The sequence below is a fragment of the Cohnella soli genome, assembly GCF_042655525.1.
Taxonomy (GTDB): Bacteria; Bacillota; Bacilli; order Paenibacillales; family Paenibacillaceae; genus Cohnella; species Cohnella soli.
Genome location: NZ_JBHSMI010000042.1, coordinates 1 through 51,871 on the forward strand (window position 1 = coordinate 1; position 51,871 = coordinate 51,871).

At 48.9% G+C, this 51,871-nt stretch carries 40 protein-coding genes, 1 rRNA gene and 1 pseudogene; 9 read left to right on the forward strand and 33 right to left on the reverse strand.

Going from position 1 to position 51,871, the window contains the following annotated elements:
* The 4 genes from ACFPOF_RS23760 to ACFPOF_RS23775 form a co-directional block, all read right to left on the reverse strand.
* Positions 1-241 (reverse strand): 16S ribosomal RNA (locus ACFPOF_RS23760); the annotation flags it as partial.
* Between the two features lie 310 nt (positions 242-551).
* The gene (locus ACFPOF_RS23765; RefSeq protein ID WP_378137361.1) at positions 552-2,147 is read right to left on the reverse strand and encodes a bifunctional diguanylate cyclase/phosphohydrolase; all 1,596 of its coding nucleotides are present in this window, start codon (positions 2,145-2,147) and stop codon (positions 552-554) included.
* A 613-nt stretch (positions 2,148-2,760) separates the two neighbouring features.
* Positions 2,761-3,360 carry a DUF5317 domain-containing protein gene (locus tag ACFPOF_RS23770; protein WP_378137363.1) on the reverse strand — a complete coding sequence of 200 codons (600 nt, stop codon included), beginning with the start codon at positions 3,358-3,360 and terminating at the stop codon, positions 2,761-2,763.
* Between the two features lie 32 nt (positions 3,361-3,392).
* Complete coding sequence (locus ACFPOF_RS23775) at positions 3,393-3,569, reverse strand: helix-turn-helix domain-containing protein (protein ID WP_378137365.1); 177 nt, start codon at positions 3,567-3,569, stop codon at positions 3,393-3,395.
* A gap of 218 nt (positions 3,570-3,787) precedes the next feature.
* Here ACFPOF_RS23775 and ACFPOF_RS23780 point away from each other — a divergent pair, with 218 nt between their 5' ends.
* Positions 3,788-4,636, forward strand: a complete 849-nt coding sequence (locus ACFPOF_RS23780) for a copper amine oxidase N-terminal domain-containing protein (RefSeq protein WP_378137367.1) — start codon at positions 3,788-3,790, stop codon at positions 4,634-4,636.
* Between the two features lie 119 nt (positions 4,637-4,755).
* On the forward strand, positions 4,756-6,162 hold the full coding sequence (gene uxaC / locus ACFPOF_RS23785; RefSeq protein WP_378137369.1) for a glucuronate isomerase: 1,407 nt from the start codon (positions 4,756-4,758) through the stop codon (positions 6,160-6,162).
* Between the two features lie 85 nt (positions 6,163-6,247).
* Here uxaC and ACFPOF_RS23790 read toward each other — a convergent pair whose 3' ends face one another.
* The 10 genes from ACFPOF_RS23790 to xylA form a co-directional block, all read right to left on the reverse strand.
* Positions 6,248-6,664 carry a hypothetical protein gene (locus ACFPOF_RS23790; RefSeq protein ID WP_378137371.1) on the reverse strand — a complete coding sequence of 139 codons (417 nt, stop codon included), beginning with the start codon at positions 6,662-6,664 and terminating at the stop codon, positions 6,248-6,250.
* Positions 6,665-6,967: 303 nt separating this feature from the next.
* On the reverse strand, positions 6,968-8,014 hold the full coding sequence (gene uxuA / locus ACFPOF_RS23795) for a mannonate dehydratase (protein ID WP_378137373.1): 1,047 nt from the start codon (positions 8,012-8,014) through the stop codon (positions 6,968-6,970).
* A gap of 55 nt (positions 8,015-8,069) precedes the next feature.
* On the reverse strand, positions 8,070-8,837 hold the full coding sequence (locus ACFPOF_RS23800; RefSeq protein ID WP_378137375.1) for an SDR family oxidoreductase: 768 nt from the start codon (positions 8,835-8,837) through the stop codon (positions 8,070-8,072).
* Positions 8,834-9,685, reverse strand: a complete 852-nt coding sequence (locus tag ACFPOF_RS23805; protein ID WP_378137377.1) for an AraC family transcriptional regulator — start codon at positions 9,683-9,685, stop codon at positions 8,834-8,836. The genes ACFPOF_RS23800 and ACFPOF_RS23805 overlap by 4 nt, the downstream gene beginning before the upstream one ends.
* On the reverse strand, positions 9,678-10,559 hold the full coding sequence (locus ACFPOF_RS23810) for a sugar phosphate isomerase/epimerase family protein (RefSeq protein ID WP_378137379.1): 882 nt from the start codon (positions 10,557-10,559) through the stop codon (positions 9,678-9,680). Before ACFPOF_RS23810 ends, ACFPOF_RS23805 begins: the two co-directional genes overlap by 8 nt.
* A gap of 26 nt (positions 10,560-10,585) precedes the next feature.
* A complete protein-coding gene (locus ACFPOF_RS23815; RefSeq protein ID WP_378137381.1) occupies positions 10,586-11,662 on the reverse strand; it encodes a Gfo/Idh/MocA family protein in 1,077 nt (358 codons plus the stop codon).
* 2 nt (positions 11,663-11,664) lie between these two features.
* Positions 11,665-12,789, reverse strand: coding sequence for a Gfo/Idh/MocA family protein (locus ACFPOF_RS23820; RefSeq protein WP_378137383.1), 1,125 nt, complete (start codon positions 12,787-12,789; stop codon positions 11,665-11,667).
* A 235-nt stretch (positions 12,790-13,024) separates the two neighbouring features.
* Entirely contained in the window at positions 13,025-13,702 is a 678-nt protein-coding gene (locus ACFPOF_RS23825) for a ThuA domain-containing protein (RefSeq protein WP_378137385.1), read from the reverse strand.
* Between the two features lie 29 nt (positions 13,703-13,731).
* The gene (gene xylB / locus ACFPOF_RS23830; RefSeq protein ID WP_378137387.1) at positions 13,732-15,225 is read right to left on the reverse strand and encodes a xylulokinase; all 1,494 of its coding nucleotides are present in this window, start codon (positions 15,223-15,225) and stop codon (positions 13,732-13,734) included.
* Positions 15,226-15,261: 36 nt separating this feature from the next.
* A complete protein-coding gene (gene xylA, locus ACFPOF_RS23835) occupies positions 15,262-16,578 on the reverse strand; it encodes a xylose isomerase (protein ID WP_378137389.1) in 1,317 nt (438 codons plus the stop codon).
* A 155-nt stretch (positions 16,579-16,733) separates the two neighbouring features.
* Between xylA and ACFPOF_RS23840 the strand changes: the two genes are divergently transcribed.
* Positions 16,734-17,900 carry an ROK family protein gene (locus tag ACFPOF_RS23840; protein ID WP_378137391.1) on the forward strand — a complete coding sequence of 389 codons (1,167 nt, stop codon included), beginning with the start codon at positions 16,734-16,736 and terminating at the stop codon, positions 17,898-17,900.
* A 36-nt stretch (positions 17,901-17,936) separates the two neighbouring features.
* Here the strand turns inward: ACFPOF_RS23840 and ACFPOF_RS23845 are convergent, their stop codons facing one another.
* From ACFPOF_RS23845 to ACFPOF_RS23860, 4 genes are read right to left on the reverse strand one after another with little or no spacing between them, the layout of a single operon-like run.
* Entirely contained in the window at positions 17,937-18,191 is a 255-nt protein-coding gene (locus tag ACFPOF_RS23845; RefSeq protein WP_378137392.1) for an HPr family phosphocarrier protein, read from the reverse strand.
* 11 nt (positions 18,192-18,202) lie between these two features.
* Complete coding sequence (locus ACFPOF_RS23850) at positions 18,203-19,651, reverse strand: PTS transporter subunit EIIC (RefSeq protein WP_378137394.1); 1,449 nt, start codon at positions 19,649-19,651, stop codon at positions 18,203-18,205.
* A 26-nt stretch (positions 19,652-19,677) separates the two neighbouring features.
* Entirely contained in the window at positions 19,678-20,172 is a 495-nt protein-coding gene (locus tag ACFPOF_RS23855; protein WP_378137396.1) for a PTS sugar transporter subunit IIA, read from the reverse strand.
* A gap of 28 nt (positions 20,173-20,200) precedes the next feature.
* Positions 20,201-21,058, reverse strand: coding sequence for a BglG family transcription antiterminator (locus ACFPOF_RS23860; RefSeq protein ID WP_378137398.1), 858 nt, complete (start codon positions 21,056-21,058; stop codon positions 20,201-20,203).
* A 406-nt stretch (positions 21,059-21,464) separates the two neighbouring features.
* Between ACFPOF_RS23860 and ACFPOF_RS23865 the strand changes: the two genes are divergently transcribed.
* From ACFPOF_RS23865 to ACFPOF_RS23880, 4 genes are all read left to right on the forward strand, one after another.
* Complete coding sequence (locus ACFPOF_RS23865) at positions 21,465-22,793, forward strand: extracellular solute-binding protein (protein WP_378137440.1); 1,329 nt, start codon at positions 21,465-21,467, stop codon at positions 22,791-22,793.
* 109 nt (positions 22,794-22,902) lie between these two features.
* Entirely contained in the window at positions 22,903-23,796 is an 894-nt protein-coding gene (locus ACFPOF_RS23870; RefSeq protein WP_378137399.1) for a carbohydrate ABC transporter permease, read from the forward strand.
* Between the two features lie 16 nt (positions 23,797-23,812).
* Positions 23,813-24,658 carry a carbohydrate ABC transporter permease gene (locus ACFPOF_RS23875; protein ID WP_378137401.1) on the forward strand — a complete coding sequence of 282 codons (846 nt, stop codon included), beginning with the start codon at positions 23,813-23,815 and terminating at the stop codon, positions 24,656-24,658.
* 146 nt (positions 24,659-24,804) lie between these two features.
* Positions 24,805-25,113, forward strand: coding sequence for a DUF4277 domain-containing protein (locus ACFPOF_RS23880; protein ID WP_378137403.1), 309 nt, complete (start codon positions 24,805-24,807; stop codon positions 25,111-25,113).
* Positions 25,114-25,345: 232 nt separating this feature from the next.
* Here ACFPOF_RS23880 and ACFPOF_RS23885 read toward each other — a convergent pair whose 3' ends face one another.
* The 14 genes and pseudogenes from ACFPOF_RS23885 to ACFPOF_RS23950 form a co-directional block, all read right to left on the reverse strand.
* Entirely contained in the window at positions 25,346-27,454 is a 2,109-nt protein-coding gene (locus ACFPOF_RS23885; RefSeq protein WP_378137405.1) for a hypothetical protein, read from the reverse strand.
* 83 nt (positions 27,455-27,537) lie between these two features.
* The gene (locus ACFPOF_RS23890; RefSeq protein ID WP_378137407.1) at positions 27,538-28,518 is read right to left on the reverse strand and encodes a carbohydrate ABC transporter permease; all 981 of its coding nucleotides are present in this window, start codon (positions 28,516-28,518) and stop codon (positions 27,538-27,540) included.
* Between the two features lie 13 nt (positions 28,519-28,531).
* Positions 28,532-29,407, reverse strand: a complete 876-nt coding sequence (locus ACFPOF_RS23895) for a carbohydrate ABC transporter permease (protein WP_378137409.1) — start codon at positions 29,405-29,407, stop codon at positions 28,532-28,534.
* 2 nt (positions 29,408-29,409) lie between these two features.
* Positions 29,410-31,713 carry a DUF5696 domain-containing protein gene (locus tag ACFPOF_RS23900; RefSeq protein WP_378137411.1) on the reverse strand — a complete coding sequence of 768 codons (2,304 nt, stop codon included), beginning with the start codon at positions 31,711-31,713 and terminating at the stop codon, positions 29,410-29,412.
* 56 nt (positions 31,714-31,769) lie between these two features.
* The gene (locus ACFPOF_RS23905; RefSeq protein ID WP_378137413.1) at positions 31,770-33,881 is read right to left on the reverse strand and encodes an SMP-30/gluconolactonase/LRE family protein; all 2,112 of its coding nucleotides are present in this window, start codon (positions 33,879-33,881) and stop codon (positions 31,770-31,772) included.
* A 25-nt stretch (positions 33,882-33,906) separates the two neighbouring features.
* Positions 33,907-34,818, reverse strand: coding sequence for a carbohydrate ABC transporter permease (locus tag ACFPOF_RS23910; protein ID WP_378137415.1), 912 nt, complete (start codon positions 34,816-34,818; stop codon positions 33,907-33,909).
* A 1-nt stretch (position 34,819) separates the two neighbouring features.
* Positions 34,820-35,812: a carbohydrate ABC transporter permease gene (locus ACFPOF_RS23915; RefSeq protein ID WP_378137416.1), complete on the reverse strand. Its 993-nt coding sequence runs from the start codon at positions 35,810-35,812 to the stop codon at positions 34,820-34,822.
* Positions 35,802-38,846, reverse strand: coding sequence for an extracellular solute-binding protein (locus ACFPOF_RS23920; protein WP_378137418.1), 3,045 nt, complete (start codon positions 38,844-38,846; stop codon positions 35,802-35,804). Before ACFPOF_RS23920 ends, ACFPOF_RS23915 begins: the two co-directional genes overlap by 11 nt.
* 109 nt (positions 38,847-38,955) lie before the next feature.
* Positions 38,956-40,074, reverse strand: coding sequence for an ABC transporter ATP-binding protein (locus tag ACFPOF_RS23925; RefSeq protein ID WP_378137420.1), 1,119 nt, complete (start codon positions 40,072-40,074; stop codon positions 38,956-38,958).
* Positions 40,075-40,106: 32 nt separating this feature from the next.
* Positions 40,107-41,447, reverse strand: a complete 1,341-nt coding sequence (locus ACFPOF_RS23930; RefSeq protein ID WP_378137422.1) for an ABC transporter substrate-binding protein — start codon at positions 41,445-41,447, stop codon at positions 40,107-40,109.
* Between the two features lie 194 nt (positions 41,448-41,641).
* A pseudogene (locus ACFPOF_RS33550) lies at positions 41,642-41,773 on the reverse strand (IS3 family transposase); the annotation flags it as partial.
* Between the two features lie 366 nt (positions 41,774-42,139).
* Positions 42,140-43,522: a sensor histidine kinase gene (locus tag ACFPOF_RS23940; protein WP_378137426.1), complete on the reverse strand. Its 1,383-nt coding sequence runs from the start codon at positions 43,520-43,522 to the stop codon at positions 42,140-42,142.
* Positions 43,522-44,214 (reverse strand): response regulator transcription factor, encoded by a 693-nt coding sequence (locus ACFPOF_RS23945; RefSeq protein ID WP_378137442.1) that lies wholly within the window; start codon positions 44,212-44,214, stop codon positions 43,522-43,524. Before ACFPOF_RS23945 ends, ACFPOF_RS23940 begins: the two co-directional genes overlap by 1 nt.
* 149 nt (positions 44,215-44,363) lie before the next feature.
* Positions 44,364-49,010 carry a discoidin domain-containing protein gene (locus tag ACFPOF_RS23950; RefSeq protein WP_378137428.1) on the reverse strand — a complete coding sequence of 1,549 codons (4,647 nt, stop codon included), beginning with the start codon at positions 49,008-49,010 and terminating at the stop codon, positions 44,364-44,366.
* Between the two features lie 324 nt (positions 49,011-49,334).
* Here ACFPOF_RS23950 and ACFPOF_RS23955 point away from each other — a divergent pair, with 324 nt between their 5' ends.
* On the forward strand, positions 49,335-50,177 hold the full coding sequence (locus tag ACFPOF_RS23955) for a hypothetical protein (protein WP_378137430.1): 843 nt from the start codon (positions 49,335-49,337) through the stop codon (positions 50,175-50,177).
* 15 nt (positions 50,178-50,192) lie between these two features.
* A complete protein-coding gene (locus tag ACFPOF_RS23960; RefSeq protein WP_378137432.1) occupies positions 50,193-51,026 on the forward strand; it encodes a hypothetical protein in 834 nt (277 codons plus the stop codon).
* Between the two features lie 90 nt (positions 51,027-51,116).
* On the opposite strand, the gene ACFPOF_RS23965 is transcribed toward ACFPOF_RS23960, so the two are convergent.
* On the reverse strand, positions 51,117-51,871 hold a 755-nt coding region (locus tag ACFPOF_RS23965), incomplete at its 5' end, for a M24 family metallopeptidase (protein ID WP_378137434.1).

Genomic DNA, 51,871 nt, shown 5'->3' on the forward strand with positions numbered 1-51,871 from the left:
ATCCCTCAGCCACAGCTTGCACCGTGTTTCCTCGCTCGGTCATGCAACCAAGCGATGTATCCGGTCTTAGCATTCGTTTCCGAATGTTATCCCGATCTGAAGGGCAGGTTGCCTACGTGTTACTCACCCGTCCGCCGCTAACCAAGTTCGAGAGCAAGCTCTCAAACAAAGTCCGCTCGACTTGCATGTATTAGGCACGCCGCCAGCGTTCGTCCTGAGCCAGGATCAAACTCTCCATAATAGTTGAAGCCGAAGCTTCTTTATTACAGAGCCTTTTGAGGCTCATTCACTGCTGGTCTTACTTTTGTTTCTTACGCTCAATGTTCAGTTTTCAAAGTACAATTTTTTAATCTTTTTTCTTGCTTGTCCACTCCGTTTTCGAAGTGGAATTACATCTTATCGCATTCCCGCCTGGCTTGCAACCCTCAATTTCTTCCAAATCCGACGTTGTTCGACTTATTTCGAAGATTTTCGACATCGCATTCCGCGACAGGAATTACAATTTACCATAGAGTCGGACTTGAATGCAACAGGAAAAATATGACACGCAATCAACCTTTAGAAATGCCCGCAGCAGCTTCACTGTCAGCCAATCTCACCGAATCGAGATGGACGAGTTTGCTTTCGATATAACCGATGAAGTAATCCGTAAGTGTCGGATCGAACTGAGAACCTCTACAAGCGCGCAACTCCTCGATCGCCTCACGATACGATTTTGTTTTTTGATACGGGCGCTCCGTTGTCATCGCGTCGAACGAATCGATCACACACAACAATCTCGCCAGACGAGGAATCGCCGACCCTTTAAGCCCTTGCGGATAGCCCGTGCCATCATAGCGCTCATGGTGAAGTTCAACAAGCGGCCCCAAATCTTTGAACTTCTCGGAGACGAGCATGAACTCTTTGCCCCATAATACGTGTTTTTTTACGATCTCCCATTCTTCCTGCGTCAGTCTTGTTTTTTTGTTTAAAATATCGCGAGGAATTTCCAGCTTGCCAACATCATGGGCGAGCGCCCCCAGCACAAGCAGTCGTCTGTCTTCTTCGTTTAAGCCGAGGATATCGGCCATGTCCACTGCATAGGAGAATACACGCTTCGTGTGTTTGTATGTGTACACGTCTTTCGACAAAAAGATCCGAACATGCTGCTCCAGCTCGTTGATATCCTGTTCAAGACTTCTCGGCAAGTGTTCCTCGTCGCCGAATAATACTACCGTATTTTTCCCTTTCGATTTGGCCATGTAAAGCGCGCGATCCGCCCAGTCGATCCATTGGGATTTATCATAGCTTTCCTGACGAATTTCTATAACGCCCGCAGAGAAGGAAACGCAGCCATGCGGGAAAATATCCACCCCTTCAAACGGAGTGTCGTTCGTCTTTTTCCGGAGAGCATCCATGAACAATTTAGCTTCAGCGCTGGCGACTCCCGGCATAATAATCGCGAATTCCTCGCCGCCATAACGGGCCGCAAACATCCCTTTAGGCTCGCATGCTTCCTTGATCAGGCTTCCGATAAAACCGAGCAGCCGATCTCCTTGCGGATGGCCGAATTCGTCATTGTACTTCTTGAAATCGTCTACGTCCAGCATGACGAGAGACAGGGCAGTTTCCTTCTCTTTGGCGTGTGCCATATATTCGTCAAGCTTCTCTTCGAAGTAGCTATGGCTGAATAATCCCGTCCTTTGGTCCAAATTCGCCTTCTCGCTCATGGCGTTATACATCCGGAACAATTGACGGAAAGCATGCGACAATAACATTCCTATGGCAAGGAACAAGAACAGACCGAACGATTGGCTCCCATTAATCAGAAGAACCAACACGATCGACAGCAACAATGTTCCCATATATGCGAAAATTGTGTCTTGCAAAATATTTTTCACAAAATCGTACAAAGTCCCTTTGTACATCAAATAATAGTAGATGCCGACGAACAATACGTTCAAAGTGAAATAAACGGCAAGAGCCGTGGAATAAGCAAAAAGATTGTGAATATCGAACTCCCCGGTAGCGCCTCCGAATAATTTGAACGCTATACTCGCACCGGCAATCATAAACGTGTAAATCGAGAAATTAAGCGTATGTTTCCACCATGCTATCGTGCGATTATACAAAAGAGAAATCAAACAGCTAACCACTAGGATAAACATTGATAAACCGACCCCAAACACAAAAAGAGCAGCCAAGTAAATGGAAGAATCCATAGACTGACGGTTGCCTTCAGGAGGGAGTTGAAATGTAAAATGTTCTAAAATCAATACCGCTGCGATCATCGAATATATGGTGACCCACTGGGATAAGGAATACGGTTGAAAAATCGAGTTAAAATAGGTCACATACAACAAAGTTCCTAGTAAACTAATAATTAATACATAGGCATTCCGAGGTTGACGAAAAAGCGAGATAAATCTTAGAGTGCCTTTCATGTTCCCTTCCAACCTTTCCGCTGCCCCTTAAAAGTTTTAAGGGAAACAGCTTCACTGTTTCCCTTGGATGTTACGCTTATCCAATTTTATAGCCGGATGTCAGAGCGACGACAACGGAAGCTACGATAGCAACGTTGATAAGAATACGAGAAACTTTGATTCCTTCGAGTTTTTTCATTTATCATTTTCCTCTCTTATGTAAGATAAGTTGATTAACCGATTTTGTATCCGGAAGTAAGAGCTACAACGACGGAAGCTACGATAGCAACGTTGATAAGAATACGGGAAACTTTGATACCTTCGAGTTTTTTCATGCGAGATCAATCTCCTCTTCGTTTTAATTAGATATGTTATTTTGTCGAGACAAAGGAAGCTCTTGTTTGTGTTTGCTTGCCAGCAACGTGTGTTGTAAGTAGATAAAAATACCGAAATTCATGACGACGTCGCCAATGCTAATGACCAAATTTCTCGGGTAAGGCAGCGTCAACGGAATGATATCTCCCAAAAAAGGAAGCAGCGTGTCACTCGTGAGCACTTCATGTTTCGTCGAAATCATCTCATCGCTTAGCGAACCAGCCGCGCTCGGATCAATGACAGCGATTGCATCCAACGATACCGGCATTTTGCCGCCGTTAGTGATCATGACGACGAAATTGAGAGCGACTCCGGCGAAAATCCACCAGAACCCTTTCTCCCTCCGATTAAGCCACAGCATGTACAAGCCTGCGACGTAAACGACCATAAACATGTAGCCGTTGTACTCTTCAACGAACGAAATGCGGTCATGCAAAGAGTAGAGACCGAGTTGGGCGAGAAGCAGCAACGGAAATATCCAGCCGCCTCGAATGCGGACTTGCGAGATCGCGATTAGACCATTGCGCCATCCGGCGCGAATCCAACCGACGATCAATCCGATGATAATGCCATCGTAGACCATCTAAGCGAATCCCTTCTCGTTGTCTTGTAATCTTACATTGCCGCTTGTTTCGGACCCGGTTTCGGTTGGCTCTTCTGAAGGATGTACGTCTTGCCGAACTTCCGGCATTTGACTTTCCCTTCCCGGCACAACCTCTTCACGTGATCCTGATGGACGCCCCACAATCTGGATGCCTCTTCCGTAGACATGATCTCGTTAAGGGGGTTCATTGCTATTCCTTCCTTCTGCCAGACATAAAGGAAATCCGGCCGTTCATCTCGAATGCTTAAAGTTTGTACTTCTTCGATCTGGTTTGATTATAGAATGTCCGACAACGGACGTCAATCTATTTTTCTATATTTTCAGTTAATTTTTTTAGCGAAACAATTCTCATCCCCCAACGTCTAATGATGTACAGAATTTACATTGTTTGGGGAGGATATGCAAAATGAAGAAGTTTCTAGCCTGTGTCGTTCTATCATCCATGCTGGTCGTAGCGGCGTCGCCCACTTACGCAGCAAGCGGTCAAATCAAGATTGACGGAGTCGCCGTCGTGTCCGATGCCAAACCCGAAACTAAAAACAGTCGGATAATGGTTCCCCTGCGTACGATCAGCGAAAATTTGGGCGCCAAGGTCGAGTGGTTCAAATCGGAAGTAACGTTAACCAAAAACGATATAAAAGTTACACTCAAGCCAAACAGCAAATCGGCTGCGAAAAACGGCAAAACAATCCAACTGGATGCAGCGCCTTACATTAAAAATGATCGCATGTTCGTTCCCATTCGTTTTATTTCGGAGACGTTCGGCTGCACGGTCGATTACAGCAAATCTACCGTATCCGTCACTACCTCGCCGCTGGTCATCGACGGCGTAACGATTGGCGCATTGCAGCAAGAGTACCATATGACCATGGGTGGTGTTGTACAACATATCAATGGGAACGCCTATAAAGAAGCGATCTATCGATTGTTTACAGAAAACAGAGGAGAAAAAACCGAAGCCCCCGCTGACTACTCTTGGCGCGCGAACTACGGCACTCCAGGTTCGTACTACAAGGGTTCACAGTTCGATTTTCTGGACAAAAAGGGGAAGAGCATAAAACGTTTTGATCTCTATTCTTTAACTGGCCCGTCTGATGTAGATACTCTGCCGGATTATCCGGACGTGTTGATTCATGACGTGTCCGAAAATCAATGGTATGTCTCCAGCCTGGACGCGAAAGCTGAAATTATGAAAGCGGTGGATACTGCCTTTATTAATGGATTTGTGAAAATCATTAGCAATACGGTGGCCTAGGCTAAAGGGCATAGAATCTGGTAGACCTGTGATTAAAAATAACAGTAAATGCGTATCCCGACAGTCAAGCGATAGGGCTCCGACGATGATATAGTCAGAGTGGGAAGGAGCCACGCCGAATGAAATCGTTCATGGACGACAACTTTATGCTGAACAGCCGCGTAGCGGAACGGCTTTATCACGACTACGCGGCGAAACAGCCGATTATCGACTACCACTGCCATTTGAATCCGCAAGAGATTTTCGAGGACAAACGGTTCGCGAATTTGACGGAAATTTGGCTTTACGGCGACCATTACAAGTGGCGGGCGATGCGGGCGAACGGTATCGCGGAATCGCTTGTGACGGGCGAGCCGGGCGTCGGCGATGAAGAGCGGTTCGCGGCATGGGTCAAGACGGTGCCGCATACGCTAGGCAATCCGCTGTATCATTGGTCTCATTTGGAGCTTCGTCGTCATTTCGGCATCGAGGAACTGATTAATGAGAAAAATGGGCCGATCATCTGGGAGAAAGCAAACGCGATGCTCGCTTCCGATCGTTTCTCCGTCAGGCAATTGATTCGCGAGCAGGGGGTCGAGGCGATCTGCACGACGGATGATCCGACCGATTCACTGGAGTACCACGTGGGCATTCGCAAGCTCGACGACTTCGAATGTGTCGTATTGCCATCATTCCGTCCAGACAAAGGTTTGGAAATCAGACGTCCGACTTTCCTGCCGTGGGTTCGGAAGCTTGAAGAGGTATCCGGTCGGAAAATCGGGCAGTACGCGGATTTCCTTGAGGCATTGGACGATCGAATCGAATTCTTCGAGCAAGCTGGCTGCATCGTGTCCGATCATGCGCTTGACCGCGTTTCCTATGCAGAGACGAGCTTAGAAGAGGTATCGGCGATCTTCACCCGGGCAATCGAAGGATTGACGCTGACAGAGGAAGAAGAAAGCAAATATAAAACACTGACGCTTGTGCATCTCGGCCGGAAGTACGCCGAACTCGGATGGACAATGCAGCTACACATCCACGCTTCCCGCAACAACAACAGTCGGAAATTTTCCGCCCTTGGCCCGGATACGGGCTTCGATTCGGTGTACGATGGACTGCTCGCCTACCCGCTCATGAAGCTACTCGATGCCATCGACTCTGGCGGCTCGCTGCCGCAGACGATTCTGTACTCGCTGAATCCGAATGATTATATCGTGCTCGGCTCGCTAATGGGAAGCTTCCAGGATGGCAACACGCCAGGGAAAATCCAACTCGGCTCGGCCTGGTGGTTTAACGATACGAAAAACGGGATGCTCGAACAGCTCGATACGCTCGCGAACCTCGGCCTGCTTTCCCGCTTCGTCGGCATGCTGACGGATTCCCGCAGCTTCCTTTCGTACCCGCGCCATGAATATTTCCGCCGAATTCTGTGCGATATGATCGGCGGATGGGTCGTCAAGGGCGAAGCACCTGAAGATTTGGAGCTACTCGGGGGCATGGTGGAAAACATCTGCTACCATAACGCGAAAAACTACTTCCGACTTTAGCCAATAACGAATTTTAGCCATGGAGAAGAAGCCGCCTGCTTCCCGAATGGGAGTGCAGACGGCTTTTTACTTTCCCGCAATGATCTTATACCGTCGAAACGCGAAGTGACTCAAATGGAATCGCGTGACCGGAAAGATGTTTGACTTTAATCCTTATTGTCGTGTTGGGCATCATATCGAAGAAGTTATCGCTGCATTGGATTTCGGACGTTGTCCTTATCGACCTCGACTTGCAGGTTGGCGCGCGGGAATAGGCCGACTCAGAATGAACATGCAGAACCACCTCATTGGCAGGACGTCCATTCAACGCTTCTTCAGAAATTTCCGTTATTTGCATGACGCTGTTGGCTTCCACCCGAACTGGACATTTTGCTTCATATAAAACATTTCCCGAGAAGTCGCATATCTCAATGCTCACTATGTCATCCAGTGCGCTTAGCGTGTCATTCACCATATACACCGTCATTTGATGTCCGACTTCATGATCCACCGTGAGGAGCATCGGATGGAAAAACTTTGCCGCATGGCCAAAAAAGCTGTAGGATCGGATCTAGTCCGGCTATGGAATCACATATATGCCCTACATCCCCTTTTGCCAAAATCCCTTTCACTCAGGAAGGCAGCCCCGTCCTTTTTATCCCGGACAGCCTCTTCCGCTAACTGCTGCCTATCCAACAACGATGAACAACCTGAGCGAGCGGGATTTCGGGCAAAGGAGATCCCCCTCCCCTTACTGCGGTAAGGTTTCCTGAGCGAACGGGATATCGACTATATGGATAGCTTAACATCGAAAAATTGATTTCCTTCACTTCATCATTTTCGTGTAAGCTTCCCACAATCCGTTCAAATACACCGCCCCAAGCGCCCTGTCGTACAGGCCGTAGCCGGGTTTGCCCGTCTCCCCCCATATCATGCGGCCGTGATCCGGCCGACACGGGCCGTCGAAGTTGACGTCGCGAAGCGCGCGGATGAACTCGGCCATGTCGATCGATCCCGCCGACGATAAATGCGCCGACTCTTGGAACGATTTCTCTGCCGTATGTTTGACGTTACGCGCATGAACGAAGTTGATCCGTCCTTCAGCCCCGAATCGTCTGGCCAGCGTCGCCATGTCGTTGTCCGGATTGGCCCCGAGCGATCCGCTGCAGAGACAAAGTCCGTTCGCCGGACTGTCGTACAGTCGCAGGAAGCGATCAAGCGCTTCGCCGTCCGTGATGATCCGCGGCAAACCGAAGATCGGCCAAGGCGGGTCGTCCGGATGGATCGCCATTCGCACTCCGACCTCTTCGGCAACCGGCATAATGCGGCGAACGAAGTAACCAAGATTGTCCCACAGCTTCTCCGCATTCACTTCTGCATACTGATCGAACAGCCTGCGTAAATCTTCCTTCCGGTAGCTGCTGTCCCAGCCGGGAAGCTGCAGCTCGCCGCTGAGCGGATTCATCCGTTGAACGACTTCTTCTTCATAAATTAACGCATTCGAACCATCTTCCAGCACGTAATCGAGCTGCGAGCGCGTCCAGTCAAACACCGGCATGAAATTGTAGCAGACGATACGGACTCCGGCTTGCGCGAGATTGCGCAGCGTCTTAGCGTAATTGTCAATGTAGACATCCCGTGTCGGCAAACCGAGCTTGATGTCCTCGTGAACCGGAACACTCTCGATCACGCTAAGCTCGAGGCCCGCCTCTTCGATCGTCTCTTTCAGCTCTTCGATTTTCGCTATAGGCCATTCTTCGCCGACCGGAATGTCGTAGATCGCGCTAACGATGCCCCGTACGCCAGGAATTTGCCGAATTTGCCATAACTTCACCGGATCGGACTCCCCATACCAGCGGAAAGTCATATACATACGAACCCCCCCCTGTCTCGCTTCGTGATCAAAGTCGAATTTTTTGAACTTCCTCTCAAATTGTCATGGCGCCGAAGCCGCCGTCCACTCTCAGCAACGATCCCGTCACGAAACCGGACGCCCTGTCCGAAGCCAAGTAAACAACCGCTCCTTGCAATTCGGACGGTTCTCCGAAGCGCCCTAGTGGGGTATGCCCCAGTATGGAAGCCGTCCGCTCCGGAGATAGAATCGACCGATTCTGCACTGCCGGAAAAAATCCCGGAATGATGGCATTCACTCTAACGCGCGCTGGCGCGAATTCCCTGGCGAGAAATTGCGTCATGCTGTTTACGGCCGCTTTCGAAGCCGAATACGCGAACACGCGGGAGAGCGGCGGCCCCGACGACACCGAAGACAGATTGATAATGCTGCCTCCCGCTCCGCGAGACACCATATACTCTCCGAAAGTCTGGCAGGCGAGCATGACGCTTTTGGCATTCACGTTCATAATACGATCCCATTCTTCCTCGGTTATATCGAAGAACGGAGTTGCACTATTGACTCCAGGGCAATTCAGCAATATATCGACGCCGCCCGTCCAGTCTACGACATCTTGCAGCAACTGCTTCAAGTCTTCAGCCGACGTCGCTTCAACCGCAAACGTACGCGCTTCGCCGCCTGCTTGCTCGATCCGCTGCTTGACAGGCTCGGCGTTACTCGCCGCCCGTCCCGTCAACGCGACTTGCGTGCCGTAAGCGGCCAACGCTTCCGCAAGCGCTCCTCCAAGCGTAGACGATCCGCCGATGACGACCGCAGTCTTGCCTGTCAAATCGAATAAATTCACAGTCGGTTCTCCTTTCCGTCCGACGACCGCCGATCCGCGAGTCGCTTCTTGTATTTTTCCGGCGTTTCACCGGCCTGTTGCTTGAACAATCGACTGAAATGCGCCAGATGCTTAAACCCGAGCCGAAACGACACTTCCGTGACTGAAATATCCGGATGAAGCAGGAACAGCACCTTTGCTTCATTCACCCGCTTCCGGTACACATAGTCGAAAATCGTAACGCCAGTCACTTCCTTGAAAATTTTCGCCAAGTAGGACTTGCTCAGATGCAGCTCCTTCTGCAACCGCTCCATGTTCAGTTCCTCGTCCGTATAACGATGCTCCAGCAGCGCAATGACGTCTTGCACCGCCCGTTCCTTGTCCGATGGAAACTCTCTCTTCTCGTTCAGCGGTTCCAGACATTTCTCGTAGATGAAGTGAAGGGCGTCGACGAACGCGAGCATCAACCGGCCGTCTCCGACCGGCGTCCCCCGCTCCTGGTGCTTGCGCATCGTCAGCAACAGGTTTTCGAATTCCTCCTTGTCTCCGCCGCGCAAGCTTAGCCGATAATTCCGAAATCTCTCATACGGCTGCAGAATAGGAATGCCGTTAGGCACGTCCGAGTAAGGCCTCAACATCGCCGGATCGAAATGGATAATCGTGCGGATATAAGGCGCCGATGGATCAACTTTCGGACGGTGAAGCGTCATGCCGTACATGAGGATCAAGTCTCCCGGAGAAAGATTGTATATCTGATCCCCGATCAAATAGTTACACTTACCCTCGTGAAAATAGTACAGCTCGTAAAAGGTATGCGAGTGGAATTCTCCGTCGTAATGGCCTTCCGACCGGTACGTAAACTCAAACATCGTCGACAGACGAGGGCGTTTCGGCGACCAAGCCCCCGATGTAGTCCGCGAAGTGCTGCAGCATGTCCGAGGAATTCGTGAATTGCTGGCTGAAATCTTCGATGCCGATGTACCCATCGTAACCGACTGCCGAGAGATCGGCGATTACTTGCCTCCACGGAACGACTCCGTCCTTCATCGGCGCCCACTCGCTTCGCCAGCCGAGGCTGCCGTCGGCCGCGCGCTCTGCAGGCCGCCATGCGGCGTTCTTTACATGAACGTGCGCCAAGTACGGGCCAAGAATCTCCAATCCCAGCCGGTAATTCTCGAAGCCTTCGTGCGCGAGATTGCCCGGATCGTACAGTACGCCAAGAGAGTTCGGATCGAAGCCTTCCACAAGCCTGCGCGCCCCCGAAGCGGAAGCCGCGATCGTGCCATGATGCGTCTCGACTAACCCCTTCACTCCGTACTTGCGGCACAGCTTCTCGGCGTCGGCCAAGTAAGTCCGCCCAAGCTGGAACAACTGCTCGAACGACTTCGTCCTGTCGTAACCTGGAACCCCGACCCGGATAAAAGCGGCGCCGATGCGTGAGGCCGCTTGCAGCACCCGTTCCGTCGCCTCGATATCTCCTGCGCGCAAATACGGCGTCACGCTCAGAGAGACAAGTCCCTTCTCTTCGGCTGCCCGTTTGAACCGCACCAACTCAGCCTCGCCGCCCGACGGATTAATCGTGCACAAGTTGTTGCCCCAGAAGGACGGCTTGTCGCCCCTCACCCCTGCAGGCACTTCCGTATACCGCCACTCAATCCCGCTTATTCCTGCTTGCTTCGCCGCAGCCGCCAACTGTTCCGGCGTCATTTCCGGCGTCGCAACGGTGAATACCGACAACTTCATTGCTGGCACTCCTTTCGAACAAAAGATCAGACGCTTAACCGAACCGCTTTCGCTTGCGCTAGAAGACACAGTTCCGCCGCCTTGAACGTATGAGCCTGCGACATCGCCTTTTCCGTGCCGTTCAGGCAATCGAGAATAAGCTCTCCGAAAAACGGATAACCGACTTTCCCGCCAAGGTCGAGCCGGATTTCCCCTTCTCCGTTAACCATGTACAGCTGGTCGCCTTTCGCTTCTCTCGCGATGTCGACATACTTGCGCATCTCGATATACCCGTCCGTTCCCAAGATGACCGTTCTTCCGTCTCCCCAAGTCGACAGACCGTTCGGAGTCATCCAATCGACGCGAAAATAGTTCGTCGCCCCGTTATCGCCGACAAGCGTCGTATCGCCGTAATCTTCAAGCTCCGGGTACTGCGGATTGTTATAATTGGCGACTTTACTGTGAAGCACTTCGGCGTCGCTGCATCCCGCGTAATACAGAAACTGTTCGACTTGATGGCTGCCGATGTCGCACAAAATTCCGCCATATTGTTCTTTGCGGAAAAACCAGTCCGGGCGCGCCGGCGCGTTTAAGCGGTGCGGCCCGAGTCCGAGCACTTGAACGACTCGCCCGATGGCGCCGTCCTTTACGAGTTGCCCGGCATATACCGCGCTTTCCGAATGCAGCCGTTCGCTGTAGTAAACCGAGTATTTACGGCCCGTCTCGCTGGCGACTGCCCGTGATTGCTCCAATTGCGCAAGCTCGGTGAAAGGCGTCTTGTCCGTAAAATAATGCTTGCCGTGCTTCATCGCTTTCACACCGAGCGGGCCGCGCAAATTCGGAATGGCCGCAGCGGCAACAAGCGCCACTTCCTTGTCTTGCCAAATCTCGTCTTCGGATGCCGCTGCTGTCACATACGGATACGTCTTGATGAACCGTTCAAGCTTGACCGGATCGGGATCATATACCCACTTCAACGTCGCTCCCGCTTCTATCAAGCCATTGCACATCCCGTAAATATGTCCGTGATCGAGCGCCATCGCCGCGAACACGAATTCCCCCTGCCCAACAACCGGGCTCGGCTTGCCTTGAGGCGCATAATTCATGCCATTCGTTCGAGACATTTTCATTCTCCTTTGCGTGTGGACTCAGCAATTCGCTCTTGCAACTTCGAGTAGAACAGTTCCTCGTCGATCGGCAGATCGACCCAGTCGTCCGTCCACGTCGAGAGCAGCATGCCGTTGGAGATCGTCAACCCTTTAATTCCTTCTTCGCCTGGTGCGACAAGCGGAGAACCTGTCAGAATGGCATTCGTCCAGTCTCTCGTAATCTCGAGGTGCTGTGCGCCGCCATTCGTCACAGGCACGTCGAACTTCCAAGCTTCCGGCTGAGCGAACGGTATACCGTTTGTCGCATTAAATTCAGACTCCAGCTGCCGCAACCGCCAGAACGTCATTTGATCGTTTTCGATAACAATTTTGCCTCGATCGCCGCTGATTTCAAATCGGTTCGTCCCCGGGCACTCATAGGTCGACGTCACGAACACGCCCGTCGCGCCGTTCTCATATTCCACATAGGCCGTTACGTCGTTCTCGACTTCGATATCGCGGTGCTTGCCGAACTGGCAGAACGCGCGAATGCGCTTCGGCATAAGGCCCGTCGTCCATTGCCATAAGTCGAGCTGATGCGGATCCTGATTGATCAGCACGCCTCCGCCTTCTCCCGCCCACGTCGCCCGCCAGCCGCCGGAGTTGTAATACGCCTGCGAGCGGTACCAATTCGTAATAATCCAATTCGTCCGACGGATCTCGCCGAGTTCGCCGGAAGCGATCAGTTCGCGAAGTTTGGCATAGATCGGGTTCGTTCTTTGGTTGTACATAATGCCGTACACTTTGCCGCTGGCCGCAGCTGCTTCATTCATTTCGCGTACCTGCTTCGTATAGACGCCCGCAGGTTTCTCGACGAGTACATGAAGCCCAGCGGTGAATGCGGCGATCGCCTGGCGCGGATGCTCGTAATGGGGCGTGCACAATAAGACTCCGTCCACAGCGCCTGACCGGAACATCTCTTCCGCGTCAAGGAACGTTCGGACGCCATCGCCCCACTCCGCCGTCGCATCCGCGAGCCGTTCAGGACGCACATCGCTCACGGCCGACAGAACAGCACCTTTCACTTGACCTTCGATCAAATAGTTTGCATGCCCTGTTCCCATGTTGCCTAAGCCGACAACGCCGATTCTTACTTGCTCCATCAACAGTCTCCTGCCTTCATTCTTTAATTTATTCGCTGGGTTTATTGTAGCACCTTTTAACGTGAGTGAACTTGATCGCAAGGGTGGAATATCGATTCTCATTTAACTCTGAGTCCACTATCCTTATTGCCGAGCCGGCGATAAGCAGACAACACAAAAATGGCGCGGGCAATTACTTCCGCGCCATGCCATTTTAACTTCAATACACTTATGATGCTTGCCTACTCGCGACAAATCATGGAACGCGTATATCGCTCCGACCATCCGCCGCCCACAGCAAACCGCGCCGCATGATCTCTTTCACTTGCGGCATTTCGATAATATTCGCCTGATGTCCAAGCGAGCAATAGAATACTCTCCCCACGCCCCAACGTTTGGTCCACACGACAGGCATGTCGACTGGTTTGTTATGCGAGTGCGGTCCTGGAGCAAGCGGAAAACGCGTCGTGGCGAGTACTTCGACCGCCGGGTCTACATGAAGGTAATATTGTTCGCTCGTTACGTTGAAATCCCCGATATCTGCCAAAAGCGAGCTGGAACCGTTTTGGATATTGACGGTATACTCAACGCCGTCGTTGCCGGGATGAGCGACCCACTGTCCGCCGGTCATGAATTGCCAGTCAACGTTTTGGCGGAACGAATCGCACATGCCGCCGTGGCATCCCGCCAAGCCGACCCCGCCCTGTACGGCTTCGGAAACGTTATCGACCAACTTCTGATCGATTTCGTCCATCGTCCAGACCGGTATAATCAGATCCAGCGCCTTTAGCTTCTCGGCATCGGCAAACGCCTGCAACGTATCGGATACCTCAACTTCATATCCTTCTTTCTGCAGCACATCGCGAAAAATATGCGCCACTTCCTCCGGTTGGTGACCAGACCATCCGCCCCATACGATCAGCGCTTTTTTCATTATTCATAGTCTCCTTGTCTCATAGCTTCTCACCGAAAATCGTGCAGCGCATAGTTCAGTTCGCGCGTTTGCCCGTACGCCCGACGGTAAATTTCGAACAGGGCGGCGTATCTCTCGGATACCGCTTCATTCGGCACATAGGTGCGCGCGCGCTTGACGAATTGTTCGGCGCAAGCGGCAAGATCCGCATACCAGCCGCAGCCGACAGCTGCCAGCATTGCGGCGCCAAGACCTGGCCCTTGCTCGTTCTCAAGCGCGACGACGTTCGCACCGAAGATGTCCGCCTGCATTTGCAACCATAGCGGATTTTTAGCGCCTCCGCCGATCGAGACAATCGAATCGATCGTACGGCCGGCTTCGCGGAAAATGGCAATGGATTCGTTCAGCGAGAACGTAATGCCCTCCATAACCGCTCGAGCGAAATGAGCCCGTGTGTGGCTTCCGTCTACGCCGATAAAGCTACCGCGAATGAGCGCATCTGCGTGCGGCGTCCGCTCTCCGACGATGTAAGGCGTGAATAACAAGCCGTTCGAGCCTGCAGGAATGTTGTCTATGCCGGCGAGCAGCGACTCGAAAGATTCACCCGGCGCGAACGCGTCGCGGAACCAACTGAGCGAATATCCTGCCGCAAGCGTCACGCCCATCGCATAGAACGCCCCCGGCTGACCGTGGTTAAAGAAATGCACTTTGCCTTCATAATCCACGGATGCATCGGCTTCGTAAGTAAGGATAACACCTGAAGTACCAATGCTGCACAAAGTCGTTCCCGGCGACAAAACACCTGCGCCAATGGCTCCGCAAGCGTTGTCCGCTCCGCCGGCGAATACTTTCGTAGATGCGGCGAGGCCTGTTTGCTTCGCAGCTTCCGCAGTCAGAGTGCCGACGAACGCTCCCGCTTCGACAAGCGTTGGGCAGAACAACGCAGGAATATCGAATTCCTGAAGGACGTCCGGGCTCCACCTCTTATTGGCGACATCAAGCATCAGCGTGCCTGCTGCATCGGACAAGTCCATGTGGGACGCTCCTGTCAGCCGCAGTCGTACGTAATCTTTCGGCAGCAGAAACGATACCGCTCTTGCGTACGTGTCCGGCTCGTGTCGCTTCACCCATAACATTTTCGGCAACGTGAAACCTTCGAGCGCCGGATTACGAGTCACGGCCAGTAATTTGTCACCAAGCGCGCTCTCGATCTCGCGGCATTGCTCGGTCGTGCGCGTGTCATTCCATAAAATCGCTCTGCGCACCGGTTTCCTGTTCTCATCGAGCAGCACAAGTCCGTGCATTTGCCCGGAGAAGCTCAAGCCCTCAATCCGCTCCGGGGTGACGCCGGCTCCGGAGACGAGTTCCCGTACGGCGTCTATCGTTCCCGCAACCCAATCTTCGGGGTCTTGCTCGCTCCAGCCCGTCCGCTCATGGTAGAGCGGATACTCTCTGGTCGCTTCCGCCGCAACCGTGCCGTCTTGCGCGACCAAGAGCGCCTTGACGGCGCTTGTGCCGAGATCGATACCGATGACGTAGTTCATGAAGAATGCTCCTTGTTTCGCGAATTCGCGGTTATTTTATACGCCGTAAATGATATCGTTCAGCTTCGCCTTCAACTGCTCCAGGCGGGCGGACTCGTTACGGATCGGTTTCGCTTGCAGCGCATACGCTTCGAGCGATTTCAGCGTCGCTTTGCCGGAAACAATATCCGCTCCAATGCCTTCGGAGAAGCTGCGGTAACGGTGCGCGATCAGGTCGTCAAGCACGCGCTCTTCAATCAGCTTCGCCGCCGCCTTTAAGCCGCGCGCATACGTGTCCATGCCAGCGATATGGGCGTAAAACAAATCTTCGTCCTCGAACGACGAACGGCGCACTTTGGCGTCGAAGTTAACACCGCCGCGGCCGATGCCGCCTTCGTTCTTGAGAATTTCATACATCGCAAGCGTCGTCGAGACGAGGTCTGTCGGGAATTCGTCCGTATCCCAACCGAGCAGAAGATCGCCTTGGTTGGCATCGATGGAGCCGAGCATGCCGTTGATGCGCGAAACATGAAGCTCGTGCTCGAACGTGTGGCCTGCCAATGTGGCGTGGTTCGCTTCGATGTTCAGCTTAAACTTGTCTTTCAGTCCATACGTTTGAAGGAATGCGATCGCCGTGGCGGCGTCGAAGTCGTATTGGTGCTTGGAAGGCTCCTTCGGCTTCGGTTCAATCAGGAACTGCGCGTCGAAGCCGATTTCTTTGGCGTAGTCGACGGCCATATGCAAAAATCTTGCCAGGTTGTCGAGCTCGAGCTTCATGTCTGTATTGAGCAGCGACTCGTAACCTTCGCGACCGCCCCAGAACACATAGTTTTCCGCGCCGAGCTCTTTACCGACTTCGAGCCCTTTCTTTAATGTAGCTGCCGCGTACGCGAACACTTCGGCGTTGTTCGTCGTGCTGGCGCCGTGGACGTAACGCGGGTTCGTGAACAGGTTAACCGTATTCCACAGCAGCTTTTTGCCGGTCGACTTCTGATATTCCTTCAGCATCGCGACGATGACGTCGAGATTTTTGTTCGTTTCGGCTAGCGTTGCGCCCTCCGGCGCGATGTCGACGTCATGGAATGCGTAGAACGGCACGTTCAGCTTCTCGAGCAGCTCGAAGTTCGCTTCGACTCGCGCTTTTGAACGATCTAGCGGAGAGTAAGCATCCCAGCTTCGTACAGCCGTACCGACGCCGAACGGATCGGAGCCGCTGCCGTTAAACGTATGCCAATAGGCGACAGCAAAGCGAAGGTGCTCCTCCATCGTCTTGCCAAGCACGACCTCTTTCGGGTTATAGTGCTTAAAAGCGAACGGATTGTCGGAAGTACGGCCTTCGAATGGAATGGGCGGAACGTTAGGGAACTTGCTCATCGGAATAGGGCCTCCTAATAAACTTTATCGGATATTTGCTGACCTCAGGATAACACGCTGCAACTTAGTTTGTCTATTCAATAAACTAAGTTTCGATTTGACGATTTGTGATATGATAGGTAAAAAGCGATCCGTTAAAGGAGCACCTCCCTGCCATGACAACACCGACCGGCGATCAAGCGCTGATTAAACGAATAAACACCGCCATCGTACTTGAATCGATTCTGCGCGGCGCTCCGCTGTCTCGTGCGCAAATCTCGGAGCAAACCGGCTTAAACAAGGCAACCGTCTCCAGTCTCGTCCAAGATCTGATCAACGGTTCTCTCGTTAAAGAGATCGGCTCCGGCGAATCGAGCGGCGGGCGCAAACCTGTCATGCTCGACTTCATTGCATCGGCCGGGTATGCCATCGGTATCGACTTGGGCGTTAATTACATTCGCGGCGTGCTTACCGATCTTCGCGGCAACGTCATGGCGGAACACACCATTTCCGTTCACTTGGCCAATATTGAGGTCGCCGATGCCGTGCGAAAGCTCGAAAACTGCATCGAAACACTGATTTCGGAGGCCCCATCGAGCGCATTCGGCATCGTCGGCATCGGGGTTGGCGTGCCGGGGCTCGTCGATGCCGATGGCTCCATACTGTTTGCCCCGAATTTGAAATGGCGAGACGTTCCATTACGCCGCATGCTGTCGGACAAGTTCTCCCTTCCGGTTGTGATCGACAACGAAGCGAACATGGGCGCGCTCGGGGAACGGAACTACGGATCGGGACGGGGCATTGATAACCTTGTATACGTCAGCGTCGGCATCGGTATCGGGACGGGGCTCATTTTGCACAAAACGTTATATAAAGGAACATCGGGATTTTCCGGGGAAATGGGGCACCTATCCGTCGAAGCTCACGGCAAAAGCTGCGCGTGCGGCAATCGCGGATGTTGGGAACGATATGCGTCCGAGCAGGCGCTGCTGGAGCAAGCTGCCCCTCTCGGCTTCGCAGAACTGGAAGATTTGCTCGCTGCCGCAGGCGAGGGCCGCAAAGACGTGCTTGAACTGTTCGAAGGCATCGGCGAGTACTTGGGCATCGGCATCGCGAACATCATAAATGTCTTTAACCCCGATGCCGTCGTCATCGGCAACCGAATGAGCCAGGCGCAGCCATGGCTGGAGCAGACGCTGCGGCAAACCGTCGTGCAGCGCGCCATCGGTTTTCATCTGCGCAAAGTTCAGCTATTGTTCGCCGATCTCGGTGAACGTTCGGCGATGCTCGGCGCCGCTGAAGTCGCCATCGCGGACTTCTTCGCTCGCGTGAAAGCGACGTAACCGGACTTTTCCCGGGAATCGCATTTCGTTTCCTTGTTAATGATAGGAGCCTAACAAAATTCCTATGGCCTCTATGGCGGATTCAGATTGTTCCCCTTCCGCTATAACGGTAATCTCATCTCCAGATTTTGCGCTAATCAACATCATCTTGATCAAGCTTTTGGCATTATATTGGGAGCCGTCTTTCTCCAAAAATATTTCGCAAGGAAATTTTATGGCTGCTTCGACGATTTTGCGCGCAGGGCGCGCATGTATTCCCGTCGGATTACTAACCATGTAGGTTTTCTTCAAACAAAGCACTCCTATAATATTGATTTGATTCTATCCTTCAGCTTCTCGGCATCCATCCCGAAAATCGCCTGAACCGAGCCCTTCCCTAACCGAACAACACCTGCCGCTCCCAATTCCTTCAGCTTCATATCATCAACCAAGCTTTCGTCGGATACGATCAAGCGAAGGCGCGTGATACATGCGTCGATACTGCGAATGTTCGATGCTCCGCCAAGCGCAATCACCGTGGCAAAAGCGACATGATCGTGATACCCCGCCCCTTTCGAGGGCGCCGCGCTTTTCACGGCGTCTTCCGGTTCTCTGCCAGGAGTCATCAGATTCAATCTAACGATCATAATTCTGAACATGAAATAATAAATAACGGCGAACAACAGCCCAAGCGGAATAATTAACAAAGGTTTCGTAGCTAAAGGATAATTAATCGCATAATCGATGAATCCTGCCGAGAAGCCAAAACCGTGCCTGACTCCCATTTCAGCTGCAATAAATCCGCTTAGTCCCGTTAGAAAAGCATGTATAACGTACAGCAATGGGGCAACGAACATGAACGCGAACTCTAAAGGCTCCGTAATTCCGGTCAAAAATGAGGCTAAAGCCGCGCTTAAAAAAATCGAGGAAATGAGCTTTCGTTTTTCCTTCCGGGCAGTGTGCGCAATCGCCAAAGCTGCAGCAGGAAGGGCAAACATCATGATTGGAAAAAAACCGGACATTAACAACCCTGCCGTTTTGTCACCCGCAAAAAATCGATTTAAATCCCCTTGATAAACCTGACCTGAAGCATCCGCATAAGTCCCGATTTGAAACCATGCGATGTTGTTCAATACATGATGCAATCCGAAAGGAATTAGCAGCCTGTTTCCAGTCAAATAGACGAACGCGCCAACGCCTCCGAGGTCAATCACCCATTGACCGAATGCTTCCAACGCATTTTGCACCGGACCCCAAATTAAACCCAAGCCAACCGCAATTATGACCATGGAGAATGAAGTGATAATGGGGACGAATCTTTTGCCTGAAAAAAACCCGAGCCAGTCCGGAAGCTTAATTTGATAATATTTCTTGTAGAAGAATGAGGCGACAAGTCCTGCCAATATACCTCCCATTACGCCCATATTTAGTTCCGTCCCCGTATTCGACCAGCCCGAAAATACAGTAGCAACTTTGATAAATACATTATTCAACACTAAATAGGCTATAACGGCGGCAAGCGCTGCAACCGCATCCCCCCCGATACCGATCCCAATACTAATCGCAAAGATGAGCGGGAGATTGTCGAAAATCGCAGAGCCGCCTGCGTCCAGAAACGGTGCGATATAGGCATTCAACCAGCCGCCGAAATGTCCGAAGCCGAAGTCTTGTTCGTAATCGATTCGGCCGAACCGGAGTAATATCGACGCCGCCGGTAAGACCGCGACAGGAAGCATGAGGGATTTCCCTATTTTTTGAAGGAAAGCGAGCATTCTAGAATCTCCTCCGCTCGACTGACTTATTTCAGAACGACACGAAATACATTCGGCTCTGCCAGGCGAACTTCGCGATACTCGCATTCGATATCATTGACAAGCTGCTCTTCGATGGCGATCACAAGAATATAAGTCGGATAACCTGCCTTACGAATGTTGCAAAGATCGAATTCCATGATGACTTGCCCTTCGGATATTGCATCGCCGGCCTTTACCGGCACTTTGAATCCCTCGCCTTTCAAATCGACAGTATCGATTCCGATATGTATAAGAAACTGCACGCCGGAGGAGTGCTCAATGACTACGGCATGCTTCGTATCGATGACATGAATGACTTTACCGTCGACAGGCGATGCGACCTTGCCATCCAATGGATCTATCGCTACGCCTTTTCCCATGAATCCGCGGGAGAACGCATCGTCTTGCACTTCGCGGAGCGGAATCAGCCTGCCATTAACAGGCGCCGAGGCCGCAACATAGGATGCATTTTGCTTTCGCCCCAACCATCTCCGGATCATCGTGCATCCCTCGCTCTCTTGCTGTTGATTACTGTAACTGAAATAGACGGTGCAAATGCATCGCCATATATCCAATCTCGTCTAAGGAGATTTCAATTTCCAATTCTTCTTTAATCAGCTCCGCGATTTCCGTTGCAAGATCGAATAATTGGGGATAATGCGTCTGAATCTCCGTTGCCAATGGATTATTAACATGGCGCCCGAGCATGAGACGTTCAATCGCTGACCGAATATGCGTAATCAGTCTGACGTATTCGCTGCTCGATCTTGGCAGATTCGTCTGTCTTCTACGTTCAATATGCTCAACAATCCGATTCAAGAGCCCTGCCATCTTCACTAGCTGTCCAACCGATGCCGTACCGGTACTGCTATGGACATGAAGCGCCAGGAAGCCGATTTCGTCATCCGGAATGGGAGTGCCGAATCGCTCGCTAATCATAATTGCGGCTTTAGAAGCAATCTCATATTCGAATGGAAAACTCATTTGGGTCTCATGAAGGAACGGATTGTTGATCTCCATCCCATTTTTCAATCTGTACAAAGCAAATTGAATATGGTTGGGCAGCGCGAAATACACTTTGGGCTGTACTGGAGTCCCCATCCGTTCCTTGACGTTCTCGATAATCTGTTCGGAAATTTGGATAACCTCCGGATCAATGTTCTCGACTAGTTCTTGATACTGTTTGATCGGCTGCTCCTCGTCCAATCTGTAGCGCTTCTCGATTCGGGCATCTTCGATACTTATCCATTCGCTCCCTTTGGAGGCAAATCCGATGCCTTTGCCGAACAGTACATATTCCTTCGACGTCCTAGGATCTAACGTCAGAACGACGTTATTGCCCACAACACGATCAATTTGCAGCAACCCTCTCTTGGCCAAACCCATCCCTCCTGAAGAATGTAAATTCTACAGAGCCTTTTGATTCGCAATGTTCCTATTGGTTAAAAACATAAAAAGCCGAAAATGACGACTAAAATTAGTCGAACATCTTCGGCTCATGCCTAGTGAACTAGTAACACGCCTTATAAAAGTAATAATATGACGGGGCATATTCGCTTGTCAAACGAATTCTCCGTAAAGAAAATATTGTTTTTGTTGACATCGTTATTTTCACGCTATATGCTAGTTTCAGCCGAATAGGTAAGGAAACATGACGTGTAACCGCAAGGGCATGAGTTATGTAAGCAGTTATTATGCTTACACAACTCATGCCCTTTTTTGGCGTTGTGCGCGAAATAAAGCCTTATCCAACCGGCAATAGAGACTGAAGAGGAGAACATGAATCGTGAGAATGAGAAAAACGTTTGCGTACGGGATGGTTTTAATTTTATTGATGTCGTTAATCGCTTGCGGCACCAAAAATAACAGCAAAACGGGGGAATCATCACCGCCTGCAACCTCGAGCAGCTCCGAGAAAGTCGGATTGACCGGAGATTTCGAAATTCAATACTTCGTTGGCGGATATGGAGACGCATGGTGGCTAGAAGTAATCAACGGCTTTCAAAAGGCGAATCCTAAGCTACACATTAAGCAATCTGCAGGCCCTAAAATCAACGATCAAATGAAGCCTCGCTGGATCCAAGGCACTCCGCCCGATGTCGTATACATCGATGGTGCAGGATCTAACGAACGTCAAATGATCGACGACGGACAACTGCTAGATATAACCGAATTTTTGAAGACGGCAACAAACTTAGACGGCGATAAATTGACGGACATCCTAATTTCGCAGCCAACCTCTTACGAAGACGGCAAAAACTTCACGCTTCCGCTCGTATTCGGCTCATGGGGTATTTTCTACGATAAGGCATTGTTCCAAGAGAACGGCTGGTCCGCCCCTGCCAACTGGAGCGAATTTATCGAGACTAGCGAGAAAATCAAAGCAGCCGGAATATCTCCCCTTATTCATACGGGCGTGTATCCTTACTACATTAACGGCGGTTTGGTCGATTCCGCGATCGTAGCTGCTAACGGCGGCGACGGCTCTATTTTGTTGAAACAAGCTAACCTGGAAGAAGGCAGCTTCTCTGGCGAAGCGGTCAAGAAAGCGCTGAACCAAATCGTCGAGCTCGTCGATAAGCAATTGATTGACAAGGGCTCCGTGTCCTTGAACCATACGGATTCGCAAGCTCAGTGGCTGCAGCACAAAGCAGCGTTCATTCCTAACGGTCTTTGGTTGGAAAACGAAATGAAGAATGATATTCCTGCAGGCTTCGATTTCGGCTTCATTCCTTCAGTAGCTCAAGAGGCAGGCCAGAATAGCATCGTTATTCCTTACACGAACACGATCGCCATCGCCAAGGACGCGAAAAATCCTGAAGCTGCGAAAGCGTTCCTGGAATACGCATTCACAAAAGCGAATGCAGTGCGTTGGGCAGAGCTGACTGGAGCAATTATGAACGTAAAGGCAGATTTGAGCTCCTCTTCAGCTAGCGGCGTCGTGAAAGATGCGATGGGATTCTTCAATTCCGACACAACCACCGTCGCTCCTGTCGCCGTATTGAATGCGGATGTGGAAAAAGTAAAGCAAGATGCTACTGTAGCCTTAACGGTCGGTAAAATCACGCCTGAAGAATGGATGAAACGTCTGGAAGACGCAGCGGCAAAAGCACGCAAATAGTTTTTCTGAATGATACCAAACAGCCAATAAGGGAATGCCTGAAATACGAATGGCTTTCTCCCCTTATTGGCTGTCTGATTCAATGACAGGATAAAGGAAGGTAAACGCGATGTTGCAACAAACTAGACGAAACGCATTTATTGCGGTTTTCCTGCTTCCCACTTTTATATTTTTTTGCTTATTCACGCTATATCCCATTGCTAAAGGCATTCATATTTCCTTATTCGATTGGTCAGGCAGCTCGAAAAACATGGATTTCATAGGTTTGAAAAATTTCCGTGAATTGTTTGCCGATCCGATTATTTGGACTGCAATCAAAAACGATTATTTCCTTGTCGTCGGCAAGGTATTCGGAATTATGCTGTTGGCAACCTTCTTCGCAATCGCAGTCACGCGTTTGAGAATTCGCGGAAGCAGCTTTTACCGAGCACTCTTCTTTATTCCGAACATTATATCTGTCGTTGTAATCGGCGTGTTGTGGAGATACGTCTATAATCCGAACTTGGGCTTTCTTAACTCCTTTTTATCGCAATTCACTGCTGAGCCGGTCCAAATTGCCTGGTTGGGAAACGAGAGTCTCGCGATGTGGTCGCTGCTATGGCCTTCGATCTGGGCAGGAATCGGCTTTTATATGATTCTGTTAATTGCCGCGATATTAAGCATTCCAGGGGAGCTGTACGAAGCGGCCGATTTGGATGGCGCTTCCCAAGGCAGACAATTCTGGTCTATCACTCTACCCCTCATCTGGGAGCAGATGAAAATTAGCATTTTACATATTGTCATGACTACCTTGAACGGTTCATTTATTATCGTCTGGATTATGACCGAGGGCGGCCCTGACAATTCGACTCAAGTTATGGGCTCCTATTTGTATCAGATGGGCTTCAGGCAATATCACATGGGTTATGCCGCCGCAATCGGCGTATTAATCCTCACGCTTTCTCTTATGACTACCGTAATCCTTCAACGTATGCTACGCAGGGATACGCCCGAATTGGCTTGAGGAGTGAAATGACAATATGATCTTAAACAAACAAAATCCGCTCGCCCGCATCATTACGAATTTGATCATGCTCTTATGGACTGTTGCGGTATTGTATCCACTTGTATGGACATTACTAGGCGCCTTAAAGGATAACCCGCAATTTTTGCTAAACAAACCTTGGGCGTTGCCGGAATTTCCGCTGCTCTGGTCTAACTTTACTTACGTTTGGAGCAAATACGGTTTTGGCAGCTTCTTCTTAAATTCAACGATCGTTACGGTCTCCAGCATTTTTCTATCCGTTTTTCTAGCTGCAACCACGGCTTATGTATTGGCCAGATTCGCCTTCAAAGCAAGTCGGACGATGTATTACTTTTATTTATCAGCCATGATGATCCCGATGATCTTGGGCTTGATCCCGCTTTTTTTCCTTCTGAACGACATGGGCTTGATCAACACGCTGTCCGGTCTGATCATCGTCTACACTGCCAGCGCTCTGCCCTTTGGAATATTCGTGCTCGTCAGTTTTTTCAAGATGCTGCCTAAGGAATTGGAAGAAGCAGCGTCTATCGACGGTGCGGGATATACGCGAACATTCTTCTCGGTTATGCTGCCTCTTGCCAAGTCAGGCATGATTTCCGTAGGCATTATGAATGGTTTGAATATATGGAATGAATATATTATGGGAACGGTATTCATCAATGACCCTAAACTTTATACGCTTCCCGTAGGTATTGCAGTCATGCAGACAGAGATGCAGTACCGTACGGAATGGGGTCCGCTGTTTGCAGGCCTGCTGGTCTCCATCATCCCGGTTATCGTCGTATATGTTATTTTCCAAAAACAAATCGCCGAAGGCGTGACGGCTGGCGCGGTGAAGTAAAAGTCCTGCCAATGGCGGTAAGTATAACCCACATTTCGCATGAATAAAATGGAAGTTTTGTATTTATGGTCGGTGCTTTCAGCAGGTATTTCCCTTCGCCAGGACGAATCAATCTAGACATTCGTCCATGAGCGGAGGGATTTTCGATGATTAGCGATTCCGTTGTTCCAGTCCACGCAGGAGCGAGCCAGTTAATTGCTGCGCTATTCGATGAGCTTGGCGTAGAACGCATTGTGAATCAGATGGTGACTTGGGATGTGGCGCAATGGAAGCGATCGCCCGGCACACATATTAAAGCGATGATCATAAACACACTTTGCGCCAGGCGTCCGCTCTATCGGATTGAAGAGTTTTTCTCCGACCTTGACGTCGAGATGCTATTTGGCGAACATACAGCGGTCCCGAGCGCGCCTTGCTGCGCCATGTTAAGCAGCATAAGCTCCTCGCGCCCGTAGCTTTGTCGCTAATATAGACCTCGCTGCACGCCAGCAAGCGGATAAGCTCGCCCGAGCCGTCCGCCCCCGAAGCCTTCCGTCTGACGCTAGCGATGCGATTGCCCGATACGGTCAAGCCCCTCGTGCTCTTCGCATCCAGAATCCTCGCCCCGTCCAGCTTGAATTCATTGCCCGAGATTTCGATTCGGCAATGGACGGGCTATTCTCCGGATGGATTAGAATAACGGGTTAGCTACATATTATTAATAATCATTGCATTTATATCGACTCTAAACACACCAGTGAAACTTACAGGCTTTCCGCTAATGTTCCTGCATACGATTTGTACCTTGTTGGCTGCAAAAGACACCTTCATGTCAAGCAATATCCCATACTCACTAGCAAATATTGCTTCGTTTTGAAGTGATACAGACCCAGTGTACTGTGAATGAAAGTCGCTAGATTCAAATTCATAAACAGTAAACTGACGATCTGCCAATTGTATTACAGCTTGAAATTGTCTATGATTCCCATCTTGTAATTTTAATCCTTTTATGTCTACTTGAGATGGATCTGCACCACTTTGAATCCAAGCAGAATTATCATTGGACCCAATTGAACCGCCAGATAATTTCAATGTCCCATTTTTTCCATTATTATAAATTACACTTCCAGAGCCAACAGTTAGGTTAGTATTTTCAATAGCTGGTAATTCATATTCCTGACTAACATGATAAAGAAATAGCGCAAAGTTAGCATCATTATAAAAACTACTGTTTTTAATGTAACCGCCTTTAACATTGGAGTATATTTCCAAATTTCCCTTACTATTAAAGTTATCAATCATAACATTCTCAACACCTGCTAAAGTTAGCGCTGATAAGATTACTGTTAATTTCAAATCAGTATTTTTTATACTTAAATTTTTAACAGCTAGTGCGTTTGCATAGGTATTAATTCTTAACCCACGATATGTGCCTTTAGAGCTGATATTGTTTAAGTAAATATCTGCACAATTACCCCAAAAAGTGTTTTCAGCATTTCTATAGTTGCCTTGAATATCTGCAAAAACCGCAACAGAATCAACGCTATCGCACTCAGAAACAATATCGTTGATGTAGATACGTGAAGCTGCTTCAATGTAAAAACACTTAATCAAGAAGTTTTTAAATGTACTGTTTCTAATAAATACATCATAAGTGTTTTGCCCGATATATACACCAAGTGCATCGTCCTGTATTTGTCCGTTTTTAGCGTCAATTATTGATTGCTTATTTGTGTTTTCATATGACAATCCATCGATAACGACATTTTTGTTATATATGTCCGCACGATAACCAAATATTGCATCAACACTTCCGCCTAGAATAAATACATCCTCACATGCAACAAAGTGAGCAGGGTGTGCAAGTTGCGTTTTGTCGTAGTTTGCCTTCCAATCACAAAAGTTAAAATAAATACCTCTGCATCGTCCATTCTTCGGATCAATTAAGTTATAAGATGTTGGGGTATCATTTTTTAGTGGCGTTCCATGCCATCCACCGACGAACTTAAACAACGTTTGCATTGACCAATTTCCAGAGCAGAAATTAAATACAATATTGTTTGATTTGTGAAGTAATGCGCACTGACCAAGAGATTTAAAATGTATTCGATTGAATGTCACATTGTTTAGTGATTGTAATGTTTGATAGTTAGCATCAACTTCATAATCCGTATTACTACCCCTATCTACCTTAGATGACATAATTGGTGATCGTGGTGGATTAATTTTGGGAGAAGTGCTATTAGTAAAATCTAGTGTGCCATTCTCTATAACCATGTCATCAACTAAGTTTAAGTAATTAAGCTTTAACAAATTTCCAAACAAATCTATATGTTTCGAGTATCTTAATAAATTATTTATTTTTTCGGACTGATCTTCATTATTAAATTGAACCCCAGCATGATAAACATTTAAATTACTTTGTTCAACCCGAACCCAAGTAGAATTTAGTGTTTTTGACTTAAAATACACTACATTATCAATAATTTCTGTACTTTTTGTCTTTAACTCAAAGAAACCACCACCCAAGCCAACATCTTTGTAAAATGATTTAACATAAACCACCGCACCAAGATTTACAGTTAAGTTTAACAAGTCCTGTATACTATCAATTCCATCATTAATTTCTTGTTGATTCATACCGCTTTTATCAATAATAAAACGCGCCTTCTGGTTCTCCCCCTGGTTTCCGGATGCAAACGCTGTGGACTGAAGCAATCCACCAGCAACCCCACCAGCAACCATCGCTGTACCTGCCATCCCCATAGAGACCAACAATTCTCTTCTACTCAGCAAACTTTTCTCATCATTTGGCATTATTAAATTCCTCCTTGGTATAATTGATCAACCTCTTGGAACCTCCTCAAAACATGCAGATAAAGTTAGTTTTTTTACCTTGCCTACTCTACAAGTCCGGTCCTTTCCACGCTTTCTGTAAAGTGGCGCTGTGCGAAGAAATAGATGAGCAGCGGTGGCAGAATGGTTAGGAAGCTGGCCGCCATCCGAATCGGCTCGGCCATATACAGCGGCAAATCATATTTAAGAATAAATTCGCTAACACTTCCTCCTAACCGGGACATCTCCACAGCAAGCGGAACATCCTGCGCCGCCGTCAAGAACATACGCGGCAAGTAAGTATCGTTCCACGTCCAGACAAATGAAAACAGGAAAACTACGAGCATAGCCGGCTTGGATAGAGGAAACATAACTTTCAAATAAAATCGGAAGACACTGGCGCCATCGATTTTGGCGGCCTCCTCCAGTTCCTTCGGCTGGGTCATGAAAAATTGCCGATAAATGATCACGAACATGGCCCCTTTCATCCCAAAACCAAATAAAGCAGGGATGACAAGGGTAATGAGCGAATTACTCAGATTTAGCTCGTTATAAGCAATGATCGTAGGCAGGACAATGACCTGCGGCGGAATGATAAAAGCGACAATCAACAAGAATGTAATCAGCTTCTTCAACGGCACTTCAAGCCGTGCCAGCGCATAGCCGGCAAGCCCACATGAAATGCAATGAAAGACAGCGACCGTTACCGATATAATCACACTAATGATCACAGTTTTCTCATATTTGAGTAAGTGCCATGCTGTTTCTAAATGTCCCAAATAAATGGAGGAAGGGATCCATGAAACCGTAGGGTCCAGCAGATCCTTTACACTCATCACCATCTTCACCATCATTCGCAAAATCGGGTTCATGTAGATATAGGAAGTGGTTATGAAGATTGCATACATGAACAGCTTAAATATCAGTCCATTATTAATCTCGCGGCCTAACAGCCAAAAACGAATGCGCTTGACGCGGCGCTGAGTGCGTTTACTTGCCAGGCCGATCCTTGCCGCCCTCAGCTTTGCCGAAATTCCGCTCTTCATCGCAGCCTCCTCCTTACTTTCTTCTTAAAGCATTGTTCTTATTAAATCTGCTGTATAGCAAGACAATCAATCCCAGAAAGCCGATGATAAGGAGGAAATAAGTCCAAGCAAGTGCGCTGTTGAAGCCATATTCCCCTTGATTCAGTCCGATCATACTGATGATCGGATTGAATGGATACGTAAACATATCTACGACCGTATAAATCAGGTTAAGTAAAATAAATGGGGATAACGCAGGCAGCGTAATTTTCCAGAACACTTCCCAAGGTGATGCGCCGTCGATGCGGGCAGACTCGTAGGCGGATTTGGAAATCGTTTGACGTCCGGCAAGAAAAATCAGAATTTGCACTCCGGAATACCAGAGAACCAGCACGAAGCGGTTAAGCACGGTTTGCACTGGAGCGGACCATGAGCTGTCTCCAAGCATAATGTTCAAATATTTGCCAAGCTCAAACCGTTCAAGAAAGCCAAGACCTCCCTCTCCTTGATTGACCAGCTCTGTTAGCACATACCCCGACGAGAAAATGACGGGAAGGAAGAAAATCGCTCTGAACAGGAAGCGTCCGGGTAAATTTTGATTCAATAGCATTGCGATCAGTAACGAAAATACGAGAATCACCGGAATCATAATGATTTCTTCACGGAAAAAAGGAAACAATCCGTCGTACAGCGCCGAGCTTCTAAACAAAATTTCGTTATAATGCTTGAGTCCCACGAATTCGTAATCCATCCGGGTAGGCAGCATTTTCATATTGTGAAAGCTCATATACAGAGAAAAAAGGAGAGGAAAACCTAAAAAGACGGCAAAACCCAGCAGCCACGGCGACATAAACAGCAATCCGTCCAGCTTGCGCATCGTCTTGGCGCTAACTAATTTTCTTTTTCCCATCTTTAATCCCCTCCCTTCCGAACTGCAAAATCTTGTGCATTTACGGTCGCACTACCGAACGAATACTTCGTGTTGTTATAATTAACAATAATGCGTTTGCCGTTCGAATACGCCGTTTCATAAACACCATCCGCAAGCTTCCGATGTCCAGTAATAAATTGATCCCGTACATCACCTAGTGCCTCATTGAACTGTTGATACTGCATCACCATCTGAGACGTCCAGTCTCTATAGTCTGTACTGTAAAACTTTTTTAAGGAGTAAGTATCCGCAAGCTGCTTGGTGGGTGCATAAGTGACTATAAACGATGGCTCCGCCCCATATTCAATTGCTTTCAGAAAGCTTGTTTTATAATCGTCGCTTTGGTTCGCATATTCGAAAGAGTAGGATAGGAGCCCATGCATGGCAATTTGCGCAAACGGTATGGCTTCATCCACGAACAGATCCTTGGAATAATCATCATAGCTGCTTAGCATATGTCCGGCGTAGCCCAATGTATAGCTGTTGCCGCTGGAAACCTGAACGCTGCCCAGCGTTTCTTTCACCTTCTGGAATATCCGCTCCTGACTTCTGCGGGACTCAGCACGCGTGACCGGATAGCGGTCATTATAATCGGCATTGACAATTGCACCGATTGCACTTCCCAGAAGCAAGCCGTCTGCATGCAGCGATTTCACTTTCTCCAAATCCCCCAAGACGCTTTTCTCCACAAACAGCGGACTGACAAAAGTAAGCTTGACTTGACTACCCCACGTACGGTAATCTATCACCGCCTGGCCCTGATCACGCAAGCCGTCTCGGCTTCTTCGAAAGCCGCCCCGCCCGGTATTATTAAACGAATAATGATCAGCGCTTAAATAAACGGGAAAATTTTTGGAATGGGCATAATCAATGAACGCTTTCATCCCTGAATCACCGCCAAGCTTGGAAGCAATAGGGAATGGCCCTCCATAATCGCTGTAGCCGTTTTTTTGCCAGCCCATATACACAATGGACAGCGCATCAATGCCAAGACTGTTTAATTCTCCGACGATCGTCTTCGCTTCGCTGGTAGTCGTCAATGCCAGATAAGAATCAAAGAGAAAGCCTTTCTCCGTATCTGCTCCAAGTAAGCTCAAATGCAGCGGAATCGGCCCTTCCTTCTTCACATCCGATAAGGCGCCAGTTTCGTCCATCAAATATTGTCGATAGCGAGCCGCCATATCTGCATACGTCGGATCTGAAGAATCCATGAAGTAATAGCGCGTCGACATGTCCGAGTGAATACGATCGGCGCTATACTTCATGATGCCGCTTGTCTTCTTGGTATTCATCGGCTGCATATATTTAAGCCTGTACTGAAACTCCGGCGTCACCCAGTTATATTGGCTGAAAGCTTTAGAAGGCGCGGCGAGCACGTTAGCATATTCTGCACCGTCTTCAATAATTCCGATCATCGCCTGACCGCCGGATTTAATTCCGAATACAGGCATCGTTACCGGCAAGCGGTCCGACAAGGCGCTGTTGCTGCTGTAGGCCCAGTCGTCGCCAAATACTTTTCCTACATAGAGGCTCGGACTCGGTACCCTGTCCTTCCGAAACCGAATCAGCGCTCCAGATCCATCAGGGATCAACAAATATCCTTCAGGGTCTGCGGACGTTACTGCGCCAAGAAATGGATACGGACGGATTGAAGCTAATCTTGCCTTGGGATCATTCCCTTTAGCTTGAGCCTGTACCGGTAGTTCATTCCCGTCTATTAACCCTTCGTCCAGCACCCGGGTTTCCACATAATCTTCGTAAAGTCGCACTTCCACTGGGATCACAAAGCCGAGCTCAGGAATAGCAAACTTGAACCTGGCGCCGTTGTTTATCTGCTCGAAGCTGGCAATTGTTCCTCCATGCTCAATAAAGTTCGTTTCCTTCAGCATATCCTTACGCACATTGAATTCCACATAACTGAACATGAAAGGTGAGCGTAAATGAACGTTCCAAGCGTTAGAATTTTCCTTTTCATCCCACTCTTCGGGACTAGCAAACGATCTCCATACATGCCCTGTCCTGTTGTCGGTCACGATGAAATGGCCAGTCTCCGGACTGACTAGGAGCTTTAAATTTCGGTTTTCAGCCACAACCAGGAACGTACTTTCATCAGGAAAGCCATTAGTCAGGCTCCCCTTGCCTGCATCCGTTTTCACATTTGCCGCGCTGCTTCCAACGGGTGCCGCCTGTTGCCCGGAGGCCTGCTCCGCTTGCCCCGCGATTTGCCCCAATGACCCTGTTCCGTATTTCGACGCTGCAAAATAAAATCCGGCATAGATAAACAAGATGAGGATCGCTGTGAACAGAGAGACGGGAAGCCATTTGGCGCGAACAAATCCTATCACATCGATACCTCCTGATAAATCGTCTGTATAAAGCTGTAGAATTCCGAGAACAGCCCTACGATAATGAACACAAGCACCCACAGCATTACCGTAGCAAAAGCAGTCAGCAGGACATTGACCACAGCTTCCCCAACTGTATAGTTTTGCAGCGCCTGAATTTTCCAAAAGAATAACAGTCCGCACCAGATATAAACCGCGGAATGAAGGAAACTGTAAATAGGTGCTTCGCTGAGTGCCATAACGTTGGAAGCCAGAGCTAGAGGAAGTCCTATCAAAAGAAGGGGCACCAAGGCATAGGCTCCGCCAACAAATACATCTTTGAACCTGGCCTCCCCATGCCGGATCGATCCGATCAAATAGTTGCAGATAATCCAGGAAAACCATGTCGAGGCACCAACAAGTGCAATAGAAGCGCCATTTCTTTGGCCGGCCGGAACTGGATCGAACGAAAAGCTCGTTACATATACGCTCCCCAGCATGGCTAGAACCGTAAGGGCAAGCAATACGGCAGCGCTTAAATAGCCTCCCATGTTCAGGTAACGAATATCTCCGAAACCTTCAAGCGGTGAACGCAAAATGGTGAAGCTATGACGCAGTTGTTGGAATATTTGATACTCCCGCCATTTCCAAGTCCCTTTGATACGTCGCCTCCAGCCCAACCTGGATTGCAGCTTCGCCGCAATGATCCAGATCACAAAAAGCGCGAGACAAAGTGTGGCCAGGAATGAAAAATGCTTCTGAAACCACTGCAATCTAAGCTGCCAGAATGCATCGGAATACCCCCCCCCGCTTCCGGCTAATCGGTACAGTTTCAGAGCCTGCTCATAATCACCGGTATAATAGGCGGCATCTGAAAGACCTTTGTATCCCGGTGAAAAGTAGGCATTCAAGCGAATAATCTCCTGCCATTCCTGCACGCTTTCCACATATTTGCCCTCATGCATCAGACCGAGGGCTTTATATACCATCTCGCCAAATGGCGTTGGCGTAAAAGCCTGAACCAGATTCATGATGTCATCGAGGACAAACAGCTCGTTTCTTGAATTAGAAGCAATGGCAATCGGGCTTTGACTGAGACCAACTCGAGGTGCGCCCACCGTTACCGGCCCCGCCCAAAAAAATAGCAGCTCGCCGCTTGCGTCATATTGATAAATAATATTTTTGTTCTTCTCAATCGCCGTCATAATTCCGTTGTGACTGACAGTGATATCAGCAAATTGAGGCAGGCTCGCTTGGTTGTCAGCACCTCTGTCTATCACCGTATTTTTGTCGCCAAAGCTCAATTTCCGCCATAAATTATCGCCGCGAATATTCAGCTTCTTAATTTGCTCTGTTGCTGACACGGACACCGTATAGAGATAGCCCTGCTCATCGATAAACATGCTACCGATCGCAGCCGGAAGCAGTCTGACTTGCCTGCTCAACTGTTCTTTGGTGTACAACATCTTTCTAATTCGATCCATAGTAGACGCTTCCGTCCAGTTCGTGCCAAAAAAACCGTAAAACTTCCCTTCCGCATCAAATTGCACGATGCCCTGATAACTTCCACGAGGCACAACGTAGACGAATCCTCTCTTGTCCACCGACACTTTCGTTGGCTCATAAACGAAAGATTCCGCGATAAAGCGGGATTGCGGCCTTGTATATTCGTGCACAATCCGCCCATCTTTATCCAAACGCAGCACTCTTTTATTTCCAGTATCAGCTATATACAAATCGCCATGATCATCCACGAAGACGCCTTGCGGATGGTCCAGCGGGCTTTCCGGAACCGTTATAATCCTTTGTACTCGGCCTTGCGAATCCAGATGGACGATCCGATTGTTATCCGTGTCAGCGATGTACATATGGTCGTGCTTATCGATATACAGGTCCTGAGGTCGTTTCAGCGGAGAATACATTTGTCCGCCCTGCCCATCAGGAACTTTCAGATCTTGGGCGATGAGCCCCGCCGCTTTATACGCAGGCTGCGTAGGGACGATTCGATTGTAGCTATCCTGCGTATAGGTGCGATAGGGCATCTCGGCCCAAGCCGGCGTCATCCATGACAACAGCAGACATATGGCGGTTATCATGGCGGCCAGCCATTTGATTTGCAGCTTCCTCACATGCGAACCTCCTGAAAACTCAGCTTTATTTGATGCCCGAATGTGCCATCGTGGCGATCACTTTCCGCTGATAGAAGAGGAAAATGAGCAAAGAGGGCAAAAACATAATTAATGATCCTGAAGCTACAGCTCCTTGCCGCGCCACGGAATTGGCCATACCGGAATTCAGCGTGCTTAAATAAAACGGCAATGTTTTCATTGAATCATCCTGCATAAACAAGCTTGAAGTTTCCACATTGGACCAGGCGGATTGAAAAGCCAGTATAGTGACAGTAGCCATTGCCGGCATGACGACAGGTACAACGATGCGCAGAAAAATGCGCACTTCGTTTGCCCCATCGATCTTCGCTGACTCCAGCAGCTCATTAGGCACTTGATCCATAAACTGCTTTAACAAAAATACACCGACGGGAAGGGCCAGAATCGGCAGGATATGTCCCCAATACGTATTCATGATCCCCAGGCTCTGGACCACAACATAGCGAGGGATCGCGATGATCTCGCTTACGAATAGCAGGGAAATGACAATAGTCCCAAATACCAGCTTGGAGCCTGGAAACGGATGCTTGGATAACGGGTACGCGCATAACGCCCCTGTCACAACCATGCCGATGGTCGTTAAAACCGTAACGACAACGCTGTTAAAGATATACCGCGAAACAGGAACAAACGTACTTTTGGTCAAAGACAGCAATTCTACAAAATTACGGATGGTCGGATCCTTCACGATAAAAGTCGGTGGGAACAGCAGCAATTCATGCAGCGGTTTAAATGCATGATTAAATATGTAGACTAGCGGCAGCAACATAAATGCAGCCAGCAGCAGCAGAAAAACGATCATGAACCAGTTACCGCCGCTCATGTTTCGTAAGGCGCTTCCCCACCTTGTGCTTTCTCCGTACCATTGCCGGGCCCATCTTCCTATCCTTACTGGCATACTATCCCTCCTTTGAACCGAATAAGCTCGTGAACACTCTGCTTAGCATAAACATGAGCAGCAGCAGGACCACAGAGATGGCGCTGGCATAACCCAGCTCAAAACGAATGAATGCATAGTCATCAATATGATTGATCATAAGCTGGCCGGCATAATTAGGCGTGGGGTTCGCACCGGATAACTGCGTCCCGATCCCCCCCGTTTTCAGCGTATGGACGATCGACATAATCGCAGCAAACAGCAGCTGCGGCTTCATTGAAGGAATCGTAATATACCACAGCTCCTGCAGCTTATTCGCAATCCCGTCAATCCTTCCCGCTTCATGAAGCTGTTTGTCGACGTTTAGAATCCCGGCCAAAATAGCCAGAAAACCTATCCCCATACTCGCCCAGATCGATACGAGAATCATAACCGGCAGCAACCACTTAGAATCTAGCACAAAGAGAATCGGTTGTTGGATGAAGCCCCACCGCAGCAGAAAGCTGTTGATATATCCGGTCCGGTCGCCTGTAAACATAACCTGCCAAACGACGACCATAGCTATCCCGGCTGTCAACGATGGAGCATACATCGCCAAAGCGAACCCAGTCCTTGCCAACCGCGGCAGCTGAGCGATCACGGCTGCAAGCAGGAAAGCACAGACGTAACCTAGCGGGCCTACGAATAACGCAAATTTAAAGGTGTTGGGAAGAACATACTGCAAAAAAACAGTATCCTGCGACAGCAAATTTTGATAATTCAGCCAGCCGACCCACTTAGGAAACTCCATGGCATTGAAGTCTGTAAAGCTAAGTAAAATACCACAAATAACCGGAATTAATATAAAAACAATGAACAACAGCAAGAAAGGGGCGATGAACAGATAGGACGTACGATATTTCCATACCTCCGCCAGCAGGAATTTTATTTTGGCAGCAGCCCTCTCTGTTCCACTCCTTTGTTTGGGAAGCGTGGATTTGCTGGCTACAGGAGGGGCTTGCACACTACTTGGCATTGATTTCCGCCCCCTTCCACGGTTCAGTAATTTGCGGAAGATCGAGGGTTTTCAGCACCTTCCCGTCTCTGTCGACCATATGAAATTCACGAAGCTTTCTGTCCAATTCCCTGTTAATTTCCTTTATCCCCTTTTCTAGTGCAATACGCGGATTTTCCAGTCCTGCACCGCCTGCTAATTCATTGGAAATGGTGGCACGGTTCAAAGCGAACGAAAGCTCACGCGTGCTTATATAGCCTCCCGGGACATTAGGAATTTCTTTGATCCATTTCCACTGCTCAAGAATAACGTTCAAGTCGTCCTTCTTCCATGGCATCCGTGCGAAAGCCCGAACATTGGCCGTATTCCAGCGGAATTCCTCACCCCTGTACTGCTCCATATTTAGGCCATATTCTGTCTGCGTCTCATCTGACGTATACCATTGTAAAAACTGCCACGCCAGCTCCTGCTTGCTCTTCGGCGTATCCTTGAACAACATCATACTGTTGCCGCTCGCTCCAGACCAGCGGACGAATGAGCCGTCTGGACGAATCGTTCCGGGAACCGGCGCGATTTCCCATGTATTCAAAATCTCCGGGGCAGCAACAAGCAGTTGCATGTACATGCTGAAATCTGCAACGCCGATAGGCATCGTCCCCCTCCGGAACTGATTGTAGAAGCTCTGCACTTGGCGATCCATACCGTACACATTAAATAAGTCCGTCCATTTCTTGAAAGCGTCAAATGCCTCCGGCGTGTTCAGCGCCGTGGATAATCCGTCCGGGGTGTACAGATCCACTCCGTTTTGGAAGAACATGTAAGTGAAATCGCCAGGATCCACATAAAAATTGTATTCATTCTGCAAAAGTGTCGGCATCATGGAGTAAACGTCATCCCACGTGTTCGGTACCTTCAGCCCCAGTTCATCCAAAATATCCTTTCGATAGAACAGCACCTTGAAGTTCGTCGTTTCCGGCAGTCCATAATAGCCCCCGTCATAATAGTAGGGCAGCAAAGAGCCGGGATGGTAACCGTCCAGCAGCTTTTGGGCACCGGGCATTGTGGACAAATCGAAAGCGGCATTGCGCAGCGCCATTTGATAGGGCAGCCCCTCTGGAATCCCAAGCGCAACATCCGGCAAAATGCCAGCCGCTTTGCCTAACACAAGCAGGTCACTAGTCTGAATCAAATTAACTCGAACCTTAATCCCGTACTTAGGTGTAAACTTCTCATCCGCCAGCTGCTGCAGCTCATCTACATAGTCCCTGCCCCACAGCATCCATACATTTAGTTCCTCGCCCTTCTGCTTGCTGAATTGGTTCTTATCCGAAAATGAATACCATAATGACTGCAGCGAGCCCTTCATCTTCTCCAAAAAACGGGCCGTTGTTCTTGGGAAAGACTGCTCCACCGGTGCAATGAACAGCTTATCGAGCTGAAGCGGGCTGCTTATTAATTCAATGCGCTGGGCCTCCAGTTTTTCCTGTAAGGTCCCTATGGTCAGTTGGCTGTACGGAATTTCATCCGGCTTTCGGAGCAATCCCTCAATATCCTTAGCGGCGGATTTGAACGATTGTGATACGGTATCAGTCGCATTATTGATGGACACCATCCGCTTAGTCAGCTCCGTTAACTTGCTCTGCAGCTTGGCGAGTCGTTCTGTAATGCCTGGAATATCCTTCTCTACATTCCACACACGCAGCTTGTCTTCACGGTTGCCCGTTGCCACACGGATATCCCAAGCTACACTCCGTAATTCTTGGGATATCCAGTCAATATCCACAATAATAGGAGTATAAGGCTCGTAGTTGGCCTCCAGCGTAATCGAATGATTCCCTTTACTGAGAAAAAACTCATAGGGCTGATCCTCTTGATCCTGCAGAGCAAATACCTTCCAATTTGAGCTGTAGGCAAACGGATAGCTGGCCAGCTCCTCGAATGGAATTCGGCCATCCAAAGATATTGTTCTGAAGCCGGTTAGATTTTTACGGAACCCTTGATAGGCTCGGAAACCCAGTTTATACAAACCGTCTGCTGGAACTTCGAAGTCCCATGTAACCGCCTGCCCGCCTTTTGACCAGGTATAGCCTCCCAAGGTATTGAAAATTTTAGCTGTCAGCGAACGCGGTGTCGTCAGTGGATCTTTATCATAAACAACTTGTATGCCTGTCGAATTTTTATAGCTGAAATGCTCAGCTTCAACCACAATCATATCACTGGCCGTAGACAGAACCGAAGGATACCCGGTTCTTGCTTCACTATAAGAAGGCAGCATCGACGGTGGCGCAGCCGTAATCGCACGAAACGCGACAGGCTGCTGCAGCGCTTCGATGCGCACCGTATTTCCCCCCTTTTTCAAATGCCACAGCAGCGGAAGCGCATATGCGCCGCTGGAATCAGAAATAGGCTTGCTTCTCCATCCCTCGGCTTCCTCGAGCTGCGAGCGGAGCTGATTACCGTTCTCGTCAAACTGGGCTGGCAATTCACGAAAGCTCCTTTCAAATGCCATGGAGCGAGCCTCTCGAAACGGGTATTCACCATTGATTTTCAAGCCCAGAATAACAGCCTGTTGGCTGCCGCCATCCTTCTCTCCAAAGGGAGCATATTCGATCGCTAGCTCGTACAGCCCATCGTCTTCCACCTCTACATCATATTCCACCCACCCTTTTTCATTGGGCCATACCAGCACATCGCTTTCCCCTGCATAAGCTGCGGAATGTGCCTCGGCATCCGGCGATTTCCGATTGAACGAGGCGGCGGATATACGCAATTCCTGCCTTCCGGATAGTACCCCTTCTTCCTTCCATCGCTGCAACGTTTCGTAATAAAACGGCTCCAAACTGTCGCTCGCATATTTAGCGCGCTGCGCGACATCACTGTTACTCGCATATTTAGCGCGCTGCGTGACATCACTGTCGGCCGAAGGGCCCGCTTCGTCATCCGCAGCTTGCTTCTCTTGGACGAACTGCAAAGAACCCGGAGCGCCGATTAAAACGATGGCCAAGCAAATCGTTGCCAACAGACCTCCGAATACCCGTCTACTTCTCCTTCCCATCGTTTCCCTCCTGAGTAGATGCATGCGACGCTATCATGACACGGGAATAACGCGATTCAGCCAACCTCTTTGCATCACCGCCGTTATTCCCCGCCATCTCCGTAGCTAGTCAATCTGTTAACAACATTTCTGTATCCTTGTGGAAAAATAGCGCCTTCTGCATATCCAAAGCTACAGTCACCTTCATGCCATCCTCAAATTCATAACGAGGATGCGCCCTTGCTACAAGATGATGATCCATCCCCATCTTCATGTGATAGTAACGGTCTGAGCCTACGAATTCGTTAAAGGCAAGAATACCGGTAATATGCGCATGGGGATAAGCTTGCAGCACAATTTCTTCAAAGCTGATATGCTCAGGACGAATGCCGAGCACAACCGAATGGACGACCTGGCTTTGCCCCCTCAATTGAAAGCTCTGCTTCTCAGTTAGCCTCAGGGCAAACCGGCGCGTATGAAATTCAAGGCTGCCATCTTTTTCCTGAAGCTTTCCGGGGATGAAATTCATCGGAGGATTGCCGATGAAATTGGCAACGAATAAATTGACCGGGCGATTATATACGACCTCCGGCTTATCGACCTGCTGAATGACGCCTTTGTTCATCACCACAACGCGGTCTCCCATCGTCATCGCTTCGATTTGATCGTGGGTTACATAAATCGTAGTAACCCCGATCTTCTTATGCAGGGCGATAATCTCCGATCTCATCTGCAGACGCAGCCTGGCATCCAGATTAGATAGAGGCTCATCCATTAGAAAAGCCTGAGGCGTGCGGACAATCGCCCGCCCCAGCGCAACCCGCTGCCGTTGGCCACCCGAAAGCTCATGCGGCTTGCGGTTCAGGAAATTTTCAATTTCCAGCACCCGGGCCGCGCGCTTAACGGCCAGCTCGATTTCATGCTTGGGCTGCTTGCGCAGCCTGAGGCCAAAAGCGATATTTTCGAATACAGTCAGGTTCGGATAAAGCGCATAATTTTGGAAAACCATCGAGATATCCCGATCCTTCGGAGGATAATCATTGACAAGCGTATCGCCAATATAGAGTTCCCCTTCCGATATGTCCTCCAAACCCGCTAGCATGCGCAGCGTCGTCGATTTGCCGCAGCCGGAGGGACCTACAAAAACGAGAAACTCATGATCCTCCACCGATAAGCAGAAATCGTTGACAGCCAGTTCCTTATACTTTCCGTACCTTTTATATATGTGATTAAACAATATTCTGGCCAACGGATTCTCTCCCTTTCCAATCGCTGCCCCTGCTACTGCTTATATTTCTCCATAGCATCCTTGACATCACCAGCAGCTTCTTCCTCCCACTGCCTCAGGAACTTGACGATGTCCATATCGGACTCTATAAACCTGTCGATGGCCTGCGGCATCCCAACGTAAGCATCCCATGGACTTTTACGCGGCTGGAAGGATGGGCGCTTTACGTTAAAGATAGCATCCATGTTTTTGCCCTGATAGCCGGGAACGTCAGCAGCCCATTGCTTGACGATTTCCATATCGGATACAGCGGGAAAAGCATGTGCGGGACGGATCATACGAATCTGGTTTTCCGGCGAATAATATTTAGCCAGCACGGTGAAGGCCTCATCCTGATGAGCACTGTACTTGTTGATCGTGATCGCAGTTGTGCCAGAAACCGGGCTCAGATCAGGCTGCTCCGGCCATACCGGCACCGGCAATATTTCGATGCTCTTCTTGAAGCTTTCATTTTCCTGCCAATCATTCTTCATAAATGCGTTCCAAGCAAAGGCCATCGCAGCAGTCCGTTCCATAAACTTTTCTTTTCCATAGGCTTCCTTGACCCCAGGAATGCTGAAATACTTTTTCACAAACTCGAATTCCTTCGTAAAGGCAGGATCCTTGGTAAGCCTTAATTCCCCGGTATCCGGATCCGTGGCATTGGCCGGAAATTCATTTAGCGGTGTGTATAGCATTGTACTTGGAATTTCAAGCCCTATGTACGTCTTTCCGTCTCGCGTTGCCGTCATGCGCTGGGAAAGATCGAGCACTTCGTCCCATGTCATCGGCTTCTTCGGGTCCGGATACGGCACTCCAAACAAGTCGAAAACTTCTTTATTATAGAAGAGCTGTGGAAAGCCTTCTCCGTCCGGAAGACCAACCAGCCTGCCCTTCGTATCAATAGAGCGCACATAAGCAAGCGTGTGAGGATTAATCTGACTTCCGCTGAAATTGTGCTTTTTCATCAAATCTTCAATGGACATTAGGGTATCGAGTTCCTCAAGCGGCTGAAGTCCATAATTGGCAAAAATGATATCAGGTACTGTTTTGGCAGCGAATAGTTCCTGCAACGTATCTTTCGTGCCTGGTGCTAGAACCATTTTGACGGTAATGCTGTCCTTCAGCTCCTCTCTGATTGCTCCGAATCGGACTTCATATTCCGGTTCCCCCCACGGCCAAGCGATCGTAATCGTGACGGGCTCCTTGGGTTTTGTCGATGCAGTTGGACTTGACGTTTGGGCTTCCGGGCTGTTAGACGGCTTCTCCGCCTCATTTTTCGAGCTGCATGCAACCAAAGCTGAAATAGACAAGACAAGAACTAAAAACATCAAAAACCCTTTTCTTAAACGCATTTCAAATTCCTCCCTTTTGGATACAGTTAATAATATAGATTTCTAACTAACTGCAAGCGCTTACTTTTATCATCATACTAGAATGTCTGTAAATGCTGTGTAAATTACGTGTAAATCTGATGTAAATCCAATTAAAATTTATGAAAATTAACCTAATAATGGTCAAGACCCATATAGCGGACATTAAGAAAAACCTACCCAATACGCTGTCTCCGGTACTCAACCGGTGATAGCTTATTTAATTTCGAGAAGAAGCTCTCCATTGAGGCGTTGTCATAACAATTGCCTCGACGAGACATGCTGATTTGGGCGCCAACCTTTGGCAGCATGTCGTGGTATTTGTCAGCGTTCTCCATTTCCAGACGCTTTACATAGCGTTCTCCATCGGTGTACTCTCTTCTTTTCCCGCGGTGATCCATATGTCCGAAATCACCCATCTGCTTAAAACGTCGCATCCAGATTTTCAACCGGCCAATATCCTCAATTCCCAATGCTTCCGCTACTTTCAGCTTCGTCATTCCTTGAAGCCGCATCTCTATTGCTTTCTTCTTCGTTTCAAAACTGTAAGTAACCAGCTTTTGTCCCTTTTTCACTGACATAATGAAAGCACCCCCTATAGTTTCCATCGGTTAAACACCGGGGTGTTTTTCCAATGTTCACTATAAGGGGTGCACTTCAGAATGTTACTGTGCTCAATTCTTTTCATTGATTTCTCGCGCTTCAATCTGCACAGGGAGGTGAATTGTAAACCTGGAGCCTTTCCCCTGCTCGCTTTCTACGGTGATAAGTCCATTATGGGCTTCGACGAGTGCTTTAGCTATACTTAAGCCAACGCCAAGCCCCCCGCTATTTCTGGAACGGGATTTATCCGCTCGATAAAAGCGGTTGAATATGAGAGGAATGTCCTGCTCTGCAATCCCGATGCCGTTATCTTCACAATAAATAAGCGTCTCATTTTCCTCCGAGAACAAACCAATCTCAATGCTTCCTCCTGCAGCGGTATATTTAATTGCATTCGAAATAACATTGGAGAGCACCTGAATAATCCTGTCATGGTCCACATCGGCAAAACAGGGAATAAATGGAGAGATCAGCTTGCAGCTGATTCCTTTTTCCTGCGCTAGAAATAAAAAGCCTTCATGGACGGAACGAACGACCTGTACTAAATCAACACGTTCCATATTCAGCTTGAAACTCGCCCCCTCCGCTTCGCTCAATTTGCCAACATCCTCCACCAGACGTGAAAGTCGATCGATTTCCGAATAAATCCAATCCAGGTGATGCTCCGTTAAAGGGTAGATGCCGTCAATCATCGCTTCCAATCTAGAGAGAACGGTGGTAAGGGGGGTACGCAGCTCGTGTGACAAATCCTGCAGCATCTGCTTCATCCATACATCCTGACGGTTAAAATCAGTGAGGAGCGCATTCACTACTCGGGTATAACGCACAATTTCGCTGGTTCCCGTTTCCGGTAAAGTTGCTTCCCGGTCCCCACTGGCAATTTTCTCTGCAAGCTCACTACTGGTGCGTATCGGACGGGCTAGCTTACGTGCCAAGAAATAGCTTAAAGCGATGAGCATTACGAGAAGTACAAGCCCTCCCGCCTTCAGCTCAATATTCACCTTACGTTCCAGCTCTGAGAAATACGGAAAAAAATAATTTCCGTCCAGTTCGTAGGATACATGCAGATAACCCTGTTCCTCCCCACCTACAATAATAGGTATTTCGAATAGCGCTGAGTTATTTGGGGGGAGTTGGGATTGTCCTGGTTTGGATTCATACCATACATCCGTCCGATTGGGCGCCACAATTCGCAGTGAAGCCGAATACACCTTCGATACATTATCCAGCCACCGCTTCTGCTCCTCATTATCGGGACCTCCCGTAATTTTTGCACGCATCATATAAGCCAATTTATGACTCTGATCGTTTAACAACTGCATTTTGTATTCGGGTAGCGTTCGGTTCCAGCCTGCTTGCAACAGCAAATATATGATTAGCAGCAATGCTGACGACAGACCTAAAAAAGTACAAAACAAGAGAAATTGTGTTTTGATCCGAAAACGAGAGCTCATTACGCCTCCCCATCCATCTGGAAGCTGAATTTGTATCCTTCCCCTACTTTGGTCACGATATAGATCGGATTTTTGGGGTCTTCCTCAATTTTCCTGCGGATATTTCTTATATGCATGTCCAAGGTACGTCCGTCTCCTATAAAACGGTATCCGAGTACTTCGTAGGACAACTCGCTCCTCGTATATATTTTCCCGGGTCTCTTGATAAGAACATTGAGCAGCTTAAATTCCGTAAACGTCAGATTAGCCGCCCTGCCATCCACGATCACTTCTTTGGTTTCAAAATTAATAATCATTTTCCCTCCGTTATAGGTTACCATTGACTCGTTAGCATGGGCTAACATATTCATTCTGCGCTGCAGTGCATGTATACGTGCAATAACCTCTTTCATCCGGAAAGGCTTCGTAATATAGTCATCCGCCCCCAAATTCAAACCGTTGATCGTATCGACCTCAGCTGCTTTTGAGGTGAGCATAATAATCGGCACATTAGACTGCTGCCTGATGGCACGGCATACTTCCTCACCTGGTAAACCGGGAAGCATCAGATCCAGAATGACCAGATCAAGCTTCTGCATGCCGATCATCTGTATGGCTTCCTTGCCGTCCTTACATGAAATGGCCTTCCAGCCCTCATTCAAAAAGTAAGATTCTAACACATCGCTAATCGCTAACTCGTCCTCAACAATCATAATATTCAAGATCTTCACCCCATCTGTAACTGTTCACTAGTAAGTATAAGGAATCTATACTTTCTGAATCGTGCAAAATAGGGGATATTCCAAGGCCCTTCGACCTTATGGAATATCCCCTATCCATTCAATTTAGAGTTATACGCCGCTTATTTTCTCAATTCCAGCACTCTAAGCAGGAGAGCAACTGATTCTGCACGGCTGGCTGTTCCTTCGGGAACGAATTTGTTATTGCCACGTCCGGAAATCAGGTTCAGTTGCACCGCCGCATTCACTGCGCCTTGCGCCCATGATGGTATTGCCTTGTCGTCAGTAAACGCTGTGGCTGCCTTATTATTCATATCCAAGTTCATCGTCCGAGCGACCATTACGATCATTTCCGAGCGGCTAATTGGCGCGTCAGGCCGGAACGATCCATTTGCATACCCTTTAATGATGCCTGCTTCAATGGCTTGCGCGATTCCCTGCTTTGCCCACTTTCCAATCTGAGCTCCATCTGTAAAGTCCGAATCGGCTCCGTTGCCTTGCAGGTTGAAAGCCCTTGCTAACATGACCGCGAATTCCGCTCTTGTCACTGCCGCATTCGGCTTAAAGGTACCGTCTGCATAGCCGCTAATAAAACCTGCCTCTACACCCTTCGCGATAGCATTCTCAGCCCAATGCTTAGCAGTATCTTTAAATACCGGCTTATCCGTAGGGACATTCGTTCCATTCTCCGAGACGGCGAATACCGCTAATTTCGTAAAGCGATCGACTTCAACGGATATTTTATTGCCGTCGACAACGCCTCCGATATCAATCCATTGTTTCTTAGCTTCGTCATAAGCGAATATGGAAGCTTTATGACCCTTTCCAAGCTTGCTCGGATCAAAGGATAAAGTAACCGTTGCAGGTTTACCGAGCTCTCCCGTTAGGTTGCTCAATACCTCATACACGGAGCTTAGCAGCGTTTTTTGAACGCCTATAAGGGTGCTTGTAGCTATCGCTTTGGTAATGGTCAAACGAAGTTCCTTGTTCGCTGCTCCGCTTGGGACGATGACCGTAAATTCACCATCGAAACTCAGTTCCCCCGCCGCTCCCGGCGAAAGCGTCAGTTGCTTCTGATCGGTAGATGAACCGCCGCCCGTCCAGCCGCCTGAACCCGGGTTCGTTACCGTTGCAGTTGTGTCTACGATTTCGATACTCAAATCTTGTTCCGACACATCGTTCGTAAACGTAAACGTCAGCTTGGTTGTCGAACCAGCCTTCGATCCGCTCAGGTACTCTTTCTTAACGGTCACAATGCCATTCGAATAAACGTAATCATTGCCTTCCGCAAGCTTCGTATCTCCATTAAAAATAGCTGCAAGTTCACTGTTTTTGCGAGCAACGTAAACTTTGACATCGGCTTGCTTACCGATCTTCAGATCGAATGTCGCTTGATTCGGCATAATGATGACTTCGCTCGATAGATCTCCCTGATTGATTGAATCCTGCAAAGCGGCAATCTGTTCACGGAATGTCTGGGCAGAACTATCCACAGCATAGGGGAAACGATTTACCGATTCCAACAGTTGATTACGGATAGCCTCTTTTCCTTTGCCTAGCGCCAACAAACCCGCAGCCTGCTCAAAAAGCTGCTTATATTCCGTCCATTTGGCGTTTGCACTTGTTTCATATACTTCAAACTCTTTGATATTATAGCCCCAATACTGGCCGATAATCATCGTTCTCTTTACGCCCTGAAATTTCACGTACCTGGCTTTTATCGGATTGAATTGGATCGATTCCGTTCCCGGATTCCCCGATATAACGGCATCGCTGCGAAAAACATTCGTCCACTGTTGCCCATCCCTGGAGACGAGCACTTTGTATTGAACAGGGTATGCAAGTCCCCATTTAAATACGACTTCGCTTATTTCTTTCTCCGATTGGAGATCTACTTCCAACCACGCTGTATCCGAATATTCAGATGACCATGTGGTTGAGAACTTTCCATCGAAGGCTTTATCTGCGCTCGGAACTTCATCACCCGAAGAAGAATAGGGTTGGTTCAGGGCAATATTTTTTCTTTCGACGATGTCGATCTTCCGATTGAAAATCATGACATTGTCAATAGTCCCTTTAAAAGCGTTTGTATCGCTGCCTATTTTCTCCACAGGCAAAATAAAAGTTTGAAGCTTTGCGCCGGTTTCCATTCTTTCTACGTACTCGTTGCCGTTGACATATAAGGATGTGCCTTGATCATCCCCCGTCAATAACAAATGCGTCCATTTCCCTTCCGGAACCTGGTAGTTGAAGGTGCTGTCATAATTTTCTTTGGTAAATCCCAGCTTGCCGGAATTACCCTGACTTAGCTTCAATTGACCTTCAGGCGACTCCATGATGACCGCATTCGGCGCATTACCGGTATCAGGTTTGATCCACATGGAAACGGTCCATCCGAAACCCAAGGACCTTAACGGTGTTTCCACGTAACTGTTGCCTCCGCCTAATCTCAATCCATTCCCGAATTTGCCTTCGGCAATCGTTACGTTCTTTCCGATTCCGTCAAACCCGTTGCCCGACGTATCCTTCAAATCTTTTTCGAATAAATATTCAATCACATTTCCGGTTGGATTTTCTACTTCTAGCTTATGAGAAATTTCGGCATTAGGCGCGTCGCCTATTGCGGAGGCAGCTTTCAAAAATCCGTTGTAGTCCTTATCTTCCCGGGTCCCTGTCCACATCTTTTCCGATAATGTCTGTATAGCCGGCAGCATTCTTATATGGGAGTCATGCATGGAAATACCGGTTGCATTGGAAGTATCGTTCCAAAATGCAAACATTCCGCCTTTTAATTTCGGGTGTCCATATGGCAAAATGGAAGTTCTCCATTTCGTCGGCTCCCACTCGTTATACAATAACTGGGTATCCAAATAGTCTACAATGTTTGGAATGAGATAAGTGTATCCGTCATCAACGTTCAGAATATCGAATCCTTTATCGATTGCCTGAACCGGCCCGCCCGCCGGCTCGTAATAAACTTCCATCGTTGCATCGTTGCTTATCGGAGTTTGGCCTTCGTATGAGGCCAATGCTCCCCATAAGTGCGGGCGCTTTCCTTTGCTATTAATATGTTTGATAATCGTATCCATATATCCCCTGTACGCTTCAACATCGTCTTGCGAGTTCACATGGTATTCGTCCATACCGACATGAACATCCGGGCCTATAAAGGTCGGGTTATCTCCGTCCAAATATTCATCAAACAGACTTTTGACAAACTCCACGGTTTCCTGTTTATTGAGGTCTAAAGAGTTCCCGCTTCCTAATGACGGGTCGTACGCAATAAAAGCTCCGGAATGACCTGGCGTATCAATCTCCGGGACAATATTCACTCCATACGCCATGCCGAGCTGTTGAAGTTCCCTGAACTCATTTTTCGTGTAATAACCATCTTTGCTCGTGATCGCCGGATACTTTTCATTTTCAAGTCTGAATTCAGAGGGATAACCCCATATATCGTCGTTCAAATGGATTTGGAATTGATTCATCTTGTACCATGACAACAACTTGATATAGTCCCTTAGAAAATCGATGGTATAAAACTTCCGGGCCACGTCAAGCATCATGCCCCGCGTCTCATATTTGGGGTAATCTCTCGCTGTTCCCTTCGGGATGTAGCGATGTCCCTTGTCTTGTTTTAATATTTGAAGAGCCGTTCGTGTCCCGTAAAAAGCCCCTTTAACATGAGCCGACTTAATGGTGACATAATCGCCGACTTCGAACAAATATCCTTCTTCCCCAAGCTTTTCCACTGATTCGTCTAGCGTCAGGAAAATGTCGCCTATTGTTGGGTTGCCCTGCACGATATCCAGACTGTAGCCGCTGATTTCCTCGATATTCTGCTTCGTCGTCTCGGCCGATACCTGCAGGTCCGCGGCATCATTCGGATTTATTACGATTTTTGAATTTTCCGTCAAAGTAAAATTCCCGACTCCGCCATACCATTCCCGCAACGACGGTATGACTTTGGGCTCTTTATTTAAATCGCCGGTTTGAGTATGCAGCCCGGGAACGCTTACAAGAACGTTGCGGGATATGGCTTTATTCTCAGGGTTATTCAAATCCTCGACCTGAAATAGAAGGTTAACTTTAGCCTCTACGAGCGGGGTATGAATTTCACCCTCTTTGTCGATAACCTGCGGTCTGTCGCTGCCATAAACGGAAATCTTATATCCTTCGGGAACCTCGGGCAATTCGATCGCATTCTGGCCATCTACGATAGCAGGCAATTGCTTAATTCCCTCAATGATGCGCGTTAACGGATCCTTCTCGACATGATAGACTTCAAATTCATAAAATGAATATCCGTAGTTCGTCCCTCTCTTTACTCCCATGAACTTCACATATCTGGCACTTGTAGTACCGAAATCGATTACTGCTCTTCCTCCATTGCCTTCAATTATTCCATCGTTATCCAATACATTTCGCCAATTCTCCGTATCGTCGGAAACTAAGATCTGATACTTTTCGGCATACGCCACTTGCCATTTAATGACGACACGGTCTATTTCCGTCTGTTCGCCAAGATCAACGTAAAACCATTGATCGTCGGTATAGAGGGAAGACCATTGCGTACTATCATTCCCGTCGACGGCATTTTCAGCACCGAGCCAGTCCACTTCATTCGAAGATGAAAATACCGGCTTGCCTAAGGCTAAGTTCGGACCGGTAATTGTAGCGGCGGAAGCTGTCAACGTTTTTGCAGGAAATACCGACGCAATAAAAAACGTAATAACAAAAAATATTAATAAAATATTTATGCTTTTCATGTTTTTCCCCTTTCTTACTACGATTTTTTTAAGCCAAGATCCATTTTCGTAGAACAAGCTGCCTTTTGACCATTGCCCCCCTTTGGATTAATTGTTGTCGGAATACACAAAAAGAGGGCACTAGAAAAAAAAGCTTTCGCTTTTTGTCTAGTGCCCTCTTCGGTAACACGACTCTTCATATTTAACTAAGATGAACTATAACGAAATCGCATACTCGTGTCAATCATAATAAACATCATAATAAACATCTAGTAAATAACCAATCGCAACCAAATTCAAAACCTCACGTCAAAGCTTATACATGTAATTAAGGAGATGATTGGTTTGAATAGAAAGACTTGGCTGTTTGCGATTTCTCTCATGTCCTTCTTCCTCGTCTTCGGCGCGATACCGGCCGATGCGACGAACTCTTACCCTAGCACTATAACGCTCAAGCATTCGACCAATACTTATGAGGCACCTGACGACAAGGATCCGTCCAATGTGAAACTGTCGCCGCAGGAGTTGCATATTTACGGAATGCGGCCAAGCGACGGGCATTCCGCGTTTAACTGGTACCGAATTACGACGTGGCGCGGCGAAAAGTGGGTAAAGTTGACGGAGGCTGATTTTATCGGGCAAGAGGAGCTAATTGTAAGCGATGTCGCTTTGCTGGAAAAAACGCAGCTGTACGATGCGCCGAAGAGCGTCAGCGCCACAGGAAAATGGCTTGGCAAGATGACCGTTCATGCCGAAGCAATCAGCGGCTCATTCTTGAAAATCGGTACAGATAAGGGTCCCAAGTGGATCCGCATTTCCCCCGATATGTTGCTGGACGTTCAGACGCAGCCAATAGATCTTAAGCTCGATGCCGCCGTAACCCCGGCATACGCGCGACCGGACGGGACATTAAAAACGGTGACGGAGCTTGGGCCGCAGGTGGTGCATGCCTTCGAGCAGAAAGATCATTGGTACCATGTCCGGATAAATGGCACAAACGTGTGGGTCAATCCGGATATTGCGATTCCCGTGGACGTGACAAAGCAAGCCATGACCGCCGACGTTCAGCAAAAAACGATGATGTTCGCCTATCCGAGCTTCGATTCAAAGCCGCTCGGCGTCATCGCCTCGCAAAAGGTGAAGGTCGTTGCAACGGTCGGCGGATGGAAACGGATCGAAAGCGATTGAGTCGGAGGAGCATGGTTGTACCTTATGCCAGCCCCGGGCAACTACAAGAATCCGCCCGCCAAAGTACAAAACGCCGGCGATCTGAAGTGGGATTTCAGGCAGACTGAGGTTGCTGGCTCCTCGGGCAAGGAATTTCCGCTTGATGTCGAGCTTTCGGTACGCGACTGGCTGTATGGGACTCTGCAGGCTGGCGCGAAGCTGAAATTCGGTGCGGACATTTGGAATTTGTCTAGCAATACCGTGAAGCTCGACAGCCCGGTGCAGTTCGCCATCGATATTGTGCGGATGAACGGCAAGGAGGAGCAAACTGTGTGGAGCGTACTGTTGCCGGAAACAGTTACGTCCATACCCGGACAAGGTAATTATTGGATCGACGGCTTCACCTGGGACCAGACCGATGCAAGAGGAAAACAGGTACCTCAAGGAGATTATGTCGTCCGCCTTCGCCCCGTTCGACAGGCAACTCTGCAGGAAGATGGGTCGAAAGACAAGATGACATCGATGTTCAGAGACTACCTAACCTCGGCTCCATTTCATATTCTTTACCCGGCCGCAGATCGAATACCACGCCTCGAAACGGCCAAGGAGCTATTTCAGAATTACCTCGCGTCGCAAGAGCGGTCGTCCATATCCAAAAACCGTCGAATCACCGACTTCCGAATTAACGAACTTCTCCTCGCGCAGGAGAGCTACGATGACTTCAGCTTTATCGCTTCATACGAGATAAAGCCGGCTTCAAAAAGCTACAACGCGGGGAGTAACGGTCAGCGAATGGGGGACGGAAGGATCTTTTACGACAAGCAAAAATTTCATGTCGTCCGAAAGGGGAACGAATACCGGATCGGATAGGTTGACGCGAATAAACTGCGCACAACGAAAACCCCGAAGGTCCCATAGAGACCTTCGGGGTTCAGATCATATATTGCTTTCCTACCTAAATTAAAACTCCAGCTCGTGAATCGTACCGATCGGGTTGCACAGCAGCTCGCAGCCGCCCTCGCGGATGACCGCGCCTTTCTCCCAACGGATGCCGAACGTGTCCGTCGTAACGAACGTATCGATCTGGAACGTCATGTTCGGCTGCAGCAGATAGTTAGATGACGTCTCCATCCACGGCGCTTCGACTTCGATCATCCCTGTGCCATGACATGGCCCGTACAGATAGTTTTTCTCGTAGCCGTTATCTTTGAAAAATTGCAGGAAGCCTTTCGCTACGTCGCTCGCCAGCACGCCCGCCTTTAAGTTCGCATGCGTCCATTCGTGCGCCTTCAGCCCGAACTCGATGACCGCGCGGCGCTCCGGCGTCAGCTTACCGAGGCTGATCGGCATGCCGATGCTCGGCGAGTAGCCGTCCACCTTGGCCGACAGGTTCAGCTGCACGATGTCGCCTTTGTTGATGACGCGGTGGGAAGACCGAGAGATGGCATGACGGGTCGACTTTTCGCTGAAGATGTACATCGGCAAGCCTTCGTACTCCGCGCCATTCTCGTAGATGACGCGTTGAGCGACACCGACCATCTGCGTCTCCGTCACGCCCGGACGGATCGTGCGGATCACTTCTTGCGTCGCCAGCTCGGTAATGCGGAAGCCTTCACGCATGCACGCGATCTCGTTCTCCGACTTGATGCTGCGCAGCGCGACCATAATTTCGTCCGCGCCGACGATTTCCGCCTCCGGGAAGTTATTCTTCAATC

What these genes read in the sequence shown, in the direction of transcription:
- ACFPOF_RS23765 (WP_378137361.1), bottom strand. Translation starts at nt 2,147, where the DNA reads ATGTTTATCCTAGTGGTTAGCTGTTTGATTTCTCTTTTGTATAATCGC.
- ACFPOF_RS23770 (WP_378137363.1), bottom strand. Translation starts at nt 3,360, where the DNA reads ATGGTCTACGATGGCATTATCATCGGATTGATCGTCGGTTGGATTCGC.
- ACFPOF_RS23775 (WP_378137365.1), bottom strand. Translation starts at nt 3,569, where the DNA reads ATGAACCCCCTTAACGAGATCATGTCTACGGAAGAGGCATCCAGATTG.
- ACFPOF_RS23780 (WP_378137367.1), top strand. Translation starts at nt 3,788, where the DNA reads ATGAAGAAGTTTCTAGCCTGTGTCGTTCTATCATCCATGCTGGTCGTA.
- uxaC (WP_378137369.1), top strand. Translation starts at nt 4,756, where the DNA reads ATGAAATCGTTCATGGACGACAACTTTATGCTGAACAGCCGCGTAGCG.
- ACFPOF_RS23790 (WP_378137371.1), bottom strand. Translation starts at nt 6,664, where the DNA reads ATGCTCCTCACGGTGGATCATGAAGTCGGACATCAAATGACGGTGTAT.
- uxuA (WP_378137373.1), bottom strand. Translation starts at nt 8,014, where the DNA reads ATGTATATGACTTTCCGCTGGTATGGGGAGTCCGATCCGGTGAAGTTA.
- ACFPOF_RS23805 (WP_378137377.1), bottom strand. Translation starts at nt 9,685, where the DNA reads ATGTTTGAGTTTACGTACCGGTCGGAAGGCCATTACGACGGAGAATTC.
- ACFPOF_RS23810 (WP_378137379.1), bottom strand. Translation starts at nt 10,559, where the DNA reads ATGAAGTTGTCGGTATTCACCGTTGCGACGCCGGAAATGACGCCGGAA.
- ACFPOF_RS23815 (WP_378137381.1), bottom strand. Translation starts at nt 11,662, where the DNA reads ATGTCTCGAACGAATGGCATGAATTATGCGCCTCAAGGCAAGCCGAGC.
- ACFPOF_RS23820 (WP_378137383.1), bottom strand. Translation starts at nt 12,789, where the DNA reads ATGGAGCAAGTAAGAATCGGCGTTGTCGGCTTAGGCAACATGGGAACA.
- ACFPOF_RS23825 (WP_378137385.1), bottom strand. Translation starts at nt 13,702, where the DNA reads ATGAAAAAAGCGCTGATCGTATGGGGCGGATGGTCTGGTCACCAACCG.
- xylB (WP_378137387.1), bottom strand. Translation starts at nt 15,225, where the DNA reads ATGAACTACGTCATCGGTATCGATCTCGGCACAAGCGCCGTCAAGGCG.
- xylA (WP_378137389.1), bottom strand. Translation starts at nt 16,578, where the DNA reads ATGAGCAAGTTCCCTAACGTTCCGCCCATTCCATTCGAAGGCCGTACT.
- ACFPOF_RS23840 (WP_378137391.1), top strand. Translation starts at nt 16,734, where the DNA reads ATGACAACACCGACCGGCGATCAAGCGCTGATTAAACGAATAAACACC.
- ACFPOF_RS23850 (WP_378137394.1), bottom strand. Translation starts at nt 19,651, where the DNA reads ATGCTCGCTTTCCTTCAAAAAATAGGGAAATCCCTCATGCTTCCTGTC.
- ACFPOF_RS23855 (WP_378137396.1), bottom strand. Translation starts at nt 20,172, where the DNA reads ATGATCCGGAGATGGTTGGGGCGAAAGCAAAATGCATCCTATGTTGCG.
- ACFPOF_RS23860 (WP_378137398.1), bottom strand. Translation starts at nt 21,058, where the DNA reads ATGGGTTTGGCCAAGAGAGGGTTGCTGCAAATTGATCGTGTTGTGGGC.
- ACFPOF_RS23865 (WP_378137440.1), top strand. Translation starts at nt 21,465, where the DNA reads ATGAGAAAAACGTTTGCGTACGGGATGGTTTTAATTTTATTGATGTCG.
- ACFPOF_RS23870 (WP_378137399.1), top strand. Translation starts at nt 22,903, where the DNA reads ATGTTGCAACAAACTAGACGAAACGCATTTATTGCGGTTTTCCTGCTT.
- ACFPOF_RS23875 (WP_378137401.1), top strand. Translation starts at nt 23,813, where the DNA reads ATGATCTTAAACAAACAAAATCCGCTCGCCCGCATCATTACGAATTTG.
- ACFPOF_RS23880 (WP_378137403.1), top strand. Translation starts at nt 24,805, where the DNA reads ATGATTAGCGATTCCGTTGTTCCAGTCCACGCAGGAGCGAGCCAGTTA.
- ACFPOF_RS23885 (WP_378137405.1), bottom strand. Translation starts at nt 27,454, where the DNA reads ATGCCAAATGATGAGAAAAGTTTGCTGAGTAGAAGAGAATTGTTGGTC.
- ACFPOF_RS23890 (WP_378137407.1), bottom strand. Translation starts at nt 28,518, where the DNA reads ATGAAGAGCGGAATTTCGGCAAAGCTGAGGGCGGCAAGGATCGGCCTG.
- ACFPOF_RS23895 (WP_378137409.1), bottom strand. Translation starts at nt 29,407, where the DNA reads ATGGGAAAAAGAAAATTAGTTAGCGCCAAGACGATGCGCAAGCTGGAC.
- ACFPOF_RS23910 (WP_378137415.1), bottom strand. Translation starts at nt 34,818, where the DNA reads ATGCCAGTAAGGATAGGAAGATGGGCCCGGCAATGGTACGGAGAAAGC.
- ACFPOF_RS23915 (WP_378137416.1), bottom strand. Translation starts at nt 35,812, where the DNA reads ATGCCAAGTAGTGTGCAAGCCCCTCCTGTAGCCAGCAAATCCACGCTT.
- ACFPOF_RS23920 (WP_378137418.1), bottom strand. Translation starts at nt 38,846, where the DNA reads ATGGGAAGGAGAAGTAGACGGGTATTCGGAGGTCTGTTGGCAACGATT.
- ACFPOF_RS23930 (WP_378137422.1), bottom strand. Translation starts at nt 41,447, where the DNA reads ATGCGTTTAAGAAAAGGGTTTTTGATGTTTTTAGTTCTTGTCTTGTCT.
- ACFPOF_RS23940 (WP_378137426.1), bottom strand. Translation starts at nt 43,522, where the DNA reads ATGAGCTCTCGTTTTCGGATCAAAACACAATTTCTCTTGTTTTGTACT.
- ACFPOF_RS23945 (WP_378137442.1), bottom strand. Translation starts at nt 44,214, where the DNA reads ATGATTGTTGAGGACGAGTTAGCGATTAGCGATGTGTTAGAATCTTAC.
- ACFPOF_RS23950 (WP_378137428.1), bottom strand. Translation starts at nt 49,010, where the DNA reads ATGAAAAGCATAAATATTTTATTAATATTTTTTGTTATTACGTTTTTT.